Source organism: Azospirillum sp. P4_B5 (assembly GCF_056402275.1).
This window is the reverse complement of the sequence record NZ_JBFUHT010000037.1, coordinates 1-47,740: the sequence shown is the minus strand read 5'-3', so window position 1 is coordinate 47,740 and position 47,740 is coordinate 1. Positions and strand designations below refer to the sequence as shown.

Below are 47,740 nucleotides of genomic sequence, written 5' to 3'. Positions count from 1 at the left end.
TTCGACGGTGATGGTGAAGCTGTCGCCGGCTTCGATCGTGCCGCCCAGCGTCACCTGGGTGACCTGCGCGGTGCCCGTCTTGGCCGCCGTCGTCGTGTTGGCGGCCATGGTCTGGCTGTTGTCGAAGTAGGTGATCGTGCGCGACTCGTTGCCGTCCGTAACAATGAACGACCGCTCGCGGCCCGACGCGCCGCGGACTTCGATCTGCACGTCGGAGAAGCTGCCCGCCGTGTTGGTCATCGTGCCGGACAGCTTCAGGCCGACAAGGCCGTGGGCCATTTCGGCGCTGTTGATCTCGCCGGCCGCGCCCTCGATGGAGCCGTCGCCCTTGATGCGCACCGTGTAGGTATCGGCCGACACCACGTTGGTGACGCGGGCGTTCTCGATGCCCTGGATGGTGTTGACGGCGCGGCGCGACTCGCTGGTGGAGTCCATGCGCAGGCCATTGCCGGCCAGCAGGTTCTTGCCGCCGTAAGCGGAGTCGCCGGCCAGCTTGTCAATCTGCTCCTTCAGCGCGTTGAACTGCGAGGCGAGCGTCTTGCGGGTGGCGACCGCGCCGGCGTCGGAGCCCAGAGCGGAGTAGGCGGCGGTGGTCAGGCCGCGCGCCTGCTCGATCATGTCGTCGATCGAGGTCAAGCCCTTGTCGGCGGCCTTGATGGTGCTGATCGCCTGCCCCATCGTGTCCTTCAGCGCGCTCAGGTCGCCCGCACGCTGGGTCAGCCCCTTCGCCGCGAAGAACGAGGTCGGGCCGTCGAGGGCCGTGTTGATCTTGTTGCCGGTCGAAAGGATGTTCTGCTTCTTCGCGATCGACTCCTGCACGCCCTGCAATTGCAGCAGGTTCGTGCGCATCGACGACGAGAGGGAGATGTCGCTGGCAGCCATGGAAGTCACTCCTTTTGGAGGATGTCAGTCCGTACGACGTTGCGCGCACGGAGAGGGACTAATTCCCTCGGGCTACCAGTAGGCAAAAAATGGGCCAGATCGAATTTGCCGCCCAGGCAAGGCAGTTTCTGCCTCTCGGCAAATCAGAGGTCGGCAGATTTTGCCGATCACCCGGCAGAAATTGCCGCGGACCCGGCACCGTTTGCCGGTTGATCGTCGAGACCGGCAGAATCTGCCGGGCTTGCAGCGAGCGCCATCACCTCGCAAACGGCGAGTGGACCGGCGGTCAGCGCCACGCTTCCCCACGACCAGCCGACACCGAATCCCGACAGGACGAGGCGCAGCGGACCGCCGCACAGCGATGCTCCCAGTTCGGAGGCCAGCGCCAGGGGAATGGAGGCGGAACTGGTGTTGCCGAATCCGGCGAGCCCGACCACCGTCTGATCGGGCGTGGCGCCGAGTTTCTGCGCGAGGTGGCGGATCATCTGGGCATTGGCCTGATGCAGGACCAGCCGGTCCACCGTTCCCATCGTCCAACCGGCGCGTTCCAGAACGGCGCGGATGTTCCCCGGCACCTCGCGCAGCGTGAAGGCGAAGACCTGGGTGCCATCCATGAACAGGTGCGCAGGCTCGCCGGGCCGCCGCAGACCGCCTCCGGGGACGGCGAGGTAGGGGGCGCCGGCGCCGTCGCTGCCCAGCGTGAAGGCCATGGGCGCGGCCCCCTCTCCCGTGACCAGCGCCGTCGCCGTTGCGGCGTCGCCAAACAAGGGCGCCACAGCGCGGTCATCGGGGTCGAGCACACGCGATGTCGTGTCGCCCGCGACCAGCAGGGCGCGCCGCCCGCCCGCCGCCTTCAGCATCGCCGAAGCGGTCCACAGGCCGTGGACGTAGCCCGAGCAGCCGAGTGTCAGGTCCAGCACCGCCGCCCCTTTGCCCAGCCCCAGCCGATGGTGAAGCAGATAGCCCGAGGCTGGCAGGATGTGGTCGTGGGTCTGGGTGACCATGACCAGCAGATCGACGCTGTCCGCCGCCCAACCCAACCGGTGCAGCAGGCGTCGTGCCGCCGCCTCCCCCAGGTCGGACGTGCATTGATGAGGGGACGCGAGGTGACGCGCCTCGATGCCGGTGGCCTTTGCGATCCGCCGGGCGGCGTCCTCGCCGAAGCGTGCGGCCAGATCCTCCACCGTTTCGCGCCGCTCCGGAACGCAGGCGACGATTCCCGTCAGGGCGACGCCCTCGATCACGCTGGCCACCATGGGGCGTCTCCTTCCGTCAGCCGATGATGCCGCCGTCCACGACGATGGTCTGGCCGGTCACGAAGCCCGCACCGTCGCCCAGCAGGAAGCGGACCACCGGCACCACGTCGGCCACCTCGCCCAGCCGGCCCAGCGGCGTGCGCCGCACGATCTGGTCGCGCTGCCCCTCGGCCAGCGTGCCCGACATCTCGGTGGCGAGATAGCCGGGCGCGACTGAATTGACGGTGACCTGGAGCCGCCCCACCTCGCGCGCCAGCGCGCGGGTCAGCCCGTCCAGCCCCGCCTTCGACGCCGAATAGGCGGACAGGCCGGTGTAGCCCCGCTGCCCGATGATCGACGAGATGTTGACGATCCGCCCCGGCCCCCGCTTCACCAGCTTGGCGCGCAGGAAGGCGCGGGCGACCTGGATGGCGCCGGTCAGGTTGACCTGGATGACCTCCTCGACGTCGATCTCGGGAAAGGTCGCCAGGACCCCGTCGCGCGCGATGCCGGCGTTGTTGACCAGCCCCCACAATGGAGACGCCCCGCCCCAGTCCAGGGCGGCGTCCATGAAGGCCCGCACCTCCTCCCCGTCGCCGATGCGGCAGGGCCGCCAGAACAGGTCCGGCCCGGCCAGCCGCTCCAGCGCCTCGCTCGGCGCGCGGCTGCAGGTGGCGACGCGGTAGCCCTCGGCCAGCAGCGCCTCGACGATCCCCAGCCCCAGCCCGCGGCTGCCGCCGGTGACGATGACGTGCCGTTTGCCGCTCATACCGGTCCCTTCCGCGTCTTCTTGCCCGCCGCCCCCAGGGCGATGCTCCCGGTCATGGTCACCAGACGGGGCCGCGCCGCCGCCGGCAGATCGGCCACGGCGGCGCGGATCGCGGCGCGCAAAACGGCCTCCTCCACCCCCGGCGCCGGGACCACCAGGGCGGTCAGGATGTGGCCGGTCACCGGATTGGCCGCGGCCTGGACCAGGGCATCCCGCACGCCCGGCACGTCCAGCAGCACCTGCTCCACCGCCTCCGGCGAAACCTTGACCCCGCCGACGTTCACCCGCCCGTCGAGGCGCCCGGCGAACAGCACCCGGTCTCCCCGCACCGCCACGACATCGCCCGTGGACAGCCACCCACCCTCATGGCCGAGCATCGCGCGCGGGCTGTTCACCTCCAGCACGCCGTCATGGATGCGTAAACCCACCCCATCGATGCCGCCGTCCAGCCAGGCGGCGGGAAAGCCGGCCTTGCCGTCGCCCACCGCGAAGAGTGCCCCGGCCTCCGTCGAGGCGTAGATGTGCCGATGTTTCGCGGTCGGAAAACGCTCCGCCAGACGGTCGAGCAGCGGCTGGTCGGCAACCTCCCCGCCCAACGTGACAGCCGCCAGAGTCGGCGCTTCGCCGTCGAGCGCCAGCAGGAAGGCGCGCCAGAAACTGGGCGTCGCGCTGATGTGGCTCACCGCGTGCCTCACGGCGAGGCGCGCCAGTTCCGCCGCCCCGGCGCCGGGCGCCGACACCAGCGTCGCCCCTGCCGCCAGCACCGTCAGGATCACCTGAAGCCCGGCGAAGGCCGCCGGCTCATAGGCCAGCAGCCAGCGCGCGTCCGGATCGGCGCCGCCGCGCAACCGCCCGCGCAGACGCTGGAAGTCGTGCCGTATCAACTTCGGCGTTCCCGTGGTGCCGGAGGTTTCCAGCAGCACCGCGAAACCCGGTTCATGGGGTTTGTTCCCGGTTTCCGCAGAGGCGGCGCGGCGCGACAGATGCAATTCCACCCCGGCCCGCTCGGCGGCGACAAGGGCGGCGACGAGGGCCGGCACGCCCCGCTTCGGCGGGACCACCCGCCCCTCCGCAGCCCGGAACACCCCTTCGAAGGCGTCCGCCTCCGCGGCGATCTCCGCCCAGCCAACGCTTCGCTCCGCCTCGATCAGGCGAACGCCGGGATGCAGCCAGCAGGGCGGTGGCGGCAGGCTCATGCGGACCCGGCGGACACGCCCGGATGGCAGAGGACCGGACGGTAGAGGGCCGCCAGTTCCCCGACCGTGTTGAACTGGATGAACCCAGCGCGGAAGGGGTCCTGGCCGGTGCGCTGCTCCAGCACCACCAGCAAGGTGGCGAGGTCGAGGGAGTCGATCGGCAGTTCCCCGCCGAGGAAGCGCGTGTCCGGGCCGAGCGCCGGCAGGGTTTCCCCTTTGTCGGCGGCGATGCGGGCAAGCTCTTCGGCGATCAGCGCGAACATGGAGTCGGTCATTGGAGGTCGCATGCGCAAAGGAAGTCGCGGAGGGTGGCCGTGACGGGGGTTGCCGCCTCACTATGCGGCAAGTGCCCGGCCTTGTCGAAGAGATGAAGCGGCGCGCCAGGGGGCAGGCGGTCGGCGGTCGGCACCGGGATGATGCGGTCCTCGCGTCCCCACAGCAATTGGATCGGCATCGGGAGGGCCGTCCAGTCCACCGGGCTGGGTGACCGGTGCGCGTCCGCGAAAGAGCCGGCGATGATCCGCTCAAGAGCGGCCCTGCGGTGGGGATCGGTGGCCTGGGCGTGCATCACCTCGCCGACGCGCCCCGCCAGCAGCCAGGGCCGGGCGAACAGGCGCGCGGCGCAGTCCCGCCCCTCCTCTGCCGTCTTCAGCGCCGCGACCCGCCGCAGGAATTCCAGGTCGAAGTCGGGGCCGAGGCCGGCGCTGGCGATCAGCGACAGGCCCGCCACCCGTTCCGGCGCGAGGCGCGCCAACTCCAGCGCGACATAGCCGCCCATCGAGTGGCCGACTGCATGGACACGCGGAATCTCCAGCGCGTCCAGCAGGCGCAGCAGCCAGGGCGCGAAGGCCCCGACCCGCCCGTCCCCGACCTCCAGGGTCGAGGCGCCGTGCCCTGGCAGATCGACCGCCAGAACCCGGCGGCCGGCGGCCAGCGCCGGGGCATTGAACTGCCAGGTCAGGGAATCCCCGGCGAAGCCGTGCAGGAGCAGGGCCGGAACGCCGCCCCGCCCCATCGACAGATAGGCGGCGGGGCCACCGTCGATGTCGGCCCGACCGCGCCGCGGAGAGCGCTCAATCCTTCCGGTCACCGGAAATTCAGGCCGTTACGGCGATGCCGGCCAGACCCAGCAGGTCGTCCACCGTCTTCGCCTTGACGAGCTTCTCGCCTTCCACGACGTGGCCGAGCCTCTCATCGACCAGGGCGATGAAGCTGATGACGGCCAGCGAGTCCCAAGCGTCGATCGATTCTAGTTCTTCCGCGCCCGTCAGGGTGCCGGGGTCCAGTTCCAGCATCTCGTCGAGCGCGAGCAGGAATTCCTTGCGGTCCATGGTGGTGTCTCCGTTTCAGTGGAGCGTGTTCTGACGCACGCTGCCGTTCAGGTCGGCCCATTCAGGGTTCTGGCGCAGCAGATTGCAACAATCCTGCCAGCCGAAGTCGGGATTTTCGGGGAGCAAGGCGCCCAGCAGGCGGCGCACCAGTTCCAAGTCGGCAGGCTCGTCCACGCACCAGCGCTGGTCGAGGACGGTGCCGTCCTCCGGCGCTAGGGGGATGCCGACACGGAAGCGCTCCGGACGGCGGTAGATATGGGCGGTGACGTGCTCGCGCTCCGCCGGCTCGGCGGCGGTGGCGGCGGCCTCGTCCAGGGCGGCGCGGGTAAAGACCTCGGTGTCCAGGCCGCGCGGGAAGCGGGTGACGTCCAGGCTGAGATACTCCAGCGGCGGCGCCGCCTCCAGGAAGGCGGTCACCACGCGGTCCACCAGCGCCGGGTCGATCAGCGGGCAATCGGCGGTGACCCGCACCACCACGTCGGCGCCGGCCATGGCCGCGGCCCCGGCGAAGCGCCCGAGCACGTCCTGTTCGTCGCCGCGGAACACCGGCACCCCGAACGATCCCGCCAACGCCGCCACCGGGTCGTCGGTGCCGTTGACCGTGGTCGCCAGCACCAGCGCGTCGAGCGTCCGGCAGCGCGCCAAACGCTCCAATTGATGCGCCAGCAGCGGCTGTCCCGCCGCCTCCATCAGCACCTTGCCGGGCAGGCGGGTCGAGGTCATGCGGGCCTGCGAGATGCAGACGACGCGCGGCTTGGCCTTGGCGACGCTCATTCGTCCTCCGGTGCCAGCATGTCCCAGCGCAGCGGCTCGCCGCGCTTCAGAGCGCGGGCGGCGCGGCGGCCGAGCACGGCGGGGAGATGTTTCGGCTCCAGGCCGAATCCGGGACGGATGGAGCGGACGCTGGCGGCGCTCAGCGCCTCGCCCGCCGCCACCTCGGCGGTGACGTAAAGGGACCGGCGGTAGTCGCGCCCGCCCGCCTCGCTCGGCTTCACCCCGTAATGCACGCGGCCCAGAGCCGCCCAGGCGGTGCGGACGGAGTCGGCCATCGCCTTGAACTCCGCCGGTTCCAGGGAAAAGGCGCTGTCCACTCCGCCGTCGGCGCGGGACAGGGTGAAGTGCTTCTCGATCACCACCGCGCCCAGCGCCGCCGCGGCGACCGGCACCGCCGCGCCGTGGGTGTGATCGGACAGGCCGACGTCGGTGCCGAAAGCCTGCGCCAGATGCGGAATGGTGCGCAGGTTGCAGTCCTCGGGCGGTGTCGGGTAGCCGCTGACGCAATGGAGCAGGACGAGCGGCGTGTCGCCCGCGGCCTCCACCGCGTCGGCGATCTCCCCCTGCGTGGCGAGGCCGGTGGACAGGATCAGCGGCTTGCCCGAGCGGGCGGCCCGGCGGATCAGCGGCAGGTCGTTCAGCTCGAAGGAGGCGATCTTGAAGGCCGGAGCGTCCAGCCGCTCCAGCAGCTCCACCGCCGTGTCGTCGAAGGGGGAGCTGAAGATGGTCAGGCCGATGGCGCGGGCACGTTCGAACAGCGGGCCGTGCCACTCCCAGGGGGTGTGGGCCTCACGGTAGAGGTCGTGCAGGGTGCGGCCCTTCCACAACCCGCCTTCCAGCAGGAAGCCCGGCCCGTCATGGTCGATGGTCAGGGTGTCGGCGGTGTAGGTCTGCAGCTTCACCGCGTCGGCGCCGGCCTCCTTGGCGGCCTCGACCAGGGCCAGCGCCCGGTTCAGGTCACCCTTGTGGTTGCCCGACATCTCGGCGATCAGATAGGGCGGATGGCCGGGGCCTATGGGACGGCCGTTGATGATGACGTCGCGCGGCACGGAGGGCGGTCTCGCTGTGATGGTCACGAATCACTCTGCCACGGAAGCGGACGGCGGGTCTTTCTTTTGTGCGGCAGCCCGCAGAAGATCCCGCGCCTCCCCGCCATAGGCGAGCAGCCGTTCGGTGCAGCGGTGGCGGTCACCGACGGTCCGGAAGCGGATACGCGACAGCTCCGCCTGCCGCTCCCTCAGCGCCGGGTTGGCGAACAGGGCGGCGGCGCGCTCCACATAGGCGGCGGCGTCCGGAACGGGGATCTCCGCCCCCGCCACGCTCGCGACATCGCCCCAAGCCAGCGTGACCACCGGTAGCCCCTCCGCGATGGCGTAGGCGGCGCTGCCCCCTCCGCCCTGGCGCGACGGGTTGAGGTAGGCGTGGCAGCGCCGGTAAAAGGCGCGGATGTCGGTCAGGTGGCCCAGGCTGCGCATCCGCGCGCCGTTGCGCGCCGCCTTCAGCCGGTCGGGCAAGTGCTCGACCTGCCCGGCGAAGACGATCACCGCGCCGGGGCAGCGGTCGAGGATGGACTCGGCCAGCGCAAGGAACTCCGCGGTCACCTCGAAATCCAGGCGGGTGCCGACCACGGCGAACACGAAGGCCGCATCGCCCAGATCGAGAGCGCCCCCGACGCCCGCCGTGGGAGGCGGCGAAAAGCCCAGCGTGAAGGGCCGGAAGCGCCGCGCGAAGGGCCCGCGGTAAAGCGCCGGCATGGCCTCGGTGTGGTTCCCCTCCTCGTAGCCCAGCACCAGATGGGCCAGCGAGATGGTCATCCCCGACGTGGTGGGCAGGCAGACCACCGGCCGCGCGTCGGTCACCGCGAACAGATCGCCCACCACGTTGGCCCCGCCGAAGGTCACCAGCAGATCGGGGTCGTAGCCGTCGATGGCCCCGACGATGGTGGACAGCTTGTCCTTGGAAAAGGCGCGGTCGGTGAAGGAGGCCATCTTCACCTGCCGCCCGAACATCTTAAGCGCGAAGACGCCCTCGTAATCGTCGACCAACTCCGCGATCATCGGCGGAACGAACAGGCTCTCGGCCCGCAGCGGCATGGTGTTGCAGTTGACGATGGCGACGTCGAGCCCGAAGTCGTCCTGGAGCCGGCTGGCGTAGTCGAAGCAGTCGCGCGAGGGCTGGTGCTGGTCGTTGGTGAACTGGTTGGTCAGCACGGCCACCCGGCGGATCGGCCCGTCACGCGGCACGCGGCGGGGCGGAACGACGCCCCAGCGCCGCGCCACCGCCCGCACCAGCTCCTCATAGAAGCGGAAGAGGTCGCAGGGGCCGAAGGCGGCCAGCTTCTCCCGCGCCGATGCCGCCAGGAACAGCTGCCGGGCCATGCACCAGTAGGTGTAATGCAGCAGTTGCGGCCCGACCCGCTCCCCGCCCAGCAACAGGTAATGCAGAATCCGCTCGTAGTGGTAGAGGTCGCCGGTGAGCTGGAACAGCACGGAGTGGAGCAGCACCGTCTCGCCGCTCGGCGGGTCGCGGCGCAGCTCCTCTGCAATGGACAAGCGGGTGTCCCGATCCAGTTCGCGCCGCATGCGCTCGCAGTGGGCGGACAGGGTGTTGAGACGGTCGGCGTTGAACTGGCGCTCGGCCAGCAGGGCCTTCAGGGTAGCGGCCTGTTCTCCGGCGATGTTGGACATGCTGTTCCCCCAACCGGCGCCTGGTTCGCGCCCCGCCCCCCTGATAGCCCCGACGTGGTTAAGGTTTCAAGAATGCAAAGCTCGCCCCGGCATGAAGGGCGGACCCGACGACAGGGAAACGGAAAAGGCGTTCAGCGGAGTTCAAGGCGACGGTGGTGCTGGAGGTGATACCGGATCGGCCTTCCCAAGCCGGCGGCCGGCGCCGTAAGGTCCGCAGCCACGACGACCGACCGCCCTTGAAAGCCCCTGCCTCATGCCCCGCCCGCCACACCTGATCGAAAGCCCGCAGAATCCGCAGTTCAAGCTGTGGGAGTCGCTGCTGGAGAGCCGTGGCCTGAAGAAACAAGGCAAATTCCTGCTCGCCGGATTGAAGACGGTGCCGGAGGCACTGGCCCGTTGGCCGGACCGCTTTTCCACCCTGCTCCTCACCGATCCGGCGCAGGCGGAGGGCTGGCGCGTGCCCGCAGGGCTGGGGGTCGTCCAACTGGCACCCGCGCTGTTCCGCACCCTGGACGCCTCGGGCACCGGCTTTCCACTGCTGGTCGGCACGGTGCCCGACACGCCGCCCGTCGACCTTTCCCGACCGCCGCAGGGACTCGAACTGGTCTGCGCGCTCGGCGATCCCAGCAACCTCGGCGCCCTGCTGCGTAGCGCCGCCGCCTTCGGCGCCCGCCGGGTGATCCTGCTCGACGGGGCGGCGCACCCCTACCACCCCAAGTGCCTGCGCGCCGCGTCGAACGCCCAGTTCGAGCTGACCCTGCTGCGCGGCGGCCGTTGGGAGGACGTGCAACGGGCCGCCGGGCCGCTGGTCGCCCTGGATGCCGGGGGCGCCGACATGGCGGGCTACCGCTGGCCGCGCGACGTCCGTCTGGTTCTCGGCGAGGAGGGCCAGGGCGTGCCCGCCACCCTGCCCGTTCAACGCCTGTCCATCCCGACCACCGGGGCCGTGGAATCCCTCAACGCCACCGTCGCGGCAAGCGTGGCGCTGTTCAGCCACTTCACCGCCAACCGCTGAATCGCAGGCATGAAAAAGGCGAGAGGAACACCCCTCTCGCCTCTTCAAACCTCCGCCCGACGGATGCCCGATCAGCCCTGACGGTAGTTCGGGGACTCGTTGGTGATGGTGATGTCGTGGACGTGGCTTTCGCGCAGGCCGGCGTTGGTGATGCGGACGAACTCGCACTTCGTCTGCATCTCGGCGATGGACTGGCTGCCGGTGTAGCCCATGGCCGCGCGCAGGCCGCCGACGAGCTGGTGGATGACCGCCGACATCGGTCCCTTGTAGGGCACGCGGCCTTCGACGCCTTCCGGCACCAGCTTCATGGTCGACACTTCCTGCTGGAAGTAGCGGTCGGCCGAGCCGCGGGCCATGGCGCCCACCGAGCCCATGCCGCGGTAGCTCTTGTAGGAACGGCCCTGGTAGAGGATGACCTCGCCGGGGCTCTCGTCGGTGCCGGCGAACAGGCTGCCCAGCATCGCCACGCTGGCGCCCGCCGCGATGGCCTTGGCGAGATCGCCCGAGAACTTGATGCCGCCGTCGGCGATCACCGGGATGCCCATCGTCTCGCAGGCCTCGACCACGTCCATGATCGCGGTGAGCTGCGGCACGCCGACGCCCGCGACGATGCGGGTGGTGCAGATGGAACCGGGGCCGATGCCGACCTTCACCGCGTCCGCGCCGGCATCGATCAGCGCCTTCGCCGCCTCGGCGGTCGCCACGTTGCCGGCGATCACCTGGGTGTAGTTGGACATGTTGCGCGCCGCACGCACCTGATCCAGCACCTTCAGCGAGTGGCCGTGCGCGGTGTCGACCACCAGCACGTCCACGCCCGCGTCGAACAGCGCCTCGGCGCGGCGCAGCCCGTCCGAGCCGGTGCCGGTGGCGGCGGCGACGCGCAGACGGCCGTGGGCGTCCTTGCAGGCGTTGGGATAGGCCTGGGCCTTCTCCATGTCCTTCACGGTGACGAGGCCGATGCAGCGATGGGCCTCGTCCACCACCAGCAGCTTCTCGATGCGGTGCTGGTGCAGCAGGCGCTTGGCCTCGTCCTGGCTGACGCCCTCCCGCACCGATACCACGTCCTTGGTCATCAGTTCGCTGACCGGCTGGTTCGGGTTGGTGGCGAAGCGCACGTCGCGGTTGGTCAGGATGCCGACCAGCTTGCCGCTGCCGCGGGAGTCGCGGCTCTCCACCACCGGAATGCCGGAAATGCGGTAGTCGGCCATGAGCTGGAGCGCGTCGGCGAGCGTCTGGCCCGGCGTGATGGTGATCGGGTTGACCACCATGCCGGACTCGTACCGCTTGACCTTGCGGACCTCTTCGGCCTGCTGCTCGATGGTCAGGTTGCGGTGGACCACGCCGATGCCGCCGGCCTGTGCCATGGCGATGGCGAGGCTGCTTTCGGTCACCGTGTCCATCGCGGAGGACATCAGCGGGATGCCCAGTTCGATGGTCTTGGTTAGGCGCGTCCGGGTGTCCACCTCGTTCGGCAGGACCGAACTTTCGGCCGGAACCAAGAGGACGTCGTCGAAGGTCAGAGCTTCGCGGATCGTGGACGAGCGGGCCATCGGCGGTCTCCCGGGAGATAAAAAGGGGCCGGAAAAAAATTTGGCGCACTATACACAAGACCGTGGGCTTGTGAAGGCGCCTGAACCACAAACTGTCGTGTGCCGGGCCTCATCCGCGCAAGCCAGCCATGACCTGCGCGAACGGGCCGCAGCCTGAGGTATACCTAGTCGTTCGCGTTGGCCCCACGGAAACCGGTGGCGACCACATAGGTTTCGGAGGATTCGGCACGGCTGGCCGGCGGCTTGGCGTGGCGCACCGTGGCGAAATCGCGCTTCAGCCGCTCCAGCAGGGACTTCTCCGCCCCGCCCTGGAACAGCTTGGCGACGAACGCCCCGCCGGGGGCCAGCACCTCCTCCGCGAAGTCGTAGGCGGCCTCGGCCAGCGCCATGATGCGCAGATGGTCGGTGGACTGGTGCCCGATGGTCGGCGCCGCCATGTCGCTGAGCACCACGTCGGCGGGACCGCCCAGCGCCTCCTTCAGCCGCTCGGCGGCACCCTCCTCCAGGAAGTCGGCCTGCATGGTGGTGGCGCCGGGCACCGGATCCATGGGCAGGATGTCCAGCCCGACGACCTTCCAGCCCTCGCGCTCGGTCTGCACCTTGTCCACCGCCACCTGGGTCCAGCCGCCGGGGGCCGCGCCGAGATCGACCACACGCTTGCCCGGTCCCAGCAGATGGAATTTCTCGTCCAACTGCAACAGCTTGAAGGCCGCACGGGAACGGAAGCCGCGCTTCGTCGCCTCGTGCACGTAGGGGTCGTTCAGATGCCGCTCCAGCCAGCGGGCCGAGGAGGTGGTGCGCTTGGCCGCGGACTTCACGCGGACGGTGGCGCGGCGCCCACCCGGCTTCGAGGAGGACGGAGGCTTTCCAACCATGGTCTCACATTTCCTTAATAGATTTGCCGCGCCGACCCGATCAGTTCCACGAGGATACCCTCGCGCAGGCCGCGGTCGGCGATGCGCAGGCGCTCCACCGGCCAACAGTCGCACAGCGCGTCCAGCACCGCGCATCCGGCGATCACCAGATCCGCGCGGTCCTGTCCGATGCAGGGATGCCGCGCCCGCCCGTCGAAGTCCAGCGCGACGAGACGTTCAATGACCGCGCGGGCGTGGTCGATGCGCAGAAAGCTGCCGTCCACCGCCCGCCGGTCGTAGCGGCAGAGGCCGAGATGCACCCCGGCCAGCGTCGTTACCGTGCCGGAGGTGCCGAGCATCTGCACCTGCCCGGCCAGCACCCGCTCCCGAATGCCGTTGCGCGCCTCGAAGGAGGCGATGGCTGAGGCCACCGCCTCCACCATGCGCCGGTACATGCCGTGGTCAGCGTCCGCGCCACCGAACTGCTCGGTCAGGCCGATGACGCCGCACTGAATGGACGTCTGGTCGAGGATGCGCGGGGGCCGCCCGCGCTCCACTGCCAGCCACATCAATTCGGTCGAGCCGCCGCCGATGTCGAACACCACGGCATAGGGCACGTTCGGGTCGAGCAGCGACGCGCAGCCGGCGAGCGCGAGGCGCCCTTCCTCCTGACTGGAGATGATTTCGATGGCGATGCCGGTTTCGCGCTCCACCGCATCGATGAACTCGTTGCAGTTGCGGGCGCGGCGGCAGGCTTCGGTTGCCACCGCACGGGCGGCGGTGACGCCGCGCCGCTCGATTTTGGATCCGCAGATTTTCAGGGCGGCGAGGGTGCGCTCCATCGCCGGGTCGGACAGCCGGTCGTTCCGTGTCAACCCCTCGCCCAGCCGAACGATCCGCGAAAAGGCGTCGATGACGCGGAACCCGCCGGGAATTGGACGTGCGATCAGCAGGCGACAGTTGTTGGTGCCGAGATCGAGGGCCGCGAAAACCGGGCGCGCAGGGGCCGACGAACGCAACCGTCCGGTGTCGTTCTGCCGTTCACTGTGCACCTGAAGGTCCACGTCTCCTCCCCGCCATGCTTAAGGGAGTCATCTTAACCCGGTTTCACGTCCCAGCGAAAGCCCACGAATGGCATTGATTTGTGTCCGCGCGCCCACACCAAGGTGCCAGCCGCGAAAAAAGAGCTATACAAGCCCTGCCCGCTTTGCTAAAAGGGCGGCCCACGACGGGACGCGGCGCAGCGCCGCTCCCGGTGACGGTCTGGGGGATCGTCTAGCGGTAGGACAGCGGACTCTGACTCCGCCAGCCTAGGTTCGAATCCTAGTCCCCCAACCAACCTTTCCTAGAAATCCTTGTACTACAGGCACTTAGGGAAAAGCCAAGCGGCTAGTCCCCCAACTGTGCCATCGGCCTGTGCCAACGACGGTTCGGCGCCCTTCACGGGGAGTGCCGGGGATGTCGCTTGGGGTTCATCTCTACCGCCGCGGAGCCGTCTACTGGTGGCGCCGGGTCCTGCCGGCGTGTGGGGCCGCGGTCGGAGATGGCGGCACTCCAAAAAATTTCTCGAAAAAAATCGCTGGTCGAGAGATACGCCTCTCCCTGCGGACAAATATGCCCGGCCTCGCACGGCAGCGAGGGCGGCGTCTCAGCGTCGTGGTCGATGCCGTGCTCGCACTCCTCGGCGAGGTCATGCAGGCCGGCACCATCGACACCAGCGCGCTCCGCGCCCTCCTCCAACCGATCCTGCTCGGCGAGCTGGAACGGGCGGAGGTGGCGCGTGCGCTGGGCGGGGAGCGGGGCCCGGAGGAGATCGCCCGGCGGGTCCAGGCCGAACTCGACGCCGTCGCCACCATCGAGGACGCCGTCCGGCACAACCGCCTTGATGCCGCCCGCACGGTGCTGGAGCGCGCCGTCACCGTCGGCCTGCCGGTGCCGGCGGCGGAGACCGCCGAGCACAGCTATCTCGCGCGGCTGGTATTGCGCGGGCTTCCCCGCGTCCACCGCATCAACGCCGAACGGGAGCAGAACCACTACGACGACGACCTCGAGGACGTCCTGCCGCCCTTACCAGCCAGCAGCATGGCGGTCGGCATGCCGGCCGGCGCGCCGTCGGGCAATGCGGTTCCCGGAATCGAAGGTCGGACCGCCATCGTGCTGGCGCCGCAGGCGCCGGTGCCGGTGCCGGTCGTCATGCCTGCGCAGGTGGCGGCGCAGCTCCCCTCGGCCGCGGCCCCCGTGGCATCAATCGACCCCGTTGAACCCAACGCCAGCCCGGTGCCCGTCCGGACGGAGGTGGAAGCCCACCCGCACTCCCAGGCCGCTCAGCCCGCCGTCGCTGCGGCGGCGTCCGAGCTCGTCACGACCTCCCCTGCCGTAGCTCCAGCGAGCCCGATCGGCGGCCCCTCTGCCACCATTGTCGGCCGGACGCCCGAAGCGACGGAGGCGGATGCACGCTCCCAGCCGCAGAAGTCCAGCCCCGCAAAGGACTGGACGATCCAGCAGGCCATGGGCGAATGGGTCCGCCGCCGTCAGCGAGATACGAACCCCTTCAAGACAGCGTCTCTGTGCAAGGAGGAGGAACGGAACTACCGCGTTGCCGCGGAGCTGTTCACCAGCCTCATCGGCGACCGCCGTGCCGTCGAGGTGACGGAAGAAGACCTGTTGCGGTGCCGGGGGGAACTACACCGGGTTCCGAACCTGTTCGGCCGCGGCACCTATCGCAACATGACCGGCGCCGAGGCCGTCGCCAGGGCCGACGCGGTGACGGCCTCCCAGCAGGCTGCGGTGATGGCGCATGCGGAGGACGGCCAGATCGACCGCGACAATCTGGCCCACGAGATGCGCGACGCGGAGGTACCGCGCCTGTCGATGAAGACCGTCAACAAGCACCTCGACAAGATCAAGGGGCTGCTCCGCTGGCTCCGGACCGCGATGAAGGTGGCGATCGACCGGGACCTGCTTGATCTCAAGATCCGCTACGATCAGAAGGATATCGGACGCGCGGCCAACGCCGATCGGGAAGCCTTCTTGAGCGCGGACATCCGCAAGCTGTTCGCCAGCCCGTGCTGGACCGGCTGCGCCGGGATCGACTACCGGCATCGTCCAGGCTCCAGCACGGTCAAGGACGCCAAGTTCTGGATTCCGCTGCTGGCTGCCCTCGAGGGGGTGCGGCTCGGCGAAGCGGTGCAGGTGCTAACCACCGACATCCAACTGCGCTGCTTCGATCAGGAGGACTTCACCGACTGGGATGTGGATCTCGATAATCCGTCGGGTCCGTGGCCTCGCCTGCGGCGGTTCTCGCCCAAGGACGCGGACGGTGTTCCGACCGTCGGCATCTGGTGCATCGACGTCATTCCGGAGGACGGCAAGAGCGTGAAGACCCCCTCTTCTAAGCGGATCATTCCGATCCACCCGCTGCTGCTCGAGCTCGGCTTCCTCGACTACGTCGACGCCCAGAAGCGGGCCGGCAAACGGGACCTGTTCCCCGGCCTTCGGCCGGAAAAGGCGACCCGCGCCGGCGAAAACCTTGGGGAATGGTTCAGCCGTTACCTCGAGTACATTGGGATGAAGCGGGAACGGCTTTCGTTTCATTCGTTTCGCCACAGCTTCGACACGCACCTGTTCAACCGCGAGGTTCCGGATGTCCGGGTGAGCGAGCTGATGGGGCACGCCCAACACGGGCAGACCCGGAATCGCTACTACAAGGGCGCGCGGCTGGCGAAGCTGACCGAGGCGATCGCGTCGATCAACTACCGCCTCCACACGGCCATGGTCGACGGCCAGCTGTGCCTGGTGCTGCCGCCGGGCGCGTGAGTGGGGACGCTTCCGCAGGTTCGGAGGACGCCCTCAGCGTGTGAACCGATCTTCCCTTCCCGGCGCCGCATGGACGTGGTGCCCTCGGTAAGGAACGGAACGCATGACCGACACGATCGACACGGAGTGCATGATCCTCGTCGCCACGCTGAAGCGTGATGTGGAATCGCTGAAGAAGGTGAGTGAAGCAGCCGCGGATGCCATGCTGGCTGTCTATCGGACGGCGGTGCCGCTGGCGAAACACGAAGAGTCGCTCGAAGCAATGCTCGAGGGGTTGAATCAGGCGCCGGACAAATCGCTCGAGCTGACCAAGGCGCTTCGTAGCCTGTCCCGTCGCGTGGAGAAGGATGAGATCAGCGGGCACGAGTTGGCAGAAATCCTCGCCCGCAAACACTATCTCGATCGCCGAGGCTACAGATCCTGGACTTTCGCTCCGCTGGTGCCGGAACGCGATCCGGCGCCGGGCAAATAGCGAGATCGGTCAACTTTCGCCTTCGCGACCGGGTGTGGGAACGCCCGGTCGACTTTGCGTGGAGCCGGAGGTCGCTTTCAACCGGATTACGTTTGGCAGCAGGCGATCACTTTAGCTATCCCCCAATCGAACACCTCGATAAACCGGTTTTTCTGGCTGGTTAAGGCCATGTAACGGTGTTTGGCTGGCAAGAGGCCGGAAATTTTTGGAACAGAAGCCGGATTTTCGCTGAAAATGTGGAAATATGAGGCGGTTTTGGCGCTACACGGGCGCAGTTCGCCCCTCAAGCCAGATCAGGCGTCGGAAATTGTAGGCGAGGTTGGCGATGCCGATCTTCACCGTCGCGCGGCCAAGGCCAATGGTGCGGATGAACAGCGCCATGCGTTCCTTCTGTTCGGCGAACACATGCTCGACGGCGGATCGCACGGCAGAGCGGGCGCGGTTGGCGCGCTGGTGCGGCCCCGGCATTGGCCGTCCCTTCGGCTTACGGAAATGCACCATGCTGCGGCGGCCCGCCGCCGCGATGGCCGCTTCGTTTGCCTTCGAGCGGTAGGCGCTGTCCGCCCACACACGGCTGTCGAAGGCGTCCGGGTTGAGCAGGCCCGGCAACTGCGCGCCGTCGTGCCGCACCGCGTCGGTAACGGCAAAACGCCGGATCAGGCGGAACCGGCGGTCGATGTTGATGTGCGACTTGTAGCCGAACGCCGGGATCAGCAGCCCTTCCACCATGCGCGTCTCCGAACCGTCGAGCGTCGGTCCCGGCTTCGCTTTAACCCGTCCCCGCTTCACCGTCCAGCGCGCCTGCGTGTCCTTCTGGCGCGCCTTGGCCGGCGGCCAGGGCGGGTTTTCACCGTCACGGATTTGCCGCTTCTCTTCCCGGGTCAGCCGCTGCTTGGGCGCTTCCACGATGGAGGCGTCGACGATCTGGCCGCCCAGCGCGAAGTAGCCGCGCTCCTTCAGGTCCGTGTCGAAGCGGACGAACAGCCCCTCCATCGCTCCCGCCGTCACCAGGGCCTCGCGAAACAGCCAGATCGTCGTCCGGTCCGGAACCCGGTCGCTCAACCCCAGACCGAGGAACCGCATGAACGACAGACGGTCGCGCACCTGGTACTCCGCCTGCTCGTCCGACAGTCCGTACAGCGCCTGGAGGACCAGGATCTTGAACATCAGTACCGCGTCCAACGGCGGCCGACCGCCCCGGGAACGATCCTTGCGCCCCAAGGCCGCGTCCAGCGTCGGACGGAAAACCTCGAAATCCACCACCGACAACAGACGCTCCAGCGGATCGCCGCTTTTGCTCAGCTCCGCGTAGCGATCCTGAAGATCGAATAGCCCAGCTTGACCGCCCATGAGCCCTTCCTCCCCCGCCCGCAAGCCAAGGGAATCACCACAACGCCAAACGCGCTACCGTTTTTCGAAGTGCCCACTTGGCAATGCGGACAGCTCTCGGCCAGACGGCGCTCGGTGTGATCGGGATCCGGCGCGAGCGGGCGGGCGACACCAGGTCGGGACGGCCGCGGCTTGCGCCGCCGCTTCGTCTTCCGGGGCTTGCCCCCGGGGCCATCCTGCGAGGGCGGGATGTGGGAGTTTGCCGAGGTCTTCTTCGGCTTGCCGACCAATGCTTCCAGTTCGGCAATCCGTGCTGCCATGCGCTCGATCAGCGCCGCTTGCTCGACGAGCAGGGCGTCCTTCTCAGCGTCGCTCAGGCGATAGCGCGGCGGAACCGTCATCCCGCCTTTGACTCACGTCAGCCCCTGCAACGCAACACCGGAGCGTCACCCCACCCCCAATGCGCGCTACACTGAGCCGGCCCGAGCCAGCGCTACGCGCTCAGCCAGCCCGGTGAGCAAATACCTTGGGCGAGCACCGCCGCAGGCGGGTCCACGGTCCCGAAGGATCGTCGAGATCGACATTCCAGTCGGTGAAGTCCTCCTGATCGAAGCAGCGCAACTGGATGTCGGCGGTCAGCACCTGCGCCGCCTCGCCGAGCCGCACACCCTCGAGCGCAGCCCGCAGTGGCCATGGCACCCAAAGACCAGATCACCGCCCTTCCCGCCACCGATATGCCCGCTCCCGGCCGCCTTCATCATCGCCCTGTTCGGGACTGCCGCCTGAAGGTGCTGTAGCCGAGAATCTCCTCACCCTTCAGTAGAATACTCTACAAGACTTGCAGAAGTGTGACAAAAAGGCACATCGAACCAAAATGAAGATTCTGATAGCAACGCGATATAGAAATAGAATCCTAAAGATTTCTCGTACAAAAGAAAAGAATATCCCCAAGCTTTCTCTCTCAGAAACCCTTACCAGCGCTTACATCGACCAAAGTCGGCAATTAATATCGAGGCAGGTAAATTGAAACCTATCGACACCAAATTAACTCAGATAGATCGCTCGTTTTCTGCTTTGACAAAAGTCTTTTTCAGTTAAAACTGAAAGCATATTATCTTAACGCAAACAGAACACTTCGGTTTTCGCATAACCTCACTAATCTGAAGGGAAAATCAATGAACCTCTTTCCGCGTATCATCTTTTCTATTCCCATTGCCCTTCTTTCGGCATGTGTTGGCAACGGCATTTCACCGTTCGGTGTTTCGCCGGACGAACGGCAATTCAATGCTGCCCTGTCTCAGTTTCAGGCCTGCGATGATCAGATCCAGAATCAGTCGGGGATGGACGTTTTGAACGTGCGATCTCCTGAGCGTATTTCCAGTATGAGCCAGGCCAACTACAACGATCCATCCTACCCTGATGGGCAGAACCGTCAGGCCATGAGGACTTATCTGGCCATTGGGCGCAACTGTGATCGCGCGTTCGACTCTGTCGCTGGATCGCCGTCGATGGGAGGATTCGTCGTCGCCATCCGCACATCCCGGGACCGTTTCTGGTCGGTCGGCCAGAATTTTGCCGACGGCCGCATGACCTGGGGCCAGTTCAACCGCGCCCGCGCCGAGATGGACCGTATTCATCACGCGGAGATCGAAGCGGCAAAGCGCACATCCATTGATGGCCTGCGTTCCTCCTGCCGGGATTGGATGCAGCAGAACGCCGCACCCGGTTACGTGCAGGATTGCATCGGAAACGGCTATCGTGCGCTGCCTGCGCCAAATGGCTACGGCGCGCCCACGGTCAACCAAGGCTATGTGGGCAGCACTCTACCCAACAGCGGTCAAGGCTACGTCGGCAGCACCCTGCCCAACAGCGGTCAAGGCTATGTCGGCAGCACCCTGCCCAACAGCGGTCAAGGCTACGTCGGCAGCCCGCGAGTGAAGTGAGAGATCCGGGCGGCCCATCGGCGCGTCGCCCGGAGACGATAAACCTGCATGGACGGCGCGAACCGACGCGCGTCCTTCCAGACGCGCTCTTCCCGAGGAGACAGACGCATGAGCTTTTTCTTCCGCCACGGCCTCGCCGCGGCCTTCGCCGTAACTGAACTGGCGACGGTCGCCGGCGCCGCTTGGGCGACGGAGCAGGTGGCGTTGGACGACCCGGCCTACGCGGACGTGGTTGATTGGATCGACAACCACTACCATGGCCGGCTGCGTCACGCCGAAGCGGTGAAGGGCGACATCGACGGCGACGGGAACGACGACGTCGTCGCCATCTTCAATGTTCACGCCGGCGGCGCTTCCGGCGAGTATCAGCACATGCTCGTCATGAAGGGGACCGGAATGGGCTACAAGCCGGCCGGCGTGCGCGAGCAGATTGTCGGGGTGAGTCCCCACGACTTCATGATCGGGCCGGGCTTCGTCGAATACACGGGCACGATCATGGGACCGACGGATCCTCACTGCTGCCCGCGTACGCTGCAGCGCTTTCGGGTGACGGTCTCGGCCAAGGGTCTTTCTGACTCAAAGCCGGTGAAAGGGAATGCGTCGCCGCCGTCAGTCGGCGGAAATGCGCGGCCATCATCGCCGCCGTCGCCTCAGCCGTCCTCTGGTGGAAAGGCGCCGCTGCCGCCGCCGCCAGGGCCGATGCCGGTGCCGCGCGACGCCCGCGATGCAGCGTCGTTGAGCGCCTTTCTCGCTTTCGTCAAGGCGACGCAGCCGGAGCGTCTGCGCCTCGGTGACGTGCTTGGCCGCCTTGGCGCGGCGCAGATTGCCGCGCAAAACGGGGCACCGCTGAACGTCCCGGTGATGCCGGACCGGCAGGCCCCGCCGGTCTCCGTCACGCCGTTGCGCGACGGCGTTTCCGGCACCGAATGGTGCCGCCAGTTTTCCGGACAGGCCGCCGGGGTCTCGGCGTCCTGGGTCGGTTGTCACGGCACCTCCGGCATCTGGCGCTATCTCCAGATGCCGGGCTGAACGGGCACCGTCGCCCCTTTGAAGCTCGCGCTGCCGGCTGTCGCGGTTCGCCCGTGAACGGGCGCGCCGCACGAAGGAACCACGGCCCCGAAGGCGGATGGCAGGGCGCAGGCGGAAGTTCCACTTCCGCTCCAATCATTGCTCACGCCGCGCCCAGGCCCCCCGCTCACCGACACCGCAGCCCCCGCCCGAAGAATCGCCTGATCAAATGCCAGGCCTGCGATGCGGTTCACCGCCAGCAGGGCTGGCTGATGGTCCGTGGCAGGGCGGCGGCGCAGCCGCGCGGGCCGACCGGGCGAGGACGGCGTCCCGGCCGAAGGCTCGTCGCAAACCGGCTCACAAGGCAGCGCACGGATTTCCTTTGCGGTCGGGCCCCTTGCCGCCGTCGCGGCAAGGAGCGGCTCCGCTTCGACGTTCAATCCAATTCGACGGTTTCGCGGGTCCCGGCCTTGGTCTGGCAGGAGAGGCTCGGCTTGGCGGTGCGCGCATCCCAGCCCATGCGGCAGTCGTCCATGTCGCGATACCCGACGACGCGGAAGCTGCTGCGGGGCACATAACCGGACACGCCGGAGAGACTGATCTGGTACCACCCCGAATCATGGATCCGGGCCGACACCTTCGCCCCCTTCTCCAACCTGCCGAGTTCCTCCTTGTCGGCGAAACGGGGGCCACTGAAGACACTGAGATCCTTGACCGCAAGCGCCACGATGGGAAGATCTTGCGGCGCTGTGCGATGGGACGCCACCGTCTGCGCAGGCGGCTGCCCCGCAGGCCTCAGACCGGTCGATGCCGACGGGGCAGCAGGCGGACGCGATGGAGACGACTCCGCGGGCGACGGGGATGGGACTGGCGCGACTTCTGTCGTCTCGGCGTTGCGGGATAGGGCATAGACCTGCTCGATCATGCCCTGCAGAGCCGGCCGCAGCGTCTGCTCGATCACAGGCATCGCATCCGAAGCCTGCTCCACCACAGCGATCGCCCCGTCTTCGACCTCCGCGCGCATGTCCGGCGGCATGAACTGCCAAGCGCCGAGTGCCACACCGGTCGCCACCGTGCCACGCAACATCGTCCTCTTCAGGCGCTGGCGCCACATCCTGATCGGCACCGGCTTTTTTGGTGGTCGTGGCAGCTTGGGCGGCATGGGCACCTGCCCGACGGGCCCCGGTTTCGCCGTGGGCGGCTGGGGTTTGACTGTATGGCCGAGCCTCGCGCACAGGCCACAGGTGTCGCCGAGCCTCCAATGGTTCTCGTCGTTCCGGCATTCGAACGTCCGTGGGTCGGTCAGTTCGCGCAGGGCCGCAACCCATTCGCCCGGGCGCGGCGGCGTCGTGTCGCCGGAGAAGGCCCGGTCGAACAGACCCCGCAGCTTGGGCGAAAACCACGTGTGGATGCTGTCCGGGTCGGGCTTGATGTAAGGGTTGTCCTTCATCCCATAGGGATAATACCGCCCCCCGTGCATCAGCCGGGCGCCCAGTTCCGCCGGCAGCGTCGCGATGCCGGTCTCCCGGCCGGACATTGGGTGGAGCGATTCGTTGAGGAGCTGGAAGATGATGATCGCCAGCGCGAACTGGTCCTGAAGTCCGGCGCTGTCGTTGATCGATGTGCCATCGAACGAGACGCTGCCGTCGGCACCCAGCGTGGCGGCTTTGGGGTGCAGAAATTCCGGCGTGGCCAGCGTCGCGTCATGGCGGCGGCCGTCCGGTCCGCGGATCTGAAAGCCGTCGCAATCCACCAGCACGACGTAAGCCGAGCGCTTGGAGTCGCTGGTGTCATAAACCAGCGCGTTCTGGGGCTTTAGATCGATAACGTAGTGGCCGATTTCGTGCAGGCCGTCCAGGACGATGGACAGGTTCAGCGCCGCGTACAGGCGCAGGCGCAGGCTGTCCGGAATCCCCCGGCGCACGCGCTGCGTCGGGCGGGTCACCTGCTGCAACGTCCAGGCGTGGCCGAAGTCAACGACCGGCATCGCGAAGCCCCGGAAGCCCCCGCCTTCGGTGAGGATGCCTTCCGGCCAGGCCATCTGGACCGTGCCATCCGGCGTTTTGACGTTGCGCGGCGGCCGGGCGACCATCGCCCGCACCTTCTCGGCGTGCTCCGCCGCCGTCGCCGGATCGTTGTAGAGCTTCAGCGCGAGGTTCGGCAAAGCCGGGTGGCGGTAAACGGTGCCGGCGCCTCCCCCTCCCAGCCTCACAGCCGCGGCGGTGAAGTCGCGCAGAACGGTCTGCCCCATAAGGCCTTCGTAGACGATGTCCATGCGGTCAGCCGGCCGGTTCGCGGCCGATCCAAATCAGAGTCTTGTCGTCGCCGCTGATGCGGCGGGCGTCCTTGCTGCCGAGCGTGCCTTGCAGCGCCCGCGCCGCCGCCTCCGGATCGCTGGAGTACAGGAAGCGGGACACCGGCCCCATGAAGTCCGGTTCCAGCGCCGTGCCGTCGGCGGAGATCACGAAAGGCATGGCGCCGTCGGTCATCGCCACCGCCACGCCGCCCTCAGCCAGGGGGGGCGCTTCGGTGACGCGCAACTGGTCCCGCCAGTCCTCCATCGTCACGAACCAGGTCTGGTTCGCGTACTCGCCGTTGCGCGGCTCCGACAGGACGACGTCGCCCCAGGCCGCCGCCGGGGCCACCGCGGCCAAGCCGTCGCCCACATGGGCGAGCAGCGTCCGTTCCGGTGTCGCCACAAGAGCGACCAGGGTGGCGTGGCAGTCCTCCAGATCCAGACCGTCGGCCAGCAGCGATCCGCGGGCGAAATCAACCGCCTGGAGAACCAGCGCGCGAAAGGTCTCGACGCCATCGAAACTCGCCGCCGGCGCGGCCAGGAAGGCCGAGGCGACCATCGACGACACCCGCGTCGACCCGGCGCGGGCTTGCCGCGCCGACCCCGCCCCGTCGCATACCACCGCCACGGCGCGGCCGTCCTCGGCACCGAACGCCAGCGCGTCCTGTCCCTCCTGGTTCTTGGCTTCGTGGGAGGGGCCGCGCACGCAGGCCCCTACAAGGCGCCACCCGGCTGCGATCAAGCCACCGGGCGCGCCTTCGCTGTCGGTATGGTGGAAGTCCATCGGCCGGGTCAGAGCGTCGCGGACATCCAGCCGCTCGGATTGGCCATGGAGACCTGCTGGCCGGACGCCTTCTTCGAGCCGGACTTGGCCGACTCCGACATCCACTTGAACATCTCCTTGAACTTGCTCTGCTCCAGGCGGACCGGCTGGCGATCGGGGGTGCAGAACTGCGACAGCGGCCCCAGGTTGACCTGACGGCCGATGCCGATCGCCCACAGGATAAACTTCTTGTCGTCCTGAGCCTGACGGGCGCGCGACGCGATCTCCTGGATGTCGTCGGTGGGCTCGCCGTCGGACATGACGAACAGCCAGGGCCGCTTGTAGGTAACGCCTGCCTGACGATAACGCTGCTTCTGGTCCTCGATCATCGACATGGCCATGTCGACGGCCTTGCCCAGCGGCGTCGAGCCGTTGGCGCGAACCGTCGGAGCCCGGAAATCGGCGGCGTCGGTGAAGGGGACCAGGGTTTCGACCTGATCATCATCGCCCATGCGGACGATCGCGACCTGCACGGCGTCGCAGGCGTCGTCGTCGTCCTTCAGGTCCGCCGCGAGCAGCTTCAGGCCTTCGTTGAGATCGGCGATGGCGCCGCTGTGCCCCATCGACAGCGATCCATCCACAACCACGACACAGGGAAGGCGCTCCGCCTTGTTCCTTTTCAGCGCGACATCGGGAATGAGTTGTTCATCCATAAGGCACCTTCAGGCTGTGAGCCGCGGCAGGAAACCGGGCGGGGAATACACCCGTAAAACGCGCAGGCTTGTTTGCTTTTGAAAACGTTCAAGGCCGACTTTCTATTTCAAGAAATCCTGCGCGGGAAGCAAAATGTTCGCTGCGTCCGGCGCAATAAAAATCAGCATTTTGCGCACCGACCGCAGTCGAGCCGTTCGCTTTGGCGCTTGGCCAAACCGATGGATTTCCGATCGAAATCGTCATCATTTTTCCGGCATACACGGGCAATCTGCCAACGTCAATACGCTAAGCCACGGTCCTTATACCCTCGTTAGCGCTGCGCCAAACCGCCGCAGTGATTGAAGGTTGAGCCAATTTGGCCGAATGTGCATCTTTAGCGGTTTCACCACGCGAGAAATTTCACCGCAAGAAACTGTTGTGTTTTATGGTTAATAATCACTTTCTTTTTTCTGAGCCTTGATCAAAGCCTTCACACAGCGGAAAATCCACTTGCGAGTCTTGGACTGATTTGTTTTGTTTTCCACAACGCAGGCGACCTGCGCCGCGAATCATTCTCAAGACGCGCAAGAGGTAATTGCAGATGCCCTCCCTCGCGAAACTCAGCCTGCGCTCTTCGGTTGCAGGCTGGGCGCTCCTCGCCGCCATGCCGACTGCTCTGCTGGCCGCCCTGCCGGCCTCCGCCGGCGCGAGCTACCAGATCCAGTGCCAGGAGGCGGGCAAGCCCTGCCGCGAGACCGAGACGCTGCTGCCGTTGCGCGTGCTGCCGCGTCCGAGCGCCAGCATCTTCAAGTCCAAGGACGCCTCCCCCGGCAACGTCGCCGTCGAGAACGTGCCGGCTTTCCGCCCGCTGTTCGTCTTCGCGCGCGAGGAGGTGGACTACACCGACCCGACCAACCCCAAGGGCTGGTATCAGGTCGGCGGCGGCGAAACCAAGCCGGAGGGCTGGATGCCGGCCAAGGATGTCATGGAGTGGCGGCAGGCGCTGGTCGTCGCCTACACCCACCCGGGGGTCGGCAAGGAAGCGCGCCATCCGGTCCTGATGTTCGACGACCAGACAGCGCTGGAGCGGATCGCCCTGGGCAAGGACCGGGAGTCCGAAGCCGGCAAGATCTATGAGTCGGTCGAGAAGGGCGAAAAGCCGAAGTCGGTCGTGTCGATCGAGCCCAAGCGCTTCGCCGACATCGAAGACAACTTCTATGTGCTGCCCGTCCTGGACTTCAAGTCCGTCACCAAGTTCGACGACGAGGCGCGGCTGCTCCAGCTCGCGGCGGCCGTTCCGGGCAAGCGGTCGGACGAGAAGAACCAGACCACGCTGGGCAACGCCGCCTACGCCCAGGCGAGCACCGCAAAGGCCACCCTGTCCGGCGACGCGGCCAAGGGGCTGAAGGTCGACATCGTCTTCGTGATGGACCTGACCGGCTCGATGGGGCCGTTCGTGGAGAGCACGAAGACGGCCATCACCGACCTCACGCGCGCCATTACCAAGGATCCGATGCTGAAGGAGGCCGTGCGCTTCGGATTCGTCGGCTACCGCGACGACCTGCGGGTCGAGCCGAAGCTGGAATTCGTGTCGAAGAACTTCACGCCCAAGCTGCTTCAGGACACCGATTTCGTGTCGGTGATCGAGCAGCAGGTCCGCGCCTCCGCCGTCAGCAGCGACGACTACGCCGAGGAAGGCTACGCGGGAGTCAAGACTGCGCTGAACGAGACCGCCTGGACCGACGGCGCTCTGCGCTTCATGGTCATGGTCGGCGACGCCTCGGCCCATGAGCCGGGCCACAAGCAGAGCACCACGCACCTGAGCGCGGCCGAGTTGCGACACATGACCAACGACCAGCATGTGTCCGTCTTTTCGATCCACCTGAAGGCGCCGCGCTACGCCAAGGATCACCCGAAGGCGGAAGAACAGTTCTCGACGCTGGCCAACAACCCCGGCACCAGCGCTCCTGCCCTCATCTCCCTCGATGCCGACAAACCCGACGATTACGCGACGGCGGTCAAGGTGATTTCCGGCCAGCTCGCCCAGTTGGTCGAGGCGGCGCGCAAGGGCCGCGAGGTCGTTCCGGACACACTCAGCGAGTCGGTGACGGTTCCGTCGTCGACGGCCTCCGCAGCCCCCGCCGACGGGGACGGCGAATTGAAGGACGAAGGCTGGAACCCGGAAGCCCGCCAGAAGGAGCTGCTGGGCGCCCAGGCCGACAAGCCGGAGGTGAAGGAGCAGGCTCAGAAGATCAACGAGGTCGCGGCGGCCGCCCTCATCAACTATCTGGGCGGCGACACCGTCCGCGACCTGACCTTCTGGGCGATGGACCGCGACCTGATCGACCCGAGCAAGAAGGCGCTGGACGTCCGCGTGCTGGTCAGCAAGACGGAGTTGAACGACCTGATCGGCGCCCTCCAGAAGGTCACCGATGCGCTATCCACCGCGGAAGTGGCGCAGCTGGAGTTCTTCACCGCGCTCCAGTCGGTCATGGCCCAGACGACCACCGGCACGCCGATCGACTTCGAAAAGGCGCAAAAGCTGGCGCAGACCGAGCTGATGCCCAAGTGGATCGAAAAGCTGCCGTACCGCAGCGCGATCATGGAGATGAACAACGCCACCTACGAGGCGCTGACCCCCGACGAGCGCGTGACCCTGGAGCAGTCGCTCCAGTCCAAGCTCCAGTACTACGTCGAGGTGAACGCCAACGTGGACGCCTGGAAGGTTCTGGACGGGCGCGGCACCGACTCCGCGAAGGTCTACGCCCTGCCGCTCGACGCCCTGCCCTGATCCAAGGCGCCGTCCGGTCCATGACCACCACGATCCGCAAGCTCGCGTCCGTCGCCACGGCGGCGGACGCCCTCTTGTCCGTCCGCGACCTGCGCAAGGCGCGCAGCCAGGCCGACGCGCGCTTCGAACTGCACGTGCCCGACTTCGCCGTCGCGCCCGGGCAGTTTGTCGCCATCGTCGGCGACAGCGGTTGCGGCAAGAGCACGCTGCTCGACACGCTCGCCCTGGTGCTGCGGCCGACGTCCTGCGCCGGCTTTGTGCTCGGCGCCGGGCACGGCTTCCCCGCCGCCGACCTCCAGGATCTCTGGGCGCTCGGCGACCAGGACAGGTTGGCCGCCATCCGGCGCACGCAGCTTGGCTACGTGCTCCAGACCGGTGGGCTGCTGCCCTTCCTCTCGGTGGAGGAGAACATCCGCCTGCCCACCCGCCTTGCCGGAGCGACCGCCGGCGGGGAGGAGATCCAGGCGCTGGCGCAGCGCATCGGCATCGCAGGCATGCTGTCCAAGAAGCCGCAGCACCTGTCCGGCGGTCAGCGCCAGCGGGCGGCGATCTTGCGCGCGCTGATCCACAAGCCGCGAATCATCCTGGCCGACGAGCCGACCGCCGCCGTGGACAAGGCCCGCGCCGGCGCCATCGTGGCCGATTTCGCGGCCCTGGCCCGCGACCGCGGCACGACCATCGTCATGGTCACGCACGACCACGACCTCGTCCGTCCCTTCGCGGATGCGACCTACAGCTTCACCCTGTCGCACCCGTCGCCGACCGAAGTCCGCTCGGTCTGCCACCGCCTCTCATGAGGGCGCACCGATGACCAGACGCGCCCCCTCGCGCCCCGCCGGCACGCCCGAACGCTGGACCATCGGGCGGCTCGCCCTGGCCGACCTGCGCCACGAATGGATCCTCAGCCTGTGCATGGTTCTGGCGCTGGCCGCCATCCTGGCGCCGCTGCTGCTTCTGCTCGGGCTGAAGAACGGCACCATCGAGACGCTGCGCAACCGCCTGGTCGAAGACCCGGTCTTCCGGGAACTGAAGCCCGACGGCACGCTCGCCTTGCCGGAATCCTGGTTCGCGGGCACCGCGCGAGACCCGCGCGTCAGCTTCGTGGTGCCGACGATCCTGCGCGGTTCTTCCATCGTCCGCTTGGCGCCGGAAGGCAGCGACCGCAGCGAGCCGCTGGACCTGCTGCCGACGGCGGGGGGCGACCCGCTGCTTCTGGAAAACAACACGCCGATCCCCGGCCCCGACGAGGCCGTCCTGTCCGCGGACGCCGCCGACAAGCTGAAGGTCGTCACCGGCAAGCGCGTCGAGCTTCAGGTGGCCCGCGTCCGCCAGGGACGGCGCGAGACGGCGACGCAGCTCCTGACCGTGGCCGCCGTGCTGCCGCCGCGCGCGGACCCGCTGCCGCGCGTCTACACGACCCTGCCGCTGGCCATGGACGTGGAGAACTACCGCGAGGGGCTTGCTGTGCCCGCCCGCGGCTGGCCCGGCGGAACGCCCCACGCCCACCAGAGCTTCGACGGCGCCTACGTGCTGACGCCGGAGCGGATCGATCCGCTGACCGCGCGGACGCTGACCATCGGCACCGGCTTCACCCGCATGGACCCGTTGCCCGCGAAAGCGCTGGCCGCGCGGACCGGCATCGCACTGCCGGACGGCTGGGGTGCGCTGACGCTGGAGGTCGTCCAGGCCCCCGTCGGCTGGGAGGCGGTGCGGTCGGTCAAGGACAAGGTGCGCGGCCGCAACGCCGTCGTGATCCCGTTCCTGCACGACAGCACCCTGCAACTGGGCGGCGCGGCGGTGCCGGTGCTTGGCCTGTCGCTGCCGCCGGAGCAGGCGGCGGCGCTCGGCCTGCCGGATCTGCCCTGGGGGCCGTCCAGCGAGGCCCGCCGCTTTGACGAGTACGCCCGTATCCTGCTGCCCCGGGGCATCGCCGCGACCGGGACGGTCGGCGTCCGGTTGTCCGCGGGGGGAATCTCCGGCGTCACCGTCGCCGACCTGCCGGTCCGTGTCGAAGGCGTCGTCGCCGGGCCGCGCGCGATCGTTCCGTCCGAGCTTCTGGGCGCGCTGCGCACCGCCACCCAGCGTCAGGTCGCCCACGACCCGGCGCAGGGGGCGCTGCTCCTGGCCCCCGCGGGCTACCGCGGCTTCCGGCTCTACGCCCGCAGCATCGACGACGTGGCCAGTCTGCACCGGCATCTGCGCGACCAAGGGATCGAAACCAACGCCAAGGTTCAGGCCATCGAGCGCATCCGCACCCTGGACCGCGGCCTGACGCGCATTTTCTGGCTGGTGGCGGTGGTCGGCATCCTGGGCGGCATGGCGGCGCTGGTCGCCAGCCTTTATGCGGCGGTGGAGCGCAAACGGCGCGACCTGTCGCTGATCCGCCTGATGGGCCTGCCGCCACGCTCCGTGTTCGGCTTCCCCGTGTGGCAGAGCGCCATCCTGGCGCTGCTGGCCTCCGGCTTCGCCATCGGCGGCTTCTACGCGCTGGCCTCCGTCATCAACGGGGTCTTCGCGGGTGATCTCGAGCTGGGCGAGCGGCTGTGCCACCTGCCCCCGTCCATCCTGGCCGGCGCCGCGTCGGCCACCGTTGTCGGCGCCGTCCTGGCGTCTTTGTACGCGGCGTGGCGCTCCACCCGCATCGATCCTGCGGAGGCAATTCGTGTCGAATAAACGCTTCACGGTCCTGGCCGCGCTGACCGCCGTCGTCACCGGCCTGTCGGCGCCGGCCTTCGCGAAATGCGACCACGAGGGCGAGGGCGATTCCCGCTTCGACCCGTGCCCGGCCCCGGACGATTTCCTGCTGCCGATGCCTGGCGGCCTGCAGATGGTGTTCCGCAAGATCGCCGTGCCCGGCGAGAACTTCTGGGGCAGCTTCGAGCGCGTCGTGCAGATCGGCGACCCGCAAGGCGAAATCTTCGAAGCCCCGCAGAAGGCAATGGTCGGCGGCTCGTTCCAGGACGACCAGGGCAAGCGCTGGGTCTACCACATCGGCAAGTACGAAGTGTCGAAGGCCCAGGTCGCCGCCGTGCTCGGCCAGGGCGACATGGCAAAGGGCGTGCAGCGCCTGATCGAGATATCCGGCAACCCCGACGAAAAGGATCTCGCGAAGCTCACCGGCGAGGACCTCGACCGCGAGCTGTCCATGCCCATGGCGTGGGTCTCCTGGTACGACGTCCAGAACGTCCTCGCCGAGTACAACCGGTGGTGCTACGCCGACAAAACCTGCCGGTCCAAGCTGCCAACCATCGGCGCGCAGGGCGAAAACTACCGCATGCCCGGCTTCCTGCGCCTGCCGACGGAGGTGGAGTGGGAATACGCGGCGCGCGGCGGCGTGGACAACCCGAACTTCGCCGCGGCCCTGCCCTTCGACCGCAAGGAATGGAAGACCTACGCCTTCGTGAAGCCCAACGCGAAGAGCAAGCCCCGGCGCATCGGCTCGCTGGACGGCGTCAGCGGGCTGCACGACATGTTCGGCAACGTGCAGGAGCTGACCGCAAACCTGTTCCAGGCCGAGCTTGGTCAGGGCAAGACCGGCGCGCTGGTGGCGCGCGGCGGCAGCTTCCTCGACACCGACCGCAGCATCCGTTCCGCGGCGCGGTCGGAGGTCGGTCTCTACCAGGAAAAGGGCGACGCCATCGTCGAGGTGCGCTCGCCCACCACCGGCTTCCGTCTGGCCATCGGCAGCCCGGTGCTGCCGACCAAGGGCTACATGGAACAACTCCAGCGCGAGCACCAAGCCTACATGGAGACGATCCGTGCCAAGACTCCGGCCGGCCAATCCCTGCTGAACGGCGGCGCGCAGGCGTCGAACGCGCTGCAGACCGCACAGACCAGCCTCGTGCAGATCTCCAGCACCATGAGCGAGACGCGCGACCCGAAGCTCGAACGCGAACTGGCCCAGGTCCGCTCGGCGCTGACCGATGCGTCCAAGCAGCTCGACCTGCGCAACCAGGAGGTCTGCTCCAAGTCGCTCGAGGAAGGCGTGTTCTTCGCCACGCTGTACGGCCGCGCCGTCCGCCAGGCCGAATTCTACGAGCGCTTCGCGGCGCTGCGGTCGAAGCGCACCGATCTCAGCGCCACCGACCAGCAGCAGGTCGCCGACGTCCTGAAGAACGCGGCGAGCAACCGCGTCGACGCCGACATCTATTTCGCCAAGTACCAGGAGAAGCTGAGCGAGGTCGGCGGTTGCGGCGACCGTCTGGCGTCCGCCAGCGCTGAACATTTCAAGGCGCAGATCGCCGCCGGCAAGGTCAACCTGGCCGGCAAGGTCGCTTTCGACCTCTTCGCCGACCACCTGGCCGCGCTCACAACCAAGAAGGCCGATTTCGAGGCGTGGCGCGACGCCATCATCCAGCGCTTCAAGGACACCAACGTTTTCAACCAGCTTTGACCGCAGCCCGGTCGGAAGGAGAACTCCCATGAAACGCACCCTGAAGATGTCCGTCTGCACGGCCGTGATCGGGTCGCTGCTGCTCACCGCCTGCGCCACCTCCGGCAAGAACGACGCCACCGTCCAAGGTGGCGTCGGCGGCGCGGCCATCGGTGGCCTCATCGGGGCGCTGGTCGGCGGCCGGCAGGGCGCCCTGATCGGCGCGGCCATCGGTGGCGGCGTCGGTCTGGTCGCCGGCTCGGTCATCGACGAGCGCCGGAACGCCTATGCGTCGGACGAGGATTTCTACGACGGGCAGATTGCGCAGACCCGCGCCCTGAACACCGAAGTCAGCAAGCGCAACGGGTTTCTGCGCGAGGAAATCGCCCTGGACCAGAAGGAAACCAAGCGTCTGGCCGCCCAGGCCAAGGCCGGCAAGGCCCGCAAGGACCAGCTGGTCGCCCAGAAGTCTTCGCTCGACGAGCGGCGCCAGAAGAACACACAGCTGATGGCTGAACTGGACAAGGAACTGCTGGTTCAGAAGGAAGTGCTGGCCAAGGCCGAAACCGCGCCGGGCGGCGCCGCCAACCCGCGCGCGCAGGCGATGAAGGTCCAGGTCGCCTCCCTGGAGAAGGAAATCGGCGAGCTTCAGAAAATGGTCAACGACATGGGCACGCAGAGCGCGACCCTCGGCCAGTACCTGTAAGCCCACGACTCCAAGGAATCCGACATGGTTTTCGTTCGCATCGCGACCCGGACGCGCGTCCTGCTGACCGCCGGCGCCGCCCTGCTCGCCCTTTCGGCCTGCCAGTCCACGCCCCAGCAATGCGATCCGCGGCAGGGCGGCTTCATCGGCGGGGCCGCCGGCCTGATGAGCGGCTGCTACGAACAGCGCGTCGAGGAGCGCAAGCAGACCCTGTCCTCAGCGCAGAGCATCGCGCAGCAGCTTCAGTCCGAGAACAACCGTCTCCAGGGCGAGAAGACCGCCTCGGCCGGCGAGCGGACCCGGGCCCAGGTCCAGCTCGCCTCGCTGGACAAGGACAACGCTACGCTCCAGCGCCGCCTGAACAGCCTCAAGGCATCGACGGAGGAGCAGGCCAGCCGCAAGAAGGCGCTCAACCAGCAGTTGGCCGACATCAACCGCCGCATCGGCGAAGCCCGCGCCAAGGCGAACGCCGGCGGAGCGGACGATGCGGAGGTGCAGCGCGAGGTCGAGCGCCTCACGCGGCAGCGCGATGCCCTCAGCGACGACATCGCGGCGGCGCTCAAGGGGCAATGATGCGCGCTTTCCGCAAGCGGATCCTCGCCGGCGTGGCCTGCGGTCTCCTGGCCGGCGGCGTGGTCGCCTGCTCCGACCCCGGAGCGGCACCCGCCGCCCCGGACGGGGCCGGATCACGCACCGTCACCTGGGTCACGCCGAACCGGCCGGCGCAGGCAGCCGCAACACCGGCGGCCGGTGCTCACCTGACCGACCGCATGGACGCGGCCACCCTGCGCTGGCTGGCCGAGGAGATGGCCCGGCTGGGCTATTACGGCGGAGCGACGGACAGCCCGGACGCCGCCCGTCTGGTTGCGGCGGTGCGGGCCTTCCGCCTCGACTCCGGCCTGCCCACCCAGGGACCGCTGGTGGACGAGGCCCTGCAACGCCGGCTGGGCAGCGCGCCGTCGCCCGGCGCGGCGCGGGAGAACCGTGTCGTGGTCGTCGAGGAGCTTCGCTGCGAAGACACGTCCGGCGACTGGGCGCTGATCTATGAAGGCGAACGGGCGGCCGGCTCGTCCGCGCCGAACGGCCTGGTTCCGGTCCGCATCGACCGGCGGCTGGGCTTCCGCCATCACCCCGACGCGCCCGACGGCGTCGACTCGACAGACTGGTGGTGCGTCCCGCACCGGCGCATCTGCCACAGCCCCGTCAGCTTCACCGATTGGGGGGGCAAGCAGCAGCCGGGCGCCGTGGTCGGCTTCCACCCCAGCCGCATCCTGTCCGGAAACGGGTCCTGGGAGAGCCAGCTGGCCGCCCTCATCGTCCAGCAATGCGGTCGCACGGGCGAGGTGGCGCGGTGAAGCGTGCCATCCTGCTGTCCGGCCTGCTGCTGGCCGCCGCTCCGGCGTGGCGTGCGACCCCGGTCCTGGCCGGGGCCGGGGTCGATTTGGACTCGGCGGCGCTGATCGTCTCGGCCAACCATCTGGCCCGGCCGGAGCCGGCGCGCATCCCGCGCCGATCGGTGGCGGCGTTCCAGGACTATCTCGCGACGTTGGACCCCTATTCCCGCTATCTGACACCGAAGGACGTCGCAGCGCGCAAGCCGGCGGGCGCCACGCACCGCGGCATGGGCGCCCTGGTCACGGAGACGCCGGACGGCCTGCTGGTCGTTCCCCTCCAGGGCAGCCCGGCGGCGGCGGCCGGAATCTCCGGCCCGTCGCTCCTTCTCGCCGTGAACGGGCGGACGCCGCCCGCCGACGTCGATGATCTGCGCATCCTGCTCGACACCCTCGGCGAGGTGGAACTGACGCTGCGCGATCTCGTGACCGGCCAGCGCGCCACGCGCCGCGTTCCCTTGCGCGCGTTCGAGATACCGCCGGTCGAGACCCTGATGATGAACGGGCGCACCATCATCCGCCTGCACGTGTTCGAGAAGGGACGGACGGTGCCGGCCTTGCGCGCCGCGCTGTCCCGCGCCGCCTCGGGACCCGGCGCCCCCATTCTCGATCTGCGGTACGCCAAGGGCGGTGACCTGCTGGAAGCCATCGACGCTGTGTCGCTGCTCCTCGACCGCGCCGTGCCGGTCGCCGTGACGCGCGACGCGACCGGCCAGGAGACACCGTTCCGGAGTCGCACCGGCCAGAACGTGGTTGCCCCGGTCGTCTACCTCCTGGTCGGCCCGCAGACCGTCAGCGCCGCCGAGGTCTTCGTCCGCGCCCTGACGCACTGGCGGTACGGCTTCACCATCGGCCAGACGACCTACGGCAAGTGCGTCGCCCAGAAAACCTTTCCGCTGCCCGACGGCGGCGGGCTGGTGCTGACGACGGCGCGCATCCTCGACCCCGCCGGTGTGGACTGCGCGGGCAAGGGCCTCAACCCCGACCTGCCGGTGGCCGGAAACATCCACGACACGGCGCAGGTGCTGCGCACGCTCGACGCCTTCCTCGACGACGCGCGGGTCGTGTGCCGGGTCGCCCCTCTGCCGGACCGCCGGGCGGCCCCGCAGGCGGAAGACGAACTGGGCTGGAAGAACGGCCTCGGCCGGATGCGGCCGGTCGTGCTGAACGGGCCGGGCGGCGGGCAGTTGTGCCTGATGCCGCCGCTGCCCGCCGCCGCCGCCGCCGCCGTGCGGCGCGAGCAGGCCCGAACCGTCACGAGCCCGCTCGACCTGCGCCACGCACCGCCGGCCGCCCCGGCAGCCGTCTCCCCGGCTGCCATCACGCGCCCGGCGCCCACGCGGAGCGCTCCGAAGGTCCCGTCGAAAGCCGCTGCAGCCCTGCCACCGGCCCACGACGACGCCACCGACCCGACGGCGCCGCTTCGGCCGGCCAACCGCGACGACTGAACCGCCGTCCAGCCCAGGACGACAGAAGCAGAGAGAAGACGACTGATGAAGACGCAAAGCAAGACGTGGTTGGGCCGGGGTGCGGCGGTGTTCATTCTGGCCGCCGCCGCGGTCGGCGAACCGATGGCCGCATGGGCGGTCGATCCGGCGCAGACCCTGTTCTCCGAAGCGCTGACGCTGACCACCAAGGCCCGCAACGAGCCGGACGCCGCCAAGCGGGCCGACATGCTCAAGCGCGTCATCGGCAACCTGGACAAGATCGTCGCCGAGCACCCGGACACCAAGCTCGCCGCCCTGCTCCGCGACGGCCAGCGCATCGGCGCCTTCGAACGCAAGCAGGTCGAACAGCTTCTCGCGGAGGCCGGCGGCCAGACCGCGCCGCAGCCCGCGGAACGCCAGCCGGCGCAGCAACCGGCGCCGCAGGTCGCCGCCGCGCCGGATGCGGCACCGGCAACCGCCCCGGCTTCGGAACCGCCGGCTTCGGAACCGCCGCGTCCGGCCCGCGTGCGTGGGTTGCCCATCGACGCCGATCCAGCCACCCCGACCGGCCGAATGTTGTCCGACATCGCCGTCGGGATCAACACCTTCCTGGCAACGCGGACGGTGCCACTCTCCCCCAGCGTGCGCGAGCCGCTGCGCGCGGTCGAGCAGGGAGACCGGATCGTCGTCCAACTCCGCGGCTTTCAGGTGGAAATGGGCAGCACGCGGCTCGAGTTCGGCGACATCGACGTCGGCGTGAAGCGTCTGGCCGGAGACAAAGGCTACCTCGTCGCTTTCAAGGTCCCGCCCGAAGTGGCGATGTTCGTCAGCCATACGCAGAAGCTGATGTCATTCACCATCGGAGAAGGCAAGGCGTCCGGAACGTGGCGCACGGACTTGGGCTTCCTGACCGACGGCGACCTCGACCTGACGGACCTTCGCGCCCACGCCCACAAGGGCGACGCGATCGTTGACATCTACCGCCTGGACTCGCTGAAGGGGCGGCAGGCGACGAAGGAGGCCGACGGCACCCTGTCGATGACCGGCCTTCTGGAAATCAATGCCCTCCTCGTGACTCCGCCCGAACCCGGCGATCGGCGCCTCTCGGTGAAGCGCTTCGTCATCGGGAGCGAAGGCCGGGGCATCAGCGTCGAGACCATGAAGCGGCTTCAGGACCTCGGCGGCCTTCAAGCGATCGGCGCAAAGCAGGATAAGAACCACTCTGCCTCGCAGTTTCTCGACATCCTCGCGCAGGCCGCATGGGACGGCATGAAGCTGAGCTACACGGTCGACGGGTTTGCCTTCGCCGAGGGAGCGCAGACCATCCTGTCGGCGGAGCGCCTGGCCCTCGACATAGGCTACGACAACAAGGCCGCCCTGGCCGCCATCGAGATCGGCGTGGACGTGCAGAAGGTCACGACCGCGCTTCAGGAGGTCAAGCAGGTCCCGGACGAGTTGCTTCCCCACGGCCTGACCGCTTCGATGCGGCTCGATCGTCTGCCCGCCAAGACCGTCGCCGAACTGGCCAAGTCGTGGTTCCAGGGCAGCACGGGACAGACCGCCGCGGCCAACCCCCTCTCCGCCATGCAGAACGCCGTGTTCGAGGCGAAGCCGGAATTGGGAGTCAAAACGCTGACGGTCGCGGCGAAGCAGGCGGAGATCAGCACGACCGGTGCCGTCATGATCAATCCCATGGCAAAGCTGATGGTGTCCGGCGGGTTCGACGTGCAGGTCGTCGGCCTGGACCTCATCAAGGCCCGTCTCGACAAGGACGGTGCCACCCAGCCGCGGCTTGCCGAGATGGTGCCTGTCATCGTCGGGCTGCGCGGCCTGGGCGAACCGTCGAAGCTCGGCGACCGCAACGCGCACGCGTACCGCGTCGACATCACCCCCGATGGCAGCATCACCATCAACAACACCCCCTGGGAAACGCTCATCCCCAAGAAGCGCCCCTGATCCGCGCCGCCCCAAGTTCGGAGACAACAAACCCATGACCACGCAAAGCAAGGCACCGCTGGGCAAGAAATGGCTGGGCCGGGGCGCGGCGGTGTTCCTGCTGGCCGCCGCGGCCGGGGCGCCGATCCAGGCCGTTCTCGCCGCCGACCCGGCGCAGGAACTCTTCGTGGAAGCGATGAACCTGACCGCCAAAGCGCGCGCCGAGACCGACGCGGCCAAGCGTCTGGACTTGCTGACGAAGGCACAGGCCGACGTCCAACGCATCGTCGCCGAACACGCGGGGACCAAACTCGGCAGGCTGCTGGCCGAAGGCAAGAAGATCGGCGCCTTCGACCCGAAGGACATCGAGCGCCTGATCGCCGAGGCCAAAGCCGCCGCACCGGCCGAGGCGAAGGCAGAAGCCAAGCCGGAACCGAAAGCCGAGGCGAAGCCCCAGCCGAAGGCGGCCGAAGCGTCGGCGGCGCCTCCGGCGCCCAAGGACGCGCCGTTGCCGCCTCCAGCCACCGCCGCCGCGTCGGAGGATATCCGCCAATTCGTCGCCACGCTGCCGGCCAAGGACTCCGAACGCCACCGCAGCATCCGCCAGGGAGCGGACAAGCTTCCGAACAGGCTGTCCTTCGCCGACCTGAGCCTCGTGCTGGGTGAGTTTGCGGGCGACGCCCGGCTGGACCTCATCGCCCTGCTGGCTCCGCGCCTGCCCGAGCGCGGCATGCCCCCGGCGGAGATCGCCGCCCTGCTGGATCGGATCCAGGGGTACGGCCGCGTGCGGGCGATCCGCGAACTGGTGACGAAGCTCAGCCCCGTTCCGGTGGATCAGCAGGTGGCCGCGGCGACGACCCTTCTGGCCGGCATTAAGGAAGGCGACCGCGTCCCTGCGGTCGAACAGCTTGCGCCCGCCTTTGGCGGCGAACTGCCGGCGAGAACCGCCATTGCCTTTCTCCAGGGCATCGAGGGCTATCAGCGTGTGCAGGCCCTGCAACGGGGGCTCGCCCCCATCATGGGGCCGATCCCTGGCGCCGAACGCAGCGCCGTTCTTCGGGACCTGCTCGGCAACCTCAAGGACGGTGAGCGCAACAATTCCCTGCACACCATCCTTCATCAGATCGGCCAGGACCTCACGGTCGCGGAGGTGAACACGGCGCTGGGTTCCATGCAGGAACGGAACCGTTCGCAGGGGATCAAGGCGCTGGCGCCGCTGATGCTGCCGATACCGTCGAATGAGCGTCCCGAGGCGGCGCGTTCGCTTCTCGGCGGCATCAAGGACCATGAGCGGGTCGAGGCCATCACGGCGCTGGCCCCGCTGTTCAGGCCGGACCTCACGGTGGCCGACGCCGCCACCATTCTGGGTGCGCTGCAGGCTCACGGCCGCGCGCAGGCCATCGACGTCCTTGCCCCGGTCATGGTCGACAACCTGAAGCCCAGCGACCTTCCGACGCTGCTGGGCAATCTGTCCGACCACCCGCGTCTCTCCGCCCTGGCGGCGCTGGCCGCCCGGCTCGACCCCGGACTGACGGCGAACGAACTGGCGCTGTACATGCAGCCGTTCCACGCCGACGCGCGCGCCAACCTGATCAAGGCCATCGCGGCGCGGCGGAGCAGCCTATCCGCCACGGAGTTCCTGGACATCGGGGGGTTGCCGCAGGACGAGCACCACCGGCGGCAGGCGTATCTCCATTTGGTTCCCGCGCTGCAAAAGCCGCTGCCCGCCAAGGATTTCGCGGCGATCCTGCGCGGGGTAAAGTACGACCACATCCACACGCTGATCCCCATCCTGCTGCCGAACCTCACGCCCGACGTCACGGTGGAGGAGCGCGCAGCGCTGCTCGACGCCTTCCAAAGCCACAAGCCGACGGGCTTCGTGTATCAGGGGCAGGATCTGGGCAGCTTCGCCTCCGCCCTGCCGGAACCCGACCTCGCCAAGGGCAAGCCGCCCGCGGCAGGGAGCTTCGGCAGCGGCGATTGCGCCTCCGCCCTGTCCTGGGCGCTGGACGGCGTTCCGCTGGACCTGGTGCTCGGCGGCAAGCCGCCCATTCCGAAGGGCGTGCTCGACCCGCTCTCAAGCGCCAGCTTCGGCGTTCCGGCAACCAACTGGGAGCCGGCGCAGGTGACCGAGGTGGAGCAGAAGCTGGACATCTGCGCGCGCGGCATGACGGGAACCCGGCGTGCCGACCTCATCTCCGGAAACATCAAGCTTCTGAAGCCGCTCGCCCCGCATATCGAACGGCTGCGCGACATCCCGAAGCAGCGCGCCGCGCTGGCCGGCGAACTGGCGCGGTTGAAGGAACTGCCGGCGACCATCGAGGCGATGGCCGAACTGCGCGACGGCGGCCGCACCGGCCCGATCCTCGCCGCTCTCCCCATCGAGGAGGGCAAGGCGGCCACGGCGGAGCTGAAGGCGTTCGGCGAGGTCCACGCCGCCCGCGTCGCCGCGGCCATCAAGGAGCAGTTGGCGCAGATTCCGGAGACGCTGGAGGGCCTCGACCGGCTTCAGGCCGTGGCGCACAGTGTTCGCTCCTCCGCCCCGGCGCTGTGGTCCGACACCGCGCAGGGTCTGGAAAAGGCATTCGAGGATCGGCGCGGCATCATCGCCGGCAAGGCCATCGGCGAGTTCCGGGCCTCCGTCGCCGCCGTTCCTGCCGAGAGGAACGGCCTCGAGACCATCGACGGTCTCATGGCGCGGCCGAGCATCGCCGCCCTGCCCGAAGCGATTGCCAAGCCCTTCGCGGAGGCCGCATCGCAGCGCCGCACAGCCGTCATGGAGGAGGTGCTGGGCAAGGAAATCGCCGCCGTCGGCGCGGACGGGACCGGGCTGAGCAGGATCGAGGAGTTGGCGCGGTCGGCGGATGCCACGACGCTGCCCAAGGACGCGGCGACCCGGATTGCCGACGCCATCGCGCGGCGCAAGGCGGAGATCGGCAAGGAGTTTCACGCCACCATCCTGAAGAATTTGGCCGAGCTGCCCGAAACCCCCGAGGGCTACACCGACGCCATGGACCTCGCCGGCGGCCCGATCGTCGGCTTGGACGCGCCGACAACCGCGGCCATCCGCAAGGCGGGCAAGGACCGGGCGGACGCGATCCTGGCCAAGCTCGACGCCGAAATCCGCGCCAAGCTGGCCGAGATTCCCGCTTCCGACGAGGGGGTGTCGCAGATCGTCGAGCTGCGCGCCCGGACAGGGGACGAGTTGCCCGATCCGGTAGCGCAACGCTTCGCCGTGGCGGCCAACGACCGGATCGTCGCCATTCGCGCCCAGCAGAAGCAGGCGAGTTGCGACAAGGCCATTGGCAAAGCGAACCTGAAGGATGGCGCGCCCGCTGTTGCGCTGGGTGTCACCGACGGCACACGGACGCTGCGGGATTTGACCTGCGCTTTGGCCGCCGATCCGTCCGCCCCGGTGCAGGTCACCGGATACGAAGCGCCCGGCCTGTTCGGCCGGACCCACACGCTAACCCTGTCCGGAACGACGCCTGCCAAGGTGAGCCTGAAGGAGCTTGAGAAGGGCAAGGGGCTGGTTGGCGTCGCGGTCGAGGCCGCCGGCAAGTCGGTGGACGTCCAGCCTGCTGTCTGGCAGTCGCTCATGGAGGACTGGCGGCGGCTTCCCCGTCTGCTCGACCCGAACAGCGAGGAAGCGACGAAGGCCGACATGGCCGCCGGGATCGAGGACGGGCGGCTCGTCTGTGCCACCACGGGGTACACCCACCCCAAGAACCAGTGGCCTCTGCCGGTGGTCGCCTCAGGGCCCTGGAGTCAGGACACGTCGAAGCTGGAGGCGTTGACCGCCGGCGGTCTGGTCCGCGTGGCCGGCACCGAACAGCGCAACGCCGGCTTTGGCAACACGCAGCAAGTCGTCAACATCGACCTTACCACCGAGGGGCGGAAAAGCTGGAACGCGGCGCGCGAGGCCTTCTGCTTCGGCGGCGTCCGGGCCGTGGTGACGAACTACACGGTGCCGGCCGCGCGCGACGGCGTGCAGGCATCCATGGTGACGGCGCAACTCTACGCCAAGGATGTTCCGGCTTGGGTCGCGGCTTCGCCCGTGGCGTCGATCCTGAACCTCTCGCTCGACACGCACGAGCCGACCGAGATCACGCAGGTTCTCTTCCAGACCGCCAAAGGTTGGGTGGATGGCGATCGGGTGACGGCTGGCGCGACCAAGGCGAAGCTCGGCAAATAGAGGATGTACAGGACGGGGGCAGCCCACCCGTCCTGTCCCTGCACGTACTGCAAGGAGAAGGCGGTGACACGTCTCAGGGTGATCCGCCGCGCCGCGCTGCTGGCGCTGTGCGTGGGTCTTGTCGCCTGCAACCATCAGACGACCGGGGCGCAACCCGTCGCTCCAAAGTCTCTGTTCGGCGGAATTCCCGCGGACGCTACCCGCGTCTCCCCCGAAACCTTCGCACCGACCGACCGCCCCACGTGGTTCTTCATATCGTCGGCCCTGTGCCGGTCGGCGATGTGCAACCCGTCCGGATGGACGATCCATCTCGCTCCGGGCCACCGTGCCGGCCGTTCGCTGTTCGCCGCGCCGCCTGAACCGATGCCGGAGCGCTGGTTCCTTCAGGACAACCGGCTCTGCCTTGCGGGTGCCTCCCATACGGAATGCCTGGAGTTCTGGAGCCAAGGCGGAACGGTCCTTGCCCGCAACGAAACGGACGGCGTCTTTCACGTCACCACCGCAGACGGCTCTTGATCACCGGGTACGAAGACACCGCGCGTTCCGCGCCTGCCCGGTTCAGAAAATTCCGCCACCGATGTCGTTTTACGGAGTTCCCCCATGCAGCGCATTTCCGGTCTGATCGCGGTGGCGGCAGGCGCCTTGGCGCTCACCGCCTGCCAGACCCACCAGAACGGCGCCACGCCGGCGACGGGGCCCACCCTCGCCCAAATGCTCGAACGCGCCGACGCCTCCACCCCCACGGCGGCACCATCCGCGCCAATGAAACCCGGAGAAACGCTCCTGGCGCAAACCGGTGAGGGATGGAAGGTGATTTATGCCGACATCCGGAATCCGGGAAAGCCGCCGTTTCGATACTGCGCGATGGATTGGACCTCCGGCGGTGCGGGTGGCGTCACCTTTCAGGTCAGCCAGGACAGCGGTCTGCGCGTAATTCTTGAGACAAACAAGCGGTCTTTCAGCGAGAAAGCCCCGCTTTTTGCCGGAACCATCCGCTTCAGCAACGGGATCACGATGCGGCAGCAGTTTCAGGCCGTGACCCAGCACGTTGCCTGGATCCCCCCGGGCAGCTTCGACGCATCCAGCCTGATGCGTCACCTCGGCAAATCGGCCAGTGTCTCGTTGAACGATAGCCGCGGCAGCATGCTCGACGTGCCGACGCGAACCGCCGGAGACGCGATCCAAGCCTTCAATCAGTGCACCCTGAAGCGACTGTGAGCACAGCCCGGCGGCTGCGGTCATCCGCGGAGAGGCGACATTCCTGAATCGCTTCGCCCTGATTCGCTCCGCGGATGAACGCGGCCCGGCGATGGTGTCATGTGGCACGTATGGGGTTCTGGATTGCCCGTTTCCGGTTTCATTGTCCGCGCGGACGGCTACTGCATAATGCGCAAGGTCCAGGTCAGAAATTCTCCAAAAACGACTTCAAAGATGTCAGGCCTTCCGAAGGCGCCTCACTGATGTCAATGAAGGGATGGTCAAATTCAGCGTTGTGATCTAATATTTGATATCTTCCGCAATCAAAATTTGCGAGAAGTTTCTTCACATCTCTCTTCGTCATATAGCACCTGTTCAACCGCGAGGTTCCGGATGTCCGGGTGAGCGAGCTGATGGGGCGCGCGCAGCACGGGCAGACCCGGAATCGCTACTACAAGGGCGCGCGGCTGGCGAAGCTGACCGAGGCGATCGCGTCGATCAACTACCGCCTCCACACGGCTATGGTCGACGGCCAGCTGTGCCTGGTGCTGCCGCCGGGCGCGTGAGTGGGGAAGCTTCCGCAGGTTCGGAGGACGCCCTCAGCGTGTGAACCGATCTTCCCTTCCCGGCACCGCACGAACGTGGTGCCCTCGGTAAGGAACGGAACGCATGACCGACACGATCGACACGGAGTGCATGATCCTCGTCGCCACGCTGAAGCGTGATGTGGAATCGCTGAAGAAGGTGAGTGAAGCAGCCGCTGATGCCATGCTGGCTGTCTATCGGACGGCGGTGCCGCTGGCGAAACACGAAGAGTCGCTCGAAGCAATGCTCGAGGGGTTGAATCAGGCGATGGACAAATCGCTCGAGCTGACCAAGGCGCTTCGTAGCCTGGCCCGTCGCGTGGAGAAGGATGAGATCAGCGGGCACGAGCTGGCGGAAATCCTCGCCCGCAAACACTATCTCGATCGCCGGGGCTACACATCCTGGACTTTCGCTCCGTTGGTGCCAGAACGCGATCCGGCGCCGGGCGATTAGCGAGATCGGTCACCCTTTGCCTTCGTGGACGATGCCGGACGCTACCCGCCGCGCTGATGGGGGACGCTCCCGAAAGCGTTGCCAACGGGCACTGGATCCACGGCCTCCTGCTCGAGGAGGAGGCCGGTTTCCACAATCGTCCGGGCGATGATCCCGACCGCTCCGGGGCGCCGGCTGAGCGCCGTCACGTCGCCCGCGCGCCCGGCACGCCCGAAGCGGCGCACGGTCGATACGTCCATCAGGTGCGGAACGACCGCAGTCCCGAGGCTGTCCTCCAGATGTCCGGCGATGCGCGCGCCGCCGGCGTCGACGTCGCCCCAATGGAACAGGCGGGGTGGCGTCGGGGCCGCGCGGAGCAGATGGCGCAGCGCCCGAATCACGGTGAGGCTCGGGAAACCCCCGGTGTAGACCACGCACACGTCCGCCTGCCGCGCCTCGCGCACCTTGCGGTGAAAGGACGTGAGGTTCTCGACCGTCAGAATCGAAAAAGGGCCTTCGCCGTTCCAGGACAGCCCGTCCAGCCATTCGCGCTGGACGGCCACGAAGGGCGGGGCCGTGCCGAGCAGCAGGCCGTTCTCCGGCGTGTTCCCGAAGCGGACGGCCACCGGACCGCTGAGGAAGACCGGGGCCGGGAAACGCGTCAGGCCGAAGCAGGCGAGGAGTTCGTCATCGCCCAGCCCCTCGTCCGTCTTCGGCGCGAGACCCGACGACAGGGCGGCCTCCGCGTCCTCGTTGTCGGCCTGGGCCACCGAGCGCAGCATCCGCACCAGCCCGGTCCGGTGCCGTTCGACGATCTTGCTGGCGTCGATCGGATGGGTCGGGAACACCCGCACGGAGAAGGTCCGCGGATCGACGCCCTCCGCCTCGCCGCGCGCCAGCGCCGCGAGGATCCGGAATCGCTGGTCGATGCCGGCCTCGTTCGAGGGCGCCTGCCCGAAGGCGCTGTCGCCGCGCGCCCAGCGCCCGCAGGCGCGCTCGGCGAGCCCGTCGAGCCAGCGGGCGTCGGCCGGCAGGAGCCGGCGGATCCGTTCGCCCAGGTCCCGGGCCTGCGCCGTCGCCCGCCGCACGCCGAGGAAGGCGGCGAGCGCCTCCAGATCGGCGAGCAGGACCTTGTCCATGAGGTGGGCGCGCTCGTGGTTGCCCATGCGGACCTCGACGGCGCCGGCCGCTTCCGCTGCGGCGAGCGCCTTGAGAAAGCGCGCCTCGTCCTGGCCGGTCGGCAGCCGCGCGTAGTCCGGCTTCTCCGCCACGGCCGCGCCGTCCCGGCGCCGGTCGCCCCGCCGCAGCAGGCGCCCCAGCAGATCGCGCGCCGGGCCGTCGAGGACCGCCGGTGGGCGGGACGCCGTCACCCGACGCCTCCCGAAGCGCCGACCGCGTGTTCCTTGAACGCCGCGAAGCCCAGCAGCCGCGGGTTCTCCGAGCGGAAGCGCTCCCGGGCCAGATCCTTGACGTGCTGCGTGTCGATCATCACCGAGGTGCCGATGCGGGAGATCGTCACGATCGTCTCCATGAGCTGCTCGAAGGTCGTCCGCTCCTTATCGGGCGCGGCGATCACCGTCTGCAGGCCGATGCTCCGGTTGAAGGCGAGCACCTCGTCGATCACCGCGGCGTTCATCTTGTTGAACGCCTCGTCGAACAGGGCCAGGGAAATTCCGCCGTCGAGCCCCTTGCGATCCGGATAGGCGGTCGCCGCGAGGGCGGCGCCGATCGCGACGTGGTAGGGAACCTGCAACTGGCCGCCGGACGCCGTGCCGATGCGCCGCGCCAGGTCCGTCTTGACCACGCCCTTGCTGTTCAGCATCTCGAGCCAAAACTCGAAATACCGGCGCGGGTCCTCGATGTCGCCGATGGCGGCGTCGGGGTCGGTGGCGATCTCCTGCAAGCGCTTGAGCGCCCGCGCGCTCTCCTCGTCCAGACCGTCGGCGTCCTTGGGGGCGGTGTTGAACAGCAGCATGTCGAAGGTCGGGTCGGACGACCGCTCGATGAGCGCGATCATGTCCCGGTAGCCCGGTGCCTCCTGGCGCGCGAAGCGGTACGTCAGACCATGGAACGAGCGCTTGCGCAACTGCCGGTTCAGCTCCTCGAGCAGCCCGCCCATCGCGTCGAACGCGCCGCGCATCTTGCCGACGAAATCCTCCTTGAAGGTCTCGATCGCCTCCAGCCGCGCCTGGGCGGCCTCGGCCTCCTTGCGCACGGGCTCGTTGTCGCGCAAGTTGGCCTCCTCCCCCGAGACCCACGCGGCGACCGCGTCGATCGTCGCCATCCGATCGTCGTCGGACGCGTCGCCCGCCGCGTCGTCGGCCAGGGGGGCCGCCGACACGCACGCCGGGCGCGGCAGGTCGGAGCGTCGGAGGTACTCCCGGACGGATTTGAGGAAGGCGTCCTCGGTGCCGGCGAGGCGCTTGTCGCTGCGGAACAGGACGTAGCCGTCCAAGCGCTCGAGGGCGGCCGGCAGCCACCGCGGGTCGTCGACCGGGTGCTTGATGAGCGCGAACTCCTCCTCCATCAGCACGCGGTCGAACTCGGGGCGCCCAGGGTCGCCTTCAGCGATCAGCACAGCCCTGCGCTCGACCGCCTGCGACGCGACCATCACGTGATCAGCGTAGGCGAGCAACCCTTCCACTTTGTCCCGCAGGTCCGCGATGGTTCGCTCAACCGCGCCGATGGCCTCGCGCATGCCCTGCAGGGCGCCCTTGATGCGTCCTTTCTCCGCCGTGGCCTCGCGGATGGCCTCCTCGGTCGCGGGAAGATCCGCCTTGGCGACGCGGATCACCTTGATCGGCGCTTGGTCCTGCGCAGCCTCGAGCAACTGCTGTCGCATTTCGGCGTCTGCACGGTCTTGCGCGACCCGATCGAACTCCGCCTCGCTGGCCGCGAGACCGGGCGCCGTGAGGCGCTCCAGCTCCGCCAACTCGTCCCGCGGGGCGCGCTCGGCGCTGCGCGGGCGCTCCAACGCGGTCCGCTGTTCGGTCAGGCTCGCCTCCGCGTCCCGACGGCTCTCCTCCACCGAGTCCAGCATGCCCTGGGTGTCGACCTTGCCGAGCAAGAACGGGACCGGCGCCCGCAGCTTGCGCACCGTCCGGCCACCCGCGGGCATCAGGTCCCGGATGATAGCGGCTTCCTCGCGGCGAAGCTCGGCCTCCGTATCGACCATCAGGATGAGGGGCTTCTTCGCCGATCCGCACGCGCCGTGGCCGGGCGCGTTCATCGTCGCGCATGGCGATCACCGGCACGATGCCGCGCTGCCCTCAGGTAACGGCGAAACCAGGGCGCGCTGTAGCCCTTGTCGCCGGCCAGCTGGCGCGGCCGAGTGCGGGGGCGACCGCGGCGCCCCGGCAGGCGGACCGCCTCCAGCGCCGCCACGGCAAAGGGCAGCTCATAGCGCTGGCCCGCGCTCAGCACGGCGGCCAGCGGCAGCCCGTTGGCATCGCTCACCAGATGGATCTTGGTGCCGAAGCCGCCGCGTGAGCGGCCGAGCGCATGGTCCTCGGGCTCATCCGCGCCCCCTTTTTTCCGCCTCCGGCGGCGGAGCGGCTGGCGCGCACGTTGGAGCCGTCGAGGCACCACAACTCAAGGTCAATGCGTCCGTCCTCGTCCAGGCGCAAACGCAGCCGGTCGAGGATGCAGTCGAACAGCCCCTCACGCCGCCAGCGCACAAAACGCTCGTAGACCGTTGCCCAAGGGCCGTAGCGCTCGGGGATGTCGCGCCATTGCGCGCCGGTGTTCAGCTTCCACAGCAGGCCGTTGACCACCTGCCGGTGATCGCGCCAACGCCCGCCACTCTTGGGACCAGAGCGCGGCATCAGATCCGCGATCTGCTCCCACTGCGCTTCGCTCAGCTCGTAGCGCCGCAGTCCGCTCGTTCCTTGGGCCATCCCAACCACCTCGGCCCAATCACCAACCTGTCAACTGGCCGTCAGACAGGACCTAGGGTCTGTTGACATTCATCGGGTTGCCAAGACGGTCGCTACGAGTTGGATGGCCGCCGCGAAACTGGTGTCGGTTTTGTCGTAGCGGGTGGCGATGCGGCGGAATTCCTTGATCTTACAGAAGAAGTTCTCGACCAAGTGCCGCC

The 47,740-nt window shown here is 68.2% G+C and carries 42 protein-coding genes, 1 tRNA gene and 2 pseudogenes; 20 read left to right on the top strand and 25 right to left on the bottom strand.

The window, feature by feature from the left end:
• From AC1DVI_RS24200 to AC1DVI_RS24155, 10 genes are all read right to left on the bottom strand, one after another.
• Positions 1-882: flagellin (locus tag AC1DVI_RS24200; protein ID WP_476960135.1), on the bottom strand; the 882-nt coding region annotated here is incomplete at its 3' end.
• Between the two features lie 167 nt (positions 883-1,049).
• A complete protein-coding gene (locus AC1DVI_RS24195; protein WP_476960134.1) occupies positions 1,050-2,138 on the bottom strand; it encodes a ketoacyl-ACP synthase III in 1,089 nt (362 codons plus the stop codon).
• A gap of 16 nt (positions 2,139-2,154) precedes the next feature.
• A complete protein-coding gene (locus AC1DVI_RS24190; protein WP_476960133.1) occupies positions 2,155-2,886 on the bottom strand; it encodes an SDR family NAD(P)-dependent oxidoreductase in 732 nt (243 codons plus the stop codon).
• A complete protein-coding gene (locus tag AC1DVI_RS24185; RefSeq protein ID WP_476960132.1) occupies positions 2,883-4,082 on the bottom strand; it encodes an AMP-binding protein in 1,200 nt (399 codons plus the stop codon). Before AC1DVI_RS24185 ends, AC1DVI_RS24190 begins: the two co-directional genes overlap by 4 nt.
• The gene (locus tag AC1DVI_RS24180) at positions 4,079-4,357 is read right to left on the bottom strand and encodes an acyl carrier protein (RefSeq protein ID WP_476960131.1); all 279 of its coding nucleotides are present in this window, start codon (positions 4,355-4,357) and stop codon (positions 4,079-4,081) included. Before AC1DVI_RS24180 ends, AC1DVI_RS24185 begins: the two co-directional genes overlap by 4 nt.
• The gene (locus tag AC1DVI_RS24175) at positions 4,354-5,172 is read right to left on the bottom strand and encodes an alpha/beta fold hydrolase (protein ID WP_476960130.1); all 819 of its coding nucleotides are present in this window, start codon (positions 5,170-5,172) and stop codon (positions 4,354-4,356) included. The genes AC1DVI_RS24180 and AC1DVI_RS24175 overlap by 4 nt, the downstream gene beginning before the upstream one ends.
• Before the next feature lie 7 nt (positions 5,173-5,179).
• A complete protein-coding gene (locus tag AC1DVI_RS24170) occupies positions 5,180-5,413 on the bottom strand; it encodes an acyl carrier protein (protein ID WP_476960129.1) in 234 nt (77 codons plus the stop codon).
• A 15-nt stretch (positions 5,414-5,428) separates the two neighbouring features.
• Complete coding sequence (locus AC1DVI_RS24165) at positions 5,429-6,187, bottom strand: cytidylyltransferase domain-containing protein (RefSeq protein ID WP_476960128.1); 759 nt, start codon at positions 6,185-6,187, stop codon at positions 5,429-5,431.
• On the bottom strand, positions 6,184-7,263 hold the full coding sequence (gene pseI / locus AC1DVI_RS24160; protein WP_476960127.1) for a pseudaminic acid synthase: 1,080 nt from the start codon (positions 7,261-7,263) through the stop codon (positions 6,184-6,186). The genes AC1DVI_RS24165 and pseI overlap by 4 nt, the downstream gene beginning before the upstream one ends.
• 3 nt (positions 7,264-7,266) lie before the next feature.
• Positions 7,267-8,874, bottom strand: a complete 1,608-nt coding sequence (locus AC1DVI_RS24155; protein WP_476960126.1) for a glycosyltransferase — start codon at positions 8,872-8,874, stop codon at positions 7,267-7,269.
• Between the two features lie 253 nt (positions 8,875-9,127).
• Between AC1DVI_RS24155 and AC1DVI_RS24150 the strand changes: the two genes are divergently transcribed.
• Positions 9,128-9,889, top strand: a complete 762-nt coding sequence (locus AC1DVI_RS24150) for a TrmH family RNA methyltransferase (RefSeq protein WP_476960125.1) — start codon at positions 9,128-9,130, stop codon at positions 9,887-9,889.
• A gap of 71 nt (positions 9,890-9,960) precedes the next feature.
• Here the strand turns inward: AC1DVI_RS24150 and guaB are convergent, their stop codons facing one another.
• The 3 genes from guaB to AC1DVI_RS24135 form a co-directional block, all read right to left on the bottom strand.
• Entirely contained in the window at positions 9,961-11,439 is a 1,479-nt protein-coding gene (gene guaB / locus AC1DVI_RS24145) for an IMP dehydrogenase (RefSeq protein WP_476960124.1), read from the bottom strand.
• Positions 11,440-11,603: 164 nt separating this feature from the next.
• On the bottom strand, positions 11,604-12,314 hold the full coding sequence (locus tag AC1DVI_RS24140; protein ID WP_476960123.1) for an RlmE family RNA methyltransferase: 711 nt from the start codon (positions 12,312-12,314) through the stop codon (positions 11,604-11,606).
• Positions 12,315-12,328: 14 nt separating this feature from the next.
• Positions 12,329-13,357 carry a Ppx/GppA phosphatase family protein gene (locus AC1DVI_RS24135; protein WP_149165314.1) on the bottom strand — a complete coding sequence of 343 codons (1,029 nt, stop codon included), beginning with the start codon at positions 13,355-13,357 and terminating at the stop codon, positions 12,329-12,331.
• Between the two features lie 200 nt (positions 13,358-13,557).
• Here AC1DVI_RS24135 and AC1DVI_RS24130 point away from each other — a divergent pair.
• From AC1DVI_RS24130 to AC1DVI_RS24120, 3 genes are all read left to right on the top strand, one after another.
• Positions 13,558-13,631, top strand: a tRNA-Gln gene (locus AC1DVI_RS24130).
• Between the two features lie 318 nt (positions 13,632-13,949).
• A complete protein-coding gene (locus AC1DVI_RS24125; protein ID WP_476960122.1) occupies positions 13,950-16,109 on the top strand; it encodes a site-specific integrase in 2,160 nt (719 codons plus the stop codon).
• A gap of 103 nt (positions 16,110-16,212) precedes the next feature.
• Complete coding sequence (locus tag AC1DVI_RS24120) at positions 16,213-16,581, top strand: hypothetical protein (protein ID WP_476960121.1); 369 nt, start codon at positions 16,213-16,215, stop codon at positions 16,579-16,581.
• A 261-nt stretch (positions 16,582-16,842) separates the two neighbouring features.
• Here AC1DVI_RS24120 and AC1DVI_RS24115 read toward each other — a convergent pair whose 3' ends face one another.
• From AC1DVI_RS24115 to AC1DVI_RS24105, 3 genes and pseudogenes are all read right to left on the bottom strand, one after another.
• Positions 16,843-17,931, bottom strand: coding sequence for an IS5 family transposase (locus tag AC1DVI_RS24115; protein WP_476960120.1), 1,089 nt, complete (start codon positions 17,929-17,931; stop codon positions 16,843-16,845).
• Between the two features lie 65 nt (positions 17,932-17,996).
• Positions 17,997-18,311, bottom strand: a pseudogene (locus AC1DVI_RS24110) (IS66 family transposase); the annotation flags it as partial.
• 100 nt (positions 18,312-18,411) lie between these two features.
• Positions 18,412-18,552: a hypothetical protein gene (locus tag AC1DVI_RS24105; RefSeq protein ID WP_476960119.1), complete on the bottom strand. Its 141-nt coding sequence runs from the start codon at positions 18,550-18,552 to the stop codon at positions 18,412-18,414.
• Positions 18,553-19,085: 533 nt separating this feature from the next.
• On the opposite strand from AC1DVI_RS24105, the gene AC1DVI_RS24100 reads away from it, so the two are divergent.
• Both AC1DVI_RS24100 and AC1DVI_RS24095 read left to right on the top strand, forming a co-directional pair.
• The gene (locus AC1DVI_RS24100; protein WP_476960118.1) at positions 19,086-19,853 is read left to right on the top strand and encodes a hypothetical protein; all 768 of its coding nucleotides are present in this window, start codon (positions 19,086-19,088) and stop codon (positions 19,851-19,853) included.
• Between the two features lie 108 nt (positions 19,854-19,961).
• The gene (locus tag AC1DVI_RS24095; RefSeq protein WP_476960117.1) at positions 19,962-20,882 is read left to right on the top strand and encodes a hypothetical protein; all 921 of its coding nucleotides are present in this window, start codon (positions 19,962-19,964) and stop codon (positions 20,880-20,882) included.
• A 415-nt stretch (positions 20,883-21,297) separates the two neighbouring features.
• Here the strand turns inward: AC1DVI_RS24095 and AC1DVI_RS24090 are convergent, their stop codons facing one another.
• From AC1DVI_RS24090 to AC1DVI_RS24075, 4 genes are all read right to left on the bottom strand, one after another.
• Positions 21,298-23,136: a hypothetical protein gene (locus tag AC1DVI_RS24090; RefSeq protein WP_476960116.1), complete on the bottom strand. Its 1,839-nt coding sequence runs from the start codon at positions 23,134-23,136 to the stop codon at positions 21,298-21,300.
• Positions 23,137-23,140: 4 nt separating this feature from the next.
• Entirely contained in the window at positions 23,141-23,863 is a 723-nt protein-coding gene (locus tag AC1DVI_RS24085) for a PP2C family serine/threonine-protein phosphatase (RefSeq protein WP_476960115.1), read from the bottom strand.
• Between the two features lie 86 nt (positions 23,864-23,949).
• Entirely contained in the window at positions 23,950-24,633 is a 684-nt protein-coding gene (locus AC1DVI_RS24080) for a vWA domain-containing protein (protein WP_476960114.1), read from the bottom strand.
• Between the two features lie 88 nt (positions 24,634-24,721).
• Positions 24,722-24,877, bottom strand: coding sequence for a hypothetical protein (locus AC1DVI_RS24075; protein WP_476960113.1), 156 nt, complete (start codon positions 24,875-24,877; stop codon positions 24,722-24,724).
• A gap of 337 nt (positions 24,878-25,214) precedes the next feature.
• On the opposite strand from AC1DVI_RS24075, the gene AC1DVI_RS24070 reads away from it, so the two are divergent.
• The 14 genes from AC1DVI_RS24070 (at position 25,215) to AC1DVI_RS24005 (ending at position 43,665) form a co-directional block, all read left to right on the top strand.
• Complete coding sequence (locus AC1DVI_RS24070) at positions 25,215-27,404, top strand: vWA domain-containing protein (protein WP_476960112.1); 2,190 nt, start codon at positions 25,215-25,217, stop codon at positions 27,402-27,404.
• 20 nt (positions 27,405-27,424) lie between these two features.
• A complete protein-coding gene (locus AC1DVI_RS24065; RefSeq protein WP_476960111.1) occupies positions 27,425-28,201 on the top strand; it encodes an ABC transporter ATP-binding protein in 777 nt (258 codons plus the stop codon).
• A gap of 10 nt (positions 28,202-28,211) precedes the next feature.
• The gene (locus AC1DVI_RS24060; RefSeq protein WP_476960110.1) at positions 28,212-30,077 is read left to right on the top strand and encodes an ABC transporter permease; all 1,866 of its coding nucleotides are present in this window, start codon (positions 28,212-28,214) and stop codon (positions 30,075-30,077) included.
• Complete coding sequence (locus AC1DVI_RS24055; RefSeq protein WP_476960109.1) at positions 30,067-31,797, top strand: formylglycine-generating enzyme family protein; 1,731 nt, start codon at positions 30,067-30,069, stop codon at positions 31,795-31,797. Before AC1DVI_RS24060 ends, AC1DVI_RS24055 begins: the two co-directional genes overlap by 11 nt.
• A gap of 28 nt (positions 31,798-31,825) precedes the next feature.
• Positions 31,826-32,482 (top strand): glycine zipper domain-containing protein, encoded by a 657-nt coding sequence (locus tag AC1DVI_RS24050; RefSeq protein WP_476960108.1) that lies wholly within the window; start codon positions 31,826-31,828, stop codon positions 32,480-32,482.
• 24 nt (positions 32,483-32,506) lie between these two features.
• Positions 32,507-33,055, top strand: coding sequence for a hypothetical protein (locus AC1DVI_RS24045; protein ID WP_476960107.1), 549 nt, complete (start codon positions 32,507-32,509; stop codon positions 33,053-33,055).
• Positions 33,055-33,837, top strand: a complete 783-nt coding sequence (locus tag AC1DVI_RS24040; protein ID WP_476960106.1) for a hypothetical protein — start codon at positions 33,055-33,057, stop codon at positions 33,835-33,837. Before AC1DVI_RS24045 ends, AC1DVI_RS24040 begins: the two co-directional genes overlap by 1 nt.
• On the top strand, positions 33,834-35,321 hold the full coding sequence (locus tag AC1DVI_RS24035; RefSeq protein WP_476960105.1) for a S41 family peptidase: 1,488 nt from the start codon (positions 33,834-33,836) through the stop codon (positions 35,319-35,321). Before AC1DVI_RS24040 ends, AC1DVI_RS24035 begins: the two co-directional genes overlap by 4 nt.
• 45 nt (positions 35,322-35,366) lie before the next feature.
• Positions 35,367-37,256, top strand: a complete 1,890-nt coding sequence (locus AC1DVI_RS24030; RefSeq protein WP_476960104.1) for a hypothetical protein — start codon at positions 35,367-35,369, stop codon at positions 37,254-37,256.
• A gap of 34 nt (positions 37,257-37,290) precedes the next feature.
• On the top strand, positions 37,291-41,430 hold the full coding sequence (locus AC1DVI_RS24025) for a hypothetical protein (protein ID WP_476960103.1): 4,140 nt from the start codon (positions 37,291-37,293) through the stop codon (positions 41,428-41,430).
• 63 nt (positions 41,431-41,493) lie between these two features.
• On the top strand, positions 41,494-41,946 hold the full coding sequence (locus AC1DVI_RS24020) for a hypothetical protein (protein WP_476960102.1): 453 nt from the start codon (positions 41,494-41,496) through the stop codon (positions 41,944-41,946).
• Between the two features lie 84 nt (positions 41,947-42,030).
• On the top strand, positions 42,031-42,648 hold the full coding sequence (locus AC1DVI_RS24015; RefSeq protein ID WP_476960101.1) for a hypothetical protein: 618 nt from the start codon (positions 42,031-42,033) through the stop codon (positions 42,646-42,648).
• Positions 42,649-43,028: 380 nt separating this feature from the next.
• Positions 43,029-43,193, top strand: coding sequence for a hypothetical protein (locus AC1DVI_RS24010; protein WP_476960100.1), 165 nt, complete (start codon positions 43,029-43,031; stop codon positions 43,191-43,193).
• Between the two features lie 103 nt (positions 43,194-43,296).
• Entirely contained in the window at positions 43,297-43,665 is a 369-nt protein-coding gene (locus tag AC1DVI_RS24005) for a hypothetical protein (protein WP_476960099.1), read from the top strand.
• Positions 43,666-43,706: 41 nt separating this feature from the next.
• Here the strand turns inward: AC1DVI_RS24005 and AC1DVI_RS24000 are convergent, their stop codons facing one another.
• The 5 genes and pseudogenes from AC1DVI_RS24000 to AC1DVI_RS23980 form a co-directional block, all read right to left on the bottom strand.
• Positions 43,707-45,014 carry a Wadjet anti-phage system protein JetD domain-containing protein gene (locus AC1DVI_RS24000; RefSeq protein WP_476960098.1) on the bottom strand — a complete coding sequence of 436 codons (1,308 nt, stop codon included), beginning with the start codon at positions 45,012-45,014 and terminating at the stop codon, positions 43,707-43,709.
• Complete coding sequence (locus tag AC1DVI_RS23995; RefSeq protein WP_476960097.1) at positions 45,011-46,873, bottom strand: SbcC/MukB-like Walker B domain-containing protein; 1,863 nt, start codon at positions 46,871-46,873, stop codon at positions 45,011-45,013. Before AC1DVI_RS23995 ends, AC1DVI_RS24000 begins: the two co-directional genes overlap by 4 nt.
• The gene (locus AC1DVI_RS23990; protein ID WP_476960096.1) at positions 46,870-47,100 is read right to left on the bottom strand and encodes a hypothetical protein; all 231 of its coding nucleotides are present in this window, start codon (positions 47,098-47,100) and stop codon (positions 46,870-46,872) included. The genes AC1DVI_RS23995 and AC1DVI_RS23990 overlap by 4 nt, the downstream gene beginning before the upstream one ends.
• Positions 47,097-47,540: an IS5 family transposase gene (locus tag AC1DVI_RS23985; protein WP_476960095.1), complete on the bottom strand. Its 444-nt coding sequence runs from the start codon at positions 47,538-47,540 to the stop codon at positions 47,097-47,099. Before AC1DVI_RS23985 ends, AC1DVI_RS23990 begins: the two co-directional genes overlap by 4 nt.
• 69 nt (positions 47,541-47,609) lie before the next feature.
• A pseudogene (locus AC1DVI_RS23980) lies at positions 47,610-47,740 on the bottom strand (IS5/IS1182 family transposase); the annotation flags it as partial.

What these genes read in the sequence shown, in the direction of transcription:
- AC1DVI_RS24195 (WP_476960134.1), bottom strand. Translation starts at nt 2,138, where the DNA reads ATGGTGGCCAGCGTGATCGAGGGCGTCGCCCTGACGGGAATCGTCGCC.
- AC1DVI_RS24190 (WP_476960133.1), bottom strand. Translation starts at nt 2,886, where the DNA reads ATGAGCGGCAAACGGCACGTCATCGTCACCGGCGGCAGCCGCGGGCTG.
- AC1DVI_RS24185 (WP_476960132.1), bottom strand. Translation starts at nt 4,082, where the DNA reads ATGAGCCTGCCGCCACCGCCCTGCTGGCTGCATCCCGGCGTTCGCCTG.
- AC1DVI_RS24180 (WP_476960131.1), bottom strand. Translation starts at nt 4,357, where the DNA reads ATGACCGACTCCATGTTCGCGCTGATCGCCGAAGAGCTTGCCCGCATC.
- AC1DVI_RS24170 (WP_476960129.1), bottom strand. Translation starts at nt 5,413, where the DNA reads ATGGACCGCAAGGAATTCCTGCTCGCGCTCGACGAGATGCTGGAACTG.
- AC1DVI_RS24165 (WP_476960128.1), bottom strand. Translation starts at nt 6,187, where the DNA reads ATGAGCGTCGCCAAGGCCAAGCCGCGCGTCGTCTGCATCTCGCAGGCC.
- AC1DVI_RS24155 (WP_476960126.1), bottom strand. Translation starts at nt 8,874, where the DNA reads ATGTCCAACATCGCCGGAGAACAGGCCGCTACCCTGAAGGCCCTGCTG.
- AC1DVI_RS24150 (WP_476960125.1), top strand. Translation starts at nt 9,128, where the DNA reads ATGCCCCGCCCGCCACACCTGATCGAAAGCCCGCAGAATCCGCAGTTC.
- guaB (WP_476960124.1), bottom strand. Translation starts at nt 11,439, where the DNA reads ATGGCCCGCTCGTCCACGATCCGCGAAGCTCTGACCTTCGACGACGTC.
- AC1DVI_RS24140 (WP_476960123.1), bottom strand. Translation starts at nt 12,314, where the DNA reads ATGGTTGGAAAGCCTCCGTCCTCCTCGAAGCCGGGTGGGCGCCGCGCC.
- AC1DVI_RS24120 (WP_476960121.1), top strand. Translation starts at nt 16,213, where the DNA reads ATGACCGACACGATCGACACGGAGTGCATGATCCTCGTCGCCACGCTG.
- AC1DVI_RS24115 (WP_476960120.1), bottom strand. Translation starts at nt 17,931, where the DNA reads ATGGGCGGTCAAGCTGGGCTATTCGATCTTCAGGATCGCTACGCGGAG.
- AC1DVI_RS24100 (WP_476960118.1), top strand. Translation starts at nt 19,086, where the DNA reads ATGAACCTCTTTCCGCGTATCATCTTTTCTATTCCCATTGCCCTTCTT.
- AC1DVI_RS24095 (WP_476960117.1), top strand. Translation starts at nt 19,962, where the DNA reads ATGAGCTTTTTCTTCCGCCACGGCCTCGCCGCGGCCTTCGCCGTAACT.
- AC1DVI_RS24090 (WP_476960116.1), bottom strand. Translation starts at nt 23,136, where the DNA reads ATGGACATCGTCTACGAAGGCCTTATGGGGCAGACCGTTCTGCGCGAC.
- AC1DVI_RS24080 (WP_476960114.1), bottom strand. Translation starts at nt 24,633, where the DNA reads ATGGATGAACAACTCATTCCCGATGTCGCGCTGAAAAGGAACAAGGCG.
- AC1DVI_RS24075 (WP_476960113.1), bottom strand. Translation starts at nt 24,877, where the DNA reads ATGACGATTTCGATCGGAAATCCATCGGTTTGGCCAAGCGCCAAAGCG.
- AC1DVI_RS24070 (WP_476960112.1), top strand. Translation starts at nt 25,215, where the DNA reads ATGCCCTCCCTCGCGAAACTCAGCCTGCGCTCTTCGGTTGCAGGCTGG.
- AC1DVI_RS24065 (WP_476960111.1), top strand. Translation starts at nt 27,425, where the DNA reads ATGACCACCACGATCCGCAAGCTCGCGTCCGTCGCCACGGCGGCGGAC.
- AC1DVI_RS24060 (WP_476960110.1), top strand. Translation starts at nt 28,212, where the DNA reads ATGACCAGACGCGCCCCCTCGCGCCCCGCCGGCACGCCCGAACGCTGG.
- AC1DVI_RS24050 (WP_476960108.1), top strand. Translation starts at nt 31,826, where the DNA reads ATGAAACGCACCCTGAAGATGTCCGTCTGCACGGCCGTGATCGGGTCG.
- AC1DVI_RS24045 (WP_476960107.1), top strand. Translation starts at nt 32,507, where the DNA reads ATGGTTTTCGTTCGCATCGCGACCCGGACGCGCGTCCTGCTGACCGCC.
- AC1DVI_RS24040 (WP_476960106.1), top strand. Translation starts at nt 33,055, where the DNA reads ATGCGCGCTTTCCGCAAGCGGATCCTCGCCGGCGTGGCCTGCGGTCTC.
- AC1DVI_RS24030 (WP_476960104.1), top strand. Translation starts at nt 35,367, where the DNA reads ATGAAGACGCAAAGCAAGACGTGGTTGGGCCGGGGTGCGGCGGTGTTC.
- AC1DVI_RS24025 (WP_476960103.1), top strand. Translation starts at nt 37,291, where the DNA reads ATGACCACGCAAAGCAAGGCACCGCTGGGCAAGAAATGGCTGGGCCGG.
- AC1DVI_RS24015 (WP_476960101.1), top strand. Translation starts at nt 42,031, where the DNA reads ATGCAGCGCATTTCCGGTCTGATCGCGGTGGCGGCAGGCGCCTTGGCG.
- AC1DVI_RS24005 (WP_476960099.1), top strand. Translation starts at nt 43,297, where the DNA reads ATGACCGACACGATCGACACGGAGTGCATGATCCTCGTCGCCACGCTG.
- AC1DVI_RS23995 (WP_476960097.1), bottom strand. Translation starts at nt 46,873, where the DNA reads ATGAACGCGCCCGGCCACGGCGCGTGCGGATCGGCGAAGAAGCCCCTC.
- AC1DVI_RS23985 (WP_476960095.1), bottom strand. Translation starts at nt 47,540, where the DNA reads ATGGCCCAAGGAACGAGCGGACTGCGGCGCTACGAGCTGAGCGAAGCG.